This is a genomic window from Cupriavidus sp. WGlv3 (genome assembly GCF_023952475.1).
Lineage (GTDB): Bacteria > Pseudomonadota > Gammaproteobacteria > Burkholderiales > Burkholderiaceae > Cupriavidus > Cupriavidus phytorum.
On sequence record NZ_JALHRX010000014.1, the window covers coordinates 56,903 to 112,403 of the forward strand.

At 65.0% G+C, this 55,501-nt stretch carries 55 protein-coding genes and 1 tRNA gene (2 of these 56 cut by a window edge); 40 read left to right on the forward strand and 16 right to left on the reverse strand.

What is annotated here, in order from left to right; all coding sequences use genetic code 11:
* Both MKD38_RS21500 and ispB read right to left on the reverse strand, forming a co-directional pair.
* Positions 1-57 (reverse strand) — tRNA-Pro (locus MKD38_RS21500); it reaches 20 nt to the left of the window's first position.
* A 106-nt stretch (positions 58-163) separates the two neighbouring features.
* Complete coding sequence (gene ispB / locus MKD38_RS21505; RefSeq protein WP_092306243.1) at positions 164-1,093, reverse strand: octaprenyl diphosphate synthase; 930 nt, start codon at positions 1,091-1,093, stop codon at positions 164-166.
* 479 nt (positions 1,094-1,572) lie between these two features.
* Between ispB and rplU the strand changes: the two genes are divergently transcribed.
* The 4 genes from rplU to proB all read left to right on the forward strand — a co-directional run bounded on the left by rplU (position 1,573) and on the right by proB (position 4,567).
* Positions 1,573-1,884 carry a 50S ribosomal protein L21 gene (rplU, locus tag MKD38_RS21510; RefSeq protein ID WP_006576525.1) on the forward strand — a complete coding sequence of 104 codons (312 nt, stop codon included), beginning with the start codon at positions 1,573-1,575 and terminating at the stop codon, positions 1,882-1,884.
* 39 nt (positions 1,885-1,923) lie between these two features.
* Positions 1,924-2,184 (forward strand): 50S ribosomal protein L27, encoded by a 261-nt coding sequence (gene rpmA, locus MKD38_RS21515; protein WP_010814747.1) that lies wholly within the window; start codon positions 1,924-1,926, stop codon positions 2,182-2,184.
* Positions 2,185-2,305: 121 nt separating this feature from the next.
* Positions 2,306-3,403 carry a GTPase ObgE gene (gene obgE / locus MKD38_RS21520; RefSeq protein ID WP_252679811.1) on the forward strand — a complete coding sequence of 366 codons (1,098 nt, stop codon included), beginning with the start codon at positions 2,306-2,308 and terminating at the stop codon, positions 3,401-3,403.
* A 45-nt stretch (positions 3,404-3,448) separates the two neighbouring features.
* Positions 3,449-4,567 (forward strand): glutamate 5-kinase, encoded by a 1,119-nt coding sequence (proB, locus tag MKD38_RS21525; protein ID WP_252679820.1) that lies wholly within the window; start codon positions 3,449-3,451, stop codon positions 4,565-4,567.
* Between the two features lie 69 nt (positions 4,568-4,636).
* Here proB and MKD38_RS21530 read toward each other — a convergent pair whose 3' ends face one another.
* A complete protein-coding gene (locus MKD38_RS21530) occupies positions 4,637-5,218 on the reverse strand; it encodes a CNP1-like family protein (protein WP_252679822.1) in 582 nt (193 codons plus the stop codon).
* The gene (locus tag MKD38_RS21535; RefSeq protein WP_252679824.1) at positions 5,211-5,894 is read right to left on the reverse strand and encodes an RNA pyrophosphohydrolase; all 684 of its coding nucleotides are present in this window, start codon (positions 5,892-5,894) and stop codon (positions 5,211-5,213) included. Before MKD38_RS21535 ends, MKD38_RS21530 begins: the two co-directional genes overlap by 8 nt.
* A gap of 193 nt (positions 5,895-6,087) precedes the next feature.
* Between MKD38_RS21535 and MKD38_RS21540 the strand changes: the two genes are divergently transcribed.
* The 6 genes from MKD38_RS21540 (at position 6,088) to MKD38_RS21565 (ending at position 11,800) form a co-directional block, all read left to right on the forward strand.
* On the forward strand, positions 6,088-7,809 hold the full coding sequence (locus MKD38_RS21540) for a proline--tRNA ligase (protein WP_252679826.1): 1,722 nt from the start codon (positions 6,088-6,090) through the stop codon (positions 7,807-7,809).
* Between the two features lie 5 nt (positions 7,810-7,814).
* Complete coding sequence (locus MKD38_RS21545) at positions 7,815-8,576, forward strand: lytic transglycosylase domain-containing protein (RefSeq protein ID WP_252679828.1); 762 nt, start codon at positions 7,815-7,817, stop codon at positions 8,574-8,576.
* The gene (locus MKD38_RS21550) at positions 8,573-9,463 is read left to right on the forward strand and encodes a 2OG-Fe(II) oxygenase (RefSeq protein ID WP_252679836.1); all 891 of its coding nucleotides are present in this window, start codon (positions 8,573-8,575) and stop codon (positions 9,461-9,463) included. Before MKD38_RS21545 ends, MKD38_RS21550 begins: the two co-directional genes overlap by 4 nt.
* Positions 9,427-10,290, forward strand: coding sequence for an AraC family transcriptional regulator (locus MKD38_RS21555; RefSeq protein ID WP_252679838.1), 864 nt, complete (start codon positions 9,427-9,429; stop codon positions 10,288-10,290). Before MKD38_RS21550 ends, MKD38_RS21555 begins: the two co-directional genes overlap by 37 nt.
* Positions 10,291-10,378: 88 nt before the next feature.
* Entirely contained in the window at positions 10,379-11,041 is a 663-nt protein-coding gene (locus tag MKD38_RS21560; protein ID WP_252679839.1) for a LysE family translocator, read from the forward strand.
* Positions 11,042-11,176: 135 nt separating this feature from the next.
* A complete protein-coding gene (locus tag MKD38_RS21565) occupies positions 11,177-11,800 on the forward strand; it encodes a LysE family translocator (RefSeq protein WP_252679847.1) in 624 nt (207 codons plus the stop codon).
* A 58-nt stretch (positions 11,801-11,858) separates the two neighbouring features.
* Here the strand turns inward: MKD38_RS21565 and MKD38_RS21570 are convergent, their stop codons facing one another.
* The gene (locus MKD38_RS21570) at positions 11,859-12,401 is read right to left on the reverse strand and encodes a hypoxanthine-guanine phosphoribosyltransferase (protein ID WP_111519117.1); all 543 of its coding nucleotides are present in this window, start codon (positions 12,399-12,401) and stop codon (positions 11,859-11,861) included.
* Positions 12,402-12,455: 54 nt separating this feature from the next.
* Positions 12,456-13,850, reverse strand: a complete 1,395-nt coding sequence (ffh, locus tag MKD38_RS21575) for a signal recognition particle protein (protein WP_018006266.1) — start codon at positions 13,848-13,850, stop codon at positions 12,456-12,458.
* 142 nt (positions 13,851-13,992) lie between these two features.
* On the opposite strand from ffh, the gene MKD38_RS21580 reads away from it, so the two are divergent.
* From MKD38_RS21580 to MKD38_RS21625, 10 genes are all read left to right on the forward strand, one after another.
* Positions 13,993-14,931, forward strand: coding sequence for a cytochrome C assembly family protein (locus MKD38_RS21580; RefSeq protein ID WP_252679852.1), 939 nt, complete (start codon positions 13,993-13,995; stop codon positions 14,929-14,931).
* A gap of 6 nt (positions 14,932-14,937) precedes the next feature.
* Positions 14,938-15,237 carry a PP0621 family protein gene (locus MKD38_RS21585; RefSeq protein ID WP_018006268.1) on the forward strand — a complete coding sequence of 100 codons (300 nt, stop codon included), beginning with the start codon at positions 14,938-14,940 and terminating at the stop codon, positions 15,235-15,237.
* Positions 15,234-17,381, forward strand: a complete 2,148-nt coding sequence (locus tag MKD38_RS21590; RefSeq protein WP_252679853.1) for a sensor histidine kinase — start codon at positions 15,234-15,236, stop codon at positions 17,379-17,381. The genes MKD38_RS21585 and MKD38_RS21590 overlap by 4 nt, the downstream gene beginning before the upstream one ends.
* A 25-nt stretch (positions 17,382-17,406) precedes the next feature.
* A complete protein-coding gene (locus MKD38_RS21595) occupies positions 17,407-19,038 on the forward strand; it encodes a sigma-54-dependent transcriptional regulator (RefSeq protein WP_252679854.1) in 1,632 nt (543 codons plus the stop codon).
* Entirely contained in the window at positions 19,035-19,655 is a 621-nt protein-coding gene (ampD, locus tag MKD38_RS21600; RefSeq protein WP_252679855.1) for a 1,6-anhydro-N-acetylmuramyl-L-alanine amidase AmpD, read from the forward strand. The genes MKD38_RS21595 and ampD overlap by 4 nt, the downstream gene beginning before the upstream one ends.
* A gap of 498 nt (positions 19,656-20,153) precedes the next feature.
* Positions 20,154-23,087, forward strand: a complete 2,934-nt coding sequence (locus tag MKD38_RS21605) for a ribonucleoside-diphosphate reductase subunit alpha (protein WP_252679856.1) — start codon at positions 20,154-20,156, stop codon at positions 23,085-23,087.
* A 156-nt stretch (positions 23,088-23,243) separates the two neighbouring features.
* Positions 23,244-24,431 carry a ribonucleotide-diphosphate reductase subunit beta gene (locus MKD38_RS21610; protein WP_025583754.1) on the forward strand — a complete coding sequence of 396 codons (1,188 nt, stop codon included), beginning with the start codon at positions 23,244-23,246 and terminating at the stop codon, positions 24,429-24,431.
* Positions 24,432-24,826: 395 nt separating this feature from the next.
* Positions 24,827-26,707: an ATP-dependent nuclease gene (locus tag MKD38_RS21615; RefSeq protein WP_252679858.1), complete on the forward strand. Its 1,881-nt coding sequence runs from the start codon at positions 24,827-24,829 to the stop codon at positions 26,705-26,707.
* 168 nt (positions 26,708-26,875) lie between these two features.
* Positions 26,876-27,178, forward strand: a complete 303-nt coding sequence (locus MKD38_RS21620; protein ID WP_252679860.1) for a hypothetical protein — start codon at positions 26,876-26,878, stop codon at positions 27,176-27,178.
* Positions 27,179-27,353: 175 nt separating this feature from the next.
* On the forward strand, positions 27,354-27,731 hold the full coding sequence (locus tag MKD38_RS21625) for a DUF6984 family protein (protein WP_252679862.1): 378 nt from the start codon (positions 27,354-27,356) through the stop codon (positions 27,729-27,731).
* Between the two features lie 167 nt (positions 27,732-27,898).
* Here the strand turns inward: MKD38_RS21625 and MKD38_RS21630 are convergent, their stop codons facing one another.
* A complete protein-coding gene (locus MKD38_RS21630; protein WP_252679864.1) occupies positions 27,899-28,114 on the reverse strand; it encodes a SymE family type I addiction module toxin in 216 nt (71 codons plus the stop codon).
* 439 nt (positions 28,115-28,553) lie between these two features.
* The gene (locus tag MKD38_RS21635; RefSeq protein ID WP_252679866.1) at positions 28,554-30,260 is read right to left on the reverse strand and encodes an ATP-binding cassette domain-containing protein; all 1,707 of its coding nucleotides are present in this window, start codon (positions 30,258-30,260) and stop codon (positions 28,554-28,556) included.
* A 458-nt stretch (positions 30,261-30,718) separates the two neighbouring features.
* On the opposite strand from MKD38_RS21635, the gene MKD38_RS21640 reads away from it, so the two are divergent.
* The 11 genes from MKD38_RS21640 to MKD38_RS21690 all read left to right on the forward strand — a co-directional run bounded on the left by MKD38_RS21640 (position 30,719) and on the right by MKD38_RS21690 (position 39,693).
* Positions 30,719-31,111 carry a PAAR domain-containing protein gene (locus tag MKD38_RS21640; RefSeq protein ID WP_252679868.1) on the forward strand — a complete coding sequence of 131 codons (393 nt, stop codon included), beginning with the start codon at positions 30,719-30,721 and terminating at the stop codon, positions 31,109-31,111.
* A gap of 7 nt (positions 31,112-31,118) precedes the next feature.
* Complete coding sequence (locus tag MKD38_RS21645; RefSeq protein ID WP_252679870.1) at positions 31,119-31,622, forward strand: DUF4123 domain-containing protein; 504 nt, start codon at positions 31,119-31,121, stop codon at positions 31,620-31,622.
* Positions 31,606-31,953, forward strand: coding sequence for a hypothetical protein (locus MKD38_RS21650; protein ID WP_252679872.1), 348 nt, complete (start codon positions 31,606-31,608; stop codon positions 31,951-31,953). Before MKD38_RS21645 ends, MKD38_RS21650 begins: the two co-directional genes overlap by 17 nt.
* Positions 31,953-32,552: a Tox-REase-5 domain-containing protein gene (locus MKD38_RS21655; RefSeq protein ID WP_252679873.1), complete on the forward strand. Its 600-nt coding sequence runs from the start codon at positions 31,953-31,955 to the stop codon at positions 32,550-32,552. Before MKD38_RS21650 ends, MKD38_RS21655 begins: the two co-directional genes overlap by 1 nt.
* Before the next feature lie 8 nt (positions 32,553-32,560).
* Positions 32,561-33,289: an Imm52 family immunity protein gene (locus tag MKD38_RS21660; RefSeq protein WP_252679875.1), complete on the forward strand. Its 729-nt coding sequence runs from the start codon at positions 32,561-32,563 to the stop codon at positions 33,287-33,289.
* 545 nt (positions 33,290-33,834) lie between these two features.
* On the forward strand, positions 33,835-34,053 hold the full coding sequence (locus tag MKD38_RS21665; RefSeq protein ID WP_252679883.1) for an Imm52 family immunity protein: 219 nt from the start codon (positions 33,835-33,837) through the stop codon (positions 34,051-34,053).
* A 45-nt stretch (positions 34,054-34,098) separates the two neighbouring features.
* On the forward strand, positions 34,099-35,271 hold the full coding sequence (locus MKD38_RS21670) for an MFS transporter (RefSeq protein WP_252679885.1): 1,173 nt from the start codon (positions 34,099-34,101) through the stop codon (positions 35,269-35,271).
* A 353-nt stretch (positions 35,272-35,624) separates the two neighbouring features.
* The gene (locus MKD38_RS21675; RefSeq protein ID WP_252679887.1) at positions 35,625-36,563 is read left to right on the forward strand and encodes a LysR family transcriptional regulator; all 939 of its coding nucleotides are present in this window, start codon (positions 35,625-35,627) and stop codon (positions 36,561-36,563) included.
* A 60-nt stretch (positions 36,564-36,623) separates the two neighbouring features.
* A complete protein-coding gene (locus MKD38_RS21680) occupies positions 36,624-37,589 on the forward strand; it encodes a Bug family tripartite tricarboxylate transporter substrate binding protein (protein WP_115710840.1) in 966 nt (321 codons plus the stop codon).
* 59 nt (positions 37,590-37,648) lie between these two features.
* Positions 37,649-38,893, forward strand: coding sequence for a CaiB/BaiF CoA transferase family protein (locus tag MKD38_RS21685; RefSeq protein ID WP_371925727.1), 1,245 nt, complete (start codon positions 37,649-37,651; stop codon positions 38,891-38,893).
* The gene (locus MKD38_RS21690; protein WP_252679889.1) at positions 38,890-39,693 is read left to right on the forward strand and encodes an enoyl-CoA hydratase/isomerase family protein; all 804 of its coding nucleotides are present in this window, start codon (positions 38,890-38,892) and stop codon (positions 39,691-39,693) included. Before MKD38_RS21685 ends, MKD38_RS21690 begins: the two co-directional genes overlap by 4 nt.
* Before the next feature lie 91 nt (positions 39,694-39,784).
* On the opposite strand, the gene MKD38_RS21695 is transcribed toward MKD38_RS21690, so the two are convergent.
* Positions 39,785-40,294, reverse strand: coding sequence for a GNAT family N-acetyltransferase (locus MKD38_RS21695; RefSeq protein ID WP_252679891.1), 510 nt, complete (start codon positions 40,292-40,294; stop codon positions 39,785-39,787).
* A 548-nt stretch (positions 40,295-40,842) separates the two neighbouring features.
* Here MKD38_RS21695 and MKD38_RS21705 point away from each other — a divergent pair.
* Positions 40,843-41,364 (forward strand): DNA-binding protein, encoded by a 522-nt coding sequence (locus MKD38_RS21705; protein ID WP_252679895.1) that lies wholly within the window; start codon positions 40,843-40,845, stop codon positions 41,362-41,364.
* A gap of 40 nt (positions 41,365-41,404) precedes the next feature.
* Here the strand turns inward: MKD38_RS21705 and MKD38_RS21710 are convergent, their stop codons facing one another.
* On the reverse strand, positions 41,405-41,941 hold the full coding sequence (locus MKD38_RS21710; protein ID WP_252679902.1) for an ureidoglycolate lyase: 537 nt from the start codon (positions 41,939-41,941) through the stop codon (positions 41,405-41,407).
* A gap of 303 nt (positions 41,942-42,244) precedes the next feature.
* On the opposite strand from MKD38_RS21710, the gene MKD38_RS21715 reads away from it, so the two are divergent.
* Both MKD38_RS21715 and MKD38_RS21720 read left to right on the forward strand, forming a co-directional pair.
* Entirely contained in the window at positions 42,245-43,579 is a 1,335-nt protein-coding gene (locus MKD38_RS21715) for an MFS transporter (RefSeq protein ID WP_252679904.1), read from the forward strand.
* A 98-nt stretch (positions 43,580-43,677) separates the two neighbouring features.
* Positions 43,678-44,385: a FadR/GntR family transcriptional regulator gene (locus MKD38_RS21720; protein WP_111519139.1), complete on the forward strand. Its 708-nt coding sequence runs from the start codon at positions 43,678-43,680 to the stop codon at positions 44,383-44,385.
* Between the two features lie 35 nt (positions 44,386-44,420).
* Here MKD38_RS21720 and MKD38_RS21725 read toward each other — a convergent pair whose 3' ends face one another.
* Complete coding sequence (locus tag MKD38_RS21725) at positions 44,421-45,413, reverse strand: Bug family tripartite tricarboxylate transporter substrate binding protein (protein WP_252679906.1); 993 nt, start codon at positions 45,411-45,413, stop codon at positions 44,421-44,423.
* Between the two features lie 297 nt (positions 45,414-45,710).
* Here MKD38_RS21725 and MKD38_RS21730 point away from each other — a divergent pair, with 297 nt between their 5' ends.
* Positions 45,711-46,154 (forward strand): thioesterase family protein, encoded by a 444-nt coding sequence (locus MKD38_RS21730; protein WP_018006295.1) that lies wholly within the window; start codon positions 45,711-45,713, stop codon positions 46,152-46,154.
* A 54-nt stretch (positions 46,155-46,208) separates the two neighbouring features.
* Here MKD38_RS21730 and MKD38_RS21735 read toward each other — a convergent pair whose 3' ends face one another.
* Positions 46,209-47,108 carry a recombination-associated protein RdgC gene (locus MKD38_RS21735; RefSeq protein WP_018006296.1) on the reverse strand — a complete coding sequence of 300 codons (900 nt, stop codon included), beginning with the start codon at positions 47,106-47,108 and terminating at the stop codon, positions 46,209-46,211.
* A gap of 110 nt (positions 47,109-47,218) precedes the next feature.
* Positions 47,219-47,797, reverse strand: a complete 579-nt coding sequence (locus MKD38_RS21740; protein ID WP_252679913.1) for a BPSL1445 family SYLF domain-containing lipoprotein — start codon at positions 47,795-47,797, stop codon at positions 47,219-47,221.
* A 215-nt stretch (positions 47,798-48,012) separates the two neighbouring features.
* Between MKD38_RS21740 and MKD38_RS21745 the strand changes: the two genes are divergently transcribed.
* The gene (locus MKD38_RS21745) at positions 48,013-48,426 is read left to right on the forward strand and encodes a hypothetical protein (protein ID WP_252679915.1); all 414 of its coding nucleotides are present in this window, start codon (positions 48,013-48,015) and stop codon (positions 48,424-48,426) included.
* Between the two features lie 19 nt (positions 48,427-48,445).
* Here the strand turns inward: MKD38_RS21745 and MKD38_RS21750 are convergent, their stop codons facing one another.
* The gene (locus MKD38_RS21750; RefSeq protein WP_252679917.1) at positions 48,446-49,231 is read right to left on the reverse strand and encodes an aldo/keto reductase; all 786 of its coding nucleotides are present in this window, start codon (positions 49,229-49,231) and stop codon (positions 48,446-48,448) included.
* Positions 49,232-49,463: 232 nt separating this feature from the next.
* A complete protein-coding gene (locus tag MKD38_RS21755) occupies positions 49,464-49,856 on the reverse strand; it encodes a tautomerase family protein (protein ID WP_252679919.1) in 393 nt (130 codons plus the stop codon).
* 131 nt (positions 49,857-49,987) lie between these two features.
* Between MKD38_RS21755 and MKD38_RS21760 the strand changes: the two genes are divergently transcribed.
* Together MKD38_RS21760 and MKD38_RS21765 are read left to right on the forward strand one after the other, a co-directional pair.
* Positions 49,988-50,860, forward strand: a complete 873-nt coding sequence (locus MKD38_RS21760) for a LysR family transcriptional regulator (RefSeq protein ID WP_115704785.1) — start codon at positions 49,988-49,990, stop codon at positions 50,858-50,860.
* Positions 50,861-51,036: 176 nt separating this feature from the next.
* Entirely contained in the window at positions 51,037-53,142 is a 2,106-nt protein-coding gene (locus MKD38_RS21765) for a TonB-dependent receptor (RefSeq protein ID WP_252679928.1), read from the forward strand.
* Positions 53,143-53,268: 126 nt separating this feature from the next.
* Here MKD38_RS21765 and MKD38_RS21770 read toward each other — a convergent pair whose 3' ends face one another.
* Complete coding sequence (locus tag MKD38_RS21770) at positions 53,269-53,733, reverse strand: DUF2147 domain-containing protein (protein ID WP_252679947.1); 465 nt, start codon at positions 53,731-53,733, stop codon at positions 53,269-53,271.
* A 1,208-nt stretch (positions 53,734-54,941) separates the two neighbouring features.
* Between MKD38_RS21770 and MKD38_RS21775 the strand changes: the two genes are divergently transcribed.
* Positions 54,942-55,202, forward strand: coding sequence for a hypothetical protein (locus MKD38_RS21775; protein WP_240072619.1), 261 nt, complete (start codon positions 54,942-54,944; stop codon positions 55,200-55,202).
* Positions 55,203-55,239: 37 nt separating this feature from the next.
* On the forward strand, positions 55,240-55,501 hold the 5' end (the start) of the coding sequence (locus MKD38_RS21780; RefSeq protein ID WP_115704777.1) for a histone H1-like DNA-binding protein. The gene runs 317 nt beyond the window's last position; only the first 262 of its 579 coding nucleotides appear in the window; the start codon lies at positions 55,240-55,242; its stop codon lies off the right edge, out of view.

A 55,501-nucleotide genomic window follows, 5' to 3' on the forward strand; every position in this document is an offset into this window, starting at 1 on the left:
GAACCTCCGGCCTCTACGTCCCGAACGTAGCGCTCTACCAGGCTAAGCTACACCCCGATTTGTTTTGCCGGCAGACGTTTTAGCGTCAGCAGCAAAGAACGTAAGTGTAGCAGCGTTTTTTTTGGAATGGAAGAGGGCGGAGGAAAACGCCGCTCGTCCCGCCTCAGGACTGACGCTGCAGCGAGAACGCGCAGAGCTGGATCAGGGTTTCCTTCAGCTCGGACGGCGGGAACTGCCGGGCTGCCTGCTCGGCGGCTTCGGCCTCGCGCCGTGCCGCTTCGAAGGTGACCTCGAGCGCGCCGCTGGCGTGGATCGCGGCGAAGACCGCGTCGAAATGCTCGGTGCCGCCTTGCACGATCGCGTCGCGGGCCAGCTGGCGCTGCTCGGCGGTGCCGTGTTCCAGCAGGTGCAGCAGCGGCAGGGTGGGCTTGCCTTCGCGCAGGTCATCGCCGGCGTTCTTGCCCATCTGCTCGGCGCTGGCGGTGTAGTCCAGCATGTCGTCGATCAGCTGGAACGCGGTGCCGATGCGGCGGCCGTATTCGGCGGCGGCTTCTTCCATCTGCGCGTCGGCGCCGGACAGCACCGCGCCCAGTTGCGCGGCGGCCTCGAACAGCTTGGCGGTCTTGTAGCGAATCACCTGCAGGTAGCGTTCGACGGTGACGTCGGGGTCGTGCATGTTCAGCAGCTGCAGCACCTCGCCCTCGGCGATCACGTTGGTCGCGTTGGACAGGATTTCCATGATGCGCATGCTGCCGGCATCGACCATCATCTGGAACGCGCGCGAATAGAGGAAGTCGCCCACCAGCACGCTGGCGGCATTGCCGAACACGGCGTTGGCGGTGTCGCGCCCGCGGCGCAGCTCGGACTCGTCGACCACATCGTCGTGCAGCAGGGTGGCGGTGTGGATGAACTCGACGACGGCGGCCAGCTCGTGGTGGCGGTTGCCGTCGTAGCCCAGCGCGCGCGCCGTCAGCAGCAGGATCACCGGCCGCAGGCGCTTGCCGCCGGCACCGATGATGTATTCGCCGATCTGCTCGATCAGAGGGACTTCAGAGGACAGCCGCTGGCGGATAACAGCATCGACCGCGCGCATGTCTGCAGCGACCGGGGCAAGCAAGGCAGTGGCGGAAGGCTGGGACAAGATGATCACCGTTACGCAAAACCGGACGATTATATGCGATGCAGGCGGCGTTCTACGCATGCCCCGCATAGTTTGCCGGGAGATGGGCTCAGGGTATGCGCGCAGCGGCGCCGATGATTGGCCCTCTATAATTGCAGCCATGGACAAGCCCATACCTCGCCGCCAACTGCGCCGCACCGCCTGGTGGGTGGCGTTTGCCGCACTGGCGGGGTTCCTTCTCGCCGACCTGACCTGAGCGTAGCCGCCGCCGGATTGTGCCGGGCGCGGCGCTCGCAGGCTATGTGCCTGTTTTCTTTGCGGTTTTCCCCAATCTCGTTTACAATTCCCGGTTTCCTCCGGTAGTCGCTCGCCTTGCGGGTCCTTGCCGGTGGGAGATAACCGGGCCGCATCGCGCGGTTTCGGCGTTTTATTCACATCCGAGAGGTTCGACAATGTACGCGGTCGTAAAAACCGGCGGCAAGCAATACAAGGTTGCTGCTGGCGAAAAACTGAAAGTAGAACAGATACCGGCAGACATTGGCGCAGAAATCACGCTCGACCAGGTGCTCGCAGTGGGCGCCGGCGACCAAATCAAGTTTGGTACGCCGCTGGTGAGCGGGGCTTCCGTCAAGGCTACCGTTATCTCCCAGGGTCGTCACGACAAGGTGAAGATCTTCAAGATGCGCCGTCGCAAGCACTACCAGAAGCGTCAGGGCCATCGTCAGAATTACACCGAACTGCGCATCGAAGCGATCGTTGCCTGATCGATCGAGCGTAATCCGGTAAAGCGACAGGAGTAAGACATGGCACAGAAAAAAGGCGGCGGTTCCACGCGGAACGGCCGTGATTCCGAATCGAAGCGTCTGGGCGTGAAGGTGTTTGGTGGCCAGGCCATCAACGCCGGTGGCATCATCATCCGCCAGCGCGGTACCCGCGTGCATGCCGGCGACAACGTCGGCGTGGGCAAGGACCACACGCTGTTCGCCCTGGTCGACGGCCACGTGCAGTTCGCCGTCAAGGGCCCTGCCAAGAAGCAGCAAGTCAGCGTCGTTCCGGCGGCCTGATAACAGCCTTTGCAGGACGAAAGGCCCCGCAACGCTTGCGGGGCTTTTTCTTTTCTGGCGAAGTAAACTACGCCGGCACCCGCTCTGCCGAGCCCAGCCGATCCATCACGGAAAACCCATCATGAAGTTCATCGACGAAGCCCGAATCGAAGCCATCGCCGGCAACGGCGGCAATGGCAGCGCCTCGTTCCGGCGCGAAAAGTTTGTGCCCTTCGGCGGCCCGGATGGTGGCGACGGCGGCCGGGGCGGCAGCGTGTTCGCGCAGGCGGACCGCAATATCAATACGCTGATCGACTTCCGCTACGCCAAGAAGCATGTGGCCAGGAACGGCGAGAATGGCCGCGGCTCCGATTGCTACGGCGCGGCCGGCGAAGACATTACGCTGCGCATGCCGGTGGGCACGCTGATCACCGACATGGACACCGGCGAGGTCATCGCCGACCTGACCGAGCACGGCCAGCGCGTGTGCCTGGCCGAGGGCGGCATGGGCGGCTGGGGCAACCTGCATTTCAAGTCCAGCACCAACCGCGCGCCGCGCCAGCAGGTCGACGGCAAGCCGGGCGAGCGCCGCATGCTCAAGCTCGAGCTGAAGGTGCTGGCCGACGTCGGCCTGCTGGGCATGCCCAATGCCGGCAAGTCGACCTTTATCTCGCATATCTCCAACGCGCGCCCCAAGGTGGCGGACTATCCGTTCACCACGCTGCATCCCAACCTGGGCGTGGTGCGCGTGGACCATGAGCAATCGTTCGTGGTCGCCGACATCCCCGGCCTGATCGAGGGCGCGGCCGAGGGCGCGGGCCTGGGCCACCAGTTCCTGCGCCACCTGCAGCGCACCGGGCTGCTGCTGCATATCGTCGACCTGGCCCCGTTCGACGAGGCGGTCGACCCGGTCGCCGAGGCCAAGGCCATCGTCAATGAACTGAAGAAGTACGACGAGACCCTGTATGAAAAGCCGCGCTGGCTGGTGCTGAACAAGCTCGACATGGTGCCCGAGGACGAGCGCGCGGCGAAGGTGAAGGACTTCCTCAAGCGCTACAAGTGGAAGGGCCCGGTGTTCCAGATCTCGGCGCTGACCGGCGAAGGCTGCCGCGAGCTGATCTACGCGATCAAGGACCACCTGCAGGCGATCAAGGCCGAAGAGGCCGCGGCGCTGGCAGAGCCGGACATCCGCCTGGACGACCGCCTGCATAACGTCGACCAGGACCAGCCCGAGGCATAAACAAGAATCAGCGGTTCCGAACGATCTCCGGAGACAGGATCCACCATGCAATCGGTCATCGCGCAGGCAAAGCGCATCGTCGTCAAAGTGGGCTCCAGCCTGGTCACCAACGACGGCAAGGGGCTGGACCACGACGCCATCGCTCGCTGGGCCGCCCAGATCGCCAAGCTGCGCGTGGCCGGCAAGGAAGTGGTGCTGGTCAGTTCGGGCGCCATTGCCGAAGGCATGCAGCGGCTCGGCTGGGTGCGCCGCCCGAAGGAAATCCATGAGCTGCAGGCCGCCGCCGCGGTCGGCCAGATGGGGCTGGCGCAGGTCTACGAGAGCCAGTTCGGCCGCTATGGCATCCGCACCGCGCAGGTGCTGCTGACCCACGCCGACCTGGCCGACCGCGAGCGCTACCTGAACGCCCGCTCCACGCTGCTGACGCTGCTGTCGCTGGGCGTGGTGCCGATCATCAACGAGAACGACACCGTGGTCACCGACGAAATCAAGTTCGGCGACAACGACACGCTCGGCGCGCTGGTCACCAACCTGATCGAAGGCGACGCGCTGGTGATCCTGACCGACCAGCGCGGCCTGTACACAGCCGATCCTCGCAAGGACCCGGCCGCGCAGTTCGTCGACGAGGCCCTGGCCGGCACGCCCGAGCTGGAAGCCATGGCCGGCGGCGCCGGCACCTCGATCGGGCGCGGCGGCATGCTGACCAAGATCCTGGCGGCCAAGCGCGCGGCCAAGTCGGGCGCGCATACCATCATCGCCTCGGGCCGCGAGGCCAATGTGCTGGAGCGCCTGGCGGCCGGCGAGGCGATCGGCACCCAGTTGCTGGCGCCGACCGGCCGGCTGACTGCACGCAAGCAATGGATGGCCGACCACCTGCAACTGCGCGGGCGCGTGGTGATCGACAACGGCGCGGTCGAGAAGCTGACCGGCGGCGGCAAGTCGCTGCTGCCGATCGGCGTGGTCGAGGTGCAGGGCGAATTCGCCCGCGGCGAGGTGATCGCCTGCGTCGATGCGCAGGGCAAGGAGGTGGCGCGCGGCATCACCAACTATTCCAGCGCGGAGTCGCGGCTGATCGCGCGCAAGCCGTCGTCCGAGATCGAATCCGTGCTCGGCCACCTCAACGAGCCCGAGCTGATCCATCGCGACAACCTGGTGCTGGTCTGAGCGATGCAAGAAAAAAACGGCGGGACTGCCTGGCAGTCCCGCCGTTTTTTTATGCCTGCACCGGTTGCGTCAGCGCTTGTTCGGCGCGCGCGACTGCAGCTCGCGCACCATGTCCGCGGGCTTGCCGGCCACGGTGCGGCCCTCGCAGAAGAAATCGATCGCCAGCGTGGCGGCGTAGGCGTTGCGGACCCCGGTTTGCATGCGGTGCCAGGTCTCGCCGTAGTCGCTGGTGTTGGGCACCCACTCGGTAGCGCCGGGGGGCAGGGTGGCGTACAGCTTGCGCTCGAACACGTCGCAGCGCATGCCTTCGAAGGTCACGTTGCGGGCGCCGCTCTGGCTGGTGGTGACGGCGGTATAGCGCACCACGTTGTCCTTGCCCACCGAGATCGACTTGCTGTCCACCGCGAACGACAGCGTGCCTGTGCCGGCCACCGAGAACGGGATCAGGTTGGCCTCCTGCGGCAAGGGCGGCAGCATGGCCTTGGCTTCCTCGAAGGTCTTGGGCGCGAACGGGTTGTTCCAGGTGCTTTCTTCCTCGGCCATCTCCTTGCCGGTGGTCTTGCAGCCGGCCAGCGCCAGGCTGGCCGCGGCAAGCAGCAATGCGGCAGCGCCCAGGCCGCCGTGGCGGCCCACGCCGGTCAAACTAGTCATCAGTGCTCCGTGAAGTGGATACCGGCGTCGCCGGCGAAACGTAGTCGGCCGTGGCCGGGGCTTCGGCATTGCCGTCGGCGTCGGCCTGCTGCGCGGCCTGCGCCCGGCTCAACGCCTGGCCGCGCGGACCGCCGTGGCGACCGTGCACGCCGTGGCCACCATGGTTGCCGTGTGTCCCATACGGGCTGAGCGGCACGCGCGGGTGCCGGTTCAGGAAGCGCGACAATTCCGTCAGCGCCATCTGGTAGACATCGCGCTTGAACTCGATCACGGCCTCGAGCGGCACCCAGTAATGGCTCCAGCGCCAGGCGTCGAACTCCGGGTGCTCGGTGGCGCGCAGGTGGATGTCGCAGTCCCTGCCGGCCATGCGCAGCAGGAACCAGATTTGTTTCTGGCCCTTGTAGTGGCCGCGGATCTCGCGGCGGATGAACTTGTCCGGCACCTCGTAACGCAGCCAGTCGCGCGTGCGACCGACGATCCTGACGTGCTCCGGAAGCAGGCCGATTTCCTCATGCAGTTCGCGGTACATGGCCTGTTCCGGCGTTTCGCCGTACTTGATGCCGCCCTGCGGAAACTGCCAGGAGTGTTCGCCGATTCGCTTGCCCCAGAAAACCTCGTTTCTTGCGTTGAGGAGGATGATGCCGACGTTCGGGCGAAAGCCTTCACGATCGAGCATGACTGCACCTCGAATCCTTTAGAATTACGCTGATTATAAAGGAAGCGCGCAGCCGGGCCCGGACCGGGGGATGGTGGTTTTCCCCGAGCGGAAGGGCAGTTTCAGGCGCGTGCGCATAATTCAGCGCCGCCAGCCCCCCGGATTGTGCCGGGACGGATTTTTCCGACCTCGGCGGCCCAGAGAGAAATTACGGATGAAAGCCTCGCAATTCTTCATTTCCACCCTCAAGGAAGCGCCCGCCGACGCGGAAATCGTTTCGCACAAGCTGATGATGCGCGCCGGCATGATCAAGAAGCTGGGCGCCGGCATCTACACCTACATGCCGATCGGCCTGCGCGTGATCCGCAAGGTGGAGAACATCGTGCGCGAGGAAATGAACCGCGCCGGCGCGGTGGAGCTGTCGATGCCGGTGATCCAGCCGGCCGAACTGTGGCAGGAGACCGGCCGCTGGGACAAGATGGGGCCCGAACTGCTGCGCCTGAAGGACCGCCATGAGCGCGACTTCGCGGTCCAGCCCACCTCCGAAGAGGTGGTGACCGACATCGCCCGCAGCGATATCCGCAGCTACAAGCAGCTGCCGCTCAATTTCTACCAGATCCAGACCAAGTTCCGCGACGAGCGCCGGCCGCGCTTCGGCATCATGCGCGGGCGCGAGTTCACCATGAAGGACGCCTATTCCTTCGACCGCGACACCGACGGCCTGCGCAAGTCGTACGAGAACATGTACGACGCCTACGTGCGCATCTTCCGCCGCTTCGGGCTGGAATTCCGTGCCGTGGCGGCCGACAACGGCGCCATCGGCGGCTCGGGCTCGCACGAGTTCCACGTGATCGCCGACACCGGCGAAGACGCCATCGTCTACTGCCCGACCTCGGCCTACGCCGCCAACATGGAGGCCGCCGAGGCGCTGCCGCTGCTGGCCGAGCGCGCCGCGCCCAGGCAGGACCTGGTCAAGACCTTCACCCCGGAGAAGGTCAAGTGCGAGCAGGTGGCCGAATTCCTGAACCTCCCGCTCGAGACCAACGTCAAGTCGATCGTGCTCGCCACCGAGGGCGAGGCAGGCGTCCAGATCTGGCTGCTGCTGATCCGCGCTGACCACGAGCTGAACGAGATCAAGGCCTCGAAGGTGCCGGGGCTGGCCGAGTTCCGCTTCGCCACCGAGAACGAGATCGTCGAAGCCTTCGGCTCGCCGCCCGGCTACCTGGGCCCGATCGACATGAAGAAGCCGGTCAAGGTGGTGGCCGACCGCACCGTCGCCAACATGAGCGACTTCGTCTGCGGCGCCAACTACCGCGACTACCACTTCACCGGCGTCAACTGGGGCCGCGACCTGCCCGAGCCGATCGTGGCCGACCTGCGCAACGTGGTGGCGGGCGACGCCTCGCCGGACGGCCAGGGCACGCTGGAGATCTGCCGCGGCATCGAGGTGGGCCACGTGTTCATGCTGGGCACGCGTTACTCGGAATCGATGAACGCCACCTTCCTCGACGAGAACGGCAAGACCCAGCCGATGCAGATGGGCTGCTACGGCATCGGCGTCACGCGTATCCTGGGCGCGGCGATCGAGCAGAACTTCGATGAGCGCGGCATCATCTGGCCGGCCGCGATCGCCCCGTTCGCGGTGGTGATCTGCCCGGTGGGCTATGACCGCTCCGAGGCCGTCAAGGCCGAGGCCGACCGCGTCCATGCCGAGCTGCTGGCCGCGGGCGTCGACGTGATCCTCGACGACCGCGGCGAGCGCCCGGGCGTGATGTTTGCCGACTGGGAACTGATCGGCGTGCCGCACCGCGTGGTGGTGGGCGACCGCGGCCTGAAGGAAGGCAAGGTCGAGTACCAGGGCCGGCGCGACGCGCAGGCCACCGCCGTCGGCGTGGCCGAGGTGGTCGCCCACGTCCGCAACCTGCTGGCGAACTGAGCCCCATGCGCGCCGTCCGCGGCCTGACCGCCGCAACTGCTGCCGCCCGCCGCCTGGCGGGCGCGCTGCTGGTAGCGCTGCTGGCCGTGGCGGCCACGGCGGCGCACGCCGGCGCGCAGAAGGAAGAAGACCTGGCCGACTCCGTGCGCGGGGCGCTGGCCGCGGCCATCGCCGATGACCGGCCGCTGCGGCCGGTGTTCGCGTCCGGCGGCGAGCGCCTGGCCTACCTCAAGTGGCTGGGCGAGATGTCGGCGCGGCTGGCCGCGCGCATCCCCGAGCCGCAGGTGCGGGTCGAGCTGATCGAGGTGGCCTACTACGAAGCCAAGCGCGCCGGCCTGGAGCCGGCGCTGGTGCTGGGTCTGATCCAGGTCGAAAGCAACTTCCGCAAGTACGCGATCAGTTCGGCCGGCGCGCGCGGGCTGATGCAGGTGATGCCGTTCTGGGTGCGCACCATCGGCGACAGCGACGCGCGCAAGCTGTTCCACCTGCAGAGCAACCTGCGCTACGGCTGCACCATCCTGCGCTATTACCTGGACCGCGAGCAGGGCGACCTGTACCTGGCGCTGGGCCGCTACAACGGCAGCCGCGGCCGCCCGGAATATCCCAACGCGGTGCTGGCGGCGTGGAAGCGCTGGCAGTATTCCGAAGCCACCGTTACCGTGGCCGGCGATGCCGAGATCGCGCCGTCGCGCCCGCGCGCGCCGGTGGCGGAGCCGCCGGCCCGCAACCCGTTCTCGTCGCAGCGCGTCGCAGCCAATCCGTCATGATCCGCGAAGCATCCGTTGCCGGCGGCAAGGCCGGCTACACCGAATCCTCGCCCGAACTCGAACAATGGCTGGCCCGGCATATCGCCCAGGGCTTTGCCGCCGATGCGTTGGTGCTGTCGATGCTGCGCTCGGGTTACGACGACGCCTTCGCGCGCCGGTCGGTGGCCGCCGCGTTTGCCCAGGACAACGGCGGCGCGGCGCCGGCACGGCCCGCGCAAGCTGAACCCGCGGCGGCCGGCACGCCCGCGCTCTATGCCGCCGACGGCGGCGATCGCCGCGTGCCGGTGCTGTTCCGGATGGCGTCGCCGCAGGTGCAGCTGTTCCAGCAACTGCTGAGCGACGACGAGTGCGATGCGCTGGTGGCGCTGTCGCGCGGCCGGCTGGCGCGCTCGCCGGTGGTCAATCCCGACACCGGCGACGAGAACCTGATCGATGCCCGCACCAGCATGGGCGCGATGTTCCAGGTGGCCGAGCACGCCCTGATCGCGCGCATCGAGGCCCGCATCGCCGCGGTCACCGGGGTGCCGGCCGAGCACGGCGAAGGGCTGCAGATCCTCAACTACAAGCCGGGCGGCGAATACCAGCCGCACTTCGACTACTTCAACCCGCAGCGCCCCGGCGAAGCGCGGCAGCTGTCCGTCGGCGGCCAGCGCATCGCCACGCTGGTGATCTACCTGAACACGCCCGAGGCGGGCGGCGCCACCGCGTTCCCGCGCGTGGGCCTGGAGGTGGCGCCGGTCAAGGGCAACGCGGTCTACTTCAGCTACCTGCTGCCCGACGGCACGCTGGATGACCGCACCCTGCACGCGGGCCTGCCGGTGGCCGCCGGCGAAAAGTGGATCGCCACCAAATGGCTGCGCGAACGGCCGTACCGCAGCGCGGCGTGAGCTGCGCCACGGCTGCCCCGGCCGCCAGCCGCTGGTGGGCCGATCCGGCGCTGCCGTTTGCCGAAAGCCGGCGCGCCAGCCACAGCAGCGCCAGCTACCTGCCGCATAGCCATCCCACCCTGTCGGTCGGCGCCGTCGACGGTGGCACCAGCCGCTTTGCCTGCGGCGATGACAGCGCCGTGCTCAGGGCGGGCACGGTGGTGGTGATCCCGGCGCACCAGGTCCATGCCTGCAATCCGGTGCCGGACGGGCGCTGGAGCTACCAGATGCTGCATTTCGACCCGGCGTGGGTGGCGGCCGTGCTGGACGAGGACAGCGCGGCGCGGGCCTGGCTGCCGGCGCGCGTGATGACGTCGCCGGCGGTCTACCGGCTGGTCTGCGAATTGAACCGCACGCTGTTCTCGCCCGCCGACAGCGTCGAGAAAGAGGCCGCGCTGGTGGCCTTCATCGGTGACCTGCACGCTGCCATCGACACCGGCGCAAGCACCCGGACACTGCCGATACCGGCCGCCGTCTCCGCCCGCGTGGCGCAGTTGTGCGAGCTGTTGCGCGAGCGCCATGCCGAGCGGCTGCCGCTGGCCGAGCTGGCGCGCGCCTGCGGCCTGAGCCGCTACCACCTGGTGCGGGCCTTCCGCGCCGAAACCGGCATGACGCCACATGCCTACCAGCTCGACCTGCGCATCCAGCACGGGCGCCGCCTGCTGCGGCAGGGCGGGGCGCTGGCCGAGGTCGCGCTGGCGCTGGGGTTTGCCGACCAGAGCCATTTCCAGCGCGCCTTCAAGCAGCGCGTGGCCATGACACCGCGCGGATACCAGCGCGCCGCCTGAGGCGCGGGCCTGGCGCCACACCGCAACTTTCTTCAAGACCGGCCACCGCCGTGCGCACCACACTGCGGACTCTTCACGGAGGGTCGGCATGGATATGGTCTTCGATCTCGCCCCCGGGGCATTGCCATGGCAGCAATTTGCCATGGTGGCCGGCGCGCATGCGCTGGCGCTGCTCAGCCCGGGGCCGGATTTTTTCCTGGTGGTGCGCAGCGCGCTGCTGCACGGGCCGCGGCGCGCCGGCGTCGTGTGCCTGGGCATTGCGCTGGGCAACGGCGTCTTTATCGGCCTGGCACTGGCCGGTGTGGCCGCGATGCGTGATTCGCCGCCACTGTTCGCGGCGTTGCAGTGGGCCGGCTGTGCCTACCTGGCGTGGCTGGGCTGGCGCCTGCTGAACGCCTCCGGCGAACTGTCGATCCCGGCGGCCGATGCCGCCGCGAGGCCCGCGCCCGCGGCCGGGCTGGCCCAGCTTGCCAGCGGCTTCCTGTCCGCGGTGCTGAACCCGAAGAACGGGCTGTTCTACGCCAGCCTGTTTTCGCTGCTGGCCGCCAGCCGCACGCCGCCGACGGTGCAACTGGCCTATGGAATCTGGATGTTCGCGGTGGTGCTCGGCTGGGACCTGCTGGTGGCCTATGGCATCGGGCATCCGGCGATCGCCGCGCGCTTCGGGCGTTCGGTGCGGTGGGTCGAGCGCGTGACCGGGGCCGTGCTGTGGCTGCTGGCGCTGGGCATCGCCTGGCATGCGCTGCGGTGAGCAAGTTGCCAGCGAAGCGGGGCGAGTGAAGCGGCCCTGTATCGGCGTATTTCCCTCAAAGTGTACCGGTACTGTACCGTTAAGTGACCGTAGACTGATTTCCCGAAAGCAGATGAATGCCCCTTGGAGTTAGTCATGGAAGTGTCCCAACTCGCCGCCGGCACCGGTGTCTTCGCCGCCTTTGCCGGCTTTGCGCTGGTGTCGTCGATCACCCCCGGCCCCAACAACACGATGCTGCTCGCCTCCGGCGTGAACTTCGGCTTCGTGCGCACGGTGCCGCACCTGCTCGGTGTCAGCATCGGCTTCGCGCTGATGGTGGGGCTGGTGGGCCTGGGGCTGGGCTCGCTGTTCCATGCCTTCCCGTGGACCTGGCAAGTGCTGCGCGTGGTGGCGACGGCCTACCTGGTCTGGCTGGCATGGAAGCTGGCCACTGCCGGTGGCGTGCAGGACCAGCAGGTGGGGCGGCCGATGGGCTTCTGGGCCGCCGCCGCGTTCCAGTGGGTCAATCCCAAGGCGTGGGTGATGGCGGTGGGTGCGTGCAGCACCTATGTGCTGCACGGCAACCTGTGGCTCAACGTGCTGCTGCTGTCGGGGATCTTCGGGGTGGTGAACCTGCCCAGCGTGGCGATGTGGGCGTTGTGCGGCTCGGCACTGCGGCGCTGGCTGGCGCGGCCGAAAGTACTGCGGGCGTTCAATATCGGGATGGCGGTGCTGCTGCTGGCGTCGCTGTGGCCGATTTTGGGGACACACCAGGCATAACGCTTTTTCTCCCCTCTGCGCTTGCGGAAGAGGGGAGCAAACCATCAGTCCAGCTGGATCAAACTAGCGCCCGAATCGAATCCAGGTTCCGCCAGTACCCCTTCGCATCCATCCCGCAGCCGAACACATAGCGGTCCGGCACCGCAAAGCCGCAGAAATCCGGATGCATGGGCTTCGCCTTGCTCAGCGTCTTCTCGCACAGCACCGCGGCGTGGAATTCCCTGGCGCCCATGTCCATGATGCGCTGGCGGATGGCGGCCATGGTCTCGCCTTCATCGAGGATGTCGTCCAGCACCAGCACCACGCGGTCCTTGACCGATTCGCGCGGGGCCACGCGCCATTGCATCTCGCCGCCGACGGTCTTGTTGTTGTAGCGCGAGAGGTGGATGTAGTCGAATTCCAGCGGGAACGCCAGCTTGGGCAGCAGCATGCCGGTGAAGACCACCGCGCCGCCCATCACCGACAGCACCAGCGGGAAGTCGTTGCCCATCCTGGCGGTGATGTCCGCGGCCATGCGGTCCAGCGACGCCTGGACTTCCGCGGCGGAGACGATTTCTTCGGAATTGGCCCACAGCTCGCGGGCCTGTTCGGCACTCATCATGATGTCTTTCCTGTTCTTTTGCGGGGGAGGCAGCTCGGCTAGCGGCGGCGGGCTTCAGCGGTTGAAGAGGCCCTTCATGCCGCCCTTCATCGCACCCATCTGGCGCATCATCTTCATCATGCCGCCGCCCTTGAGCTTCTTCATCATGGACTGCATCTGGTCGAACTGGTTGAGCAGGCGGTTGACCTCCTGCACCGGCACGCCGGCGCCCGCGGCGATGCGGCGCTTGCGGCTGGCCTTGATCAGGTCGGGCTTGGCGCGCTCGGCCGGGGTCATGCTGTTGATGATGCCTTCCATGCGCGCCACCTGCTTCTCGGCCTGGTCCATGTTGGCGCCCTGCGCCTGCTGGGCGAACTGCGCCGGCAGCTTGTCGACCAGGCTGCCCAGGCCGCCCATCTTCTTCATCTGGCCGATCTGGGCCTTGAAGTCTTCCAGGTCGAAGTCGCCGGTCTTCTTGATCTTCTTGGCCAGCTTCTCGGCCGCTTCCATGTCGACGCCGCGCTGGGCTTCCTCGACCAGCGCGAGGATGTCGCCCATGCCCAGGATGCGCTGGGCCATGCGGTCGGGGTAGAAGGGCTCCAGGCCATCCAGCTTCTCGCCGACGCCGACGAACTTGATCGGGCGGCCGGTGATATGGCGCACCGACAGTGCCGCGCCGCCGCGCGCATCGCCGTCCAGCTTGGTCAGCACCACGCCGGTCAGCGGCAGGGTGTCATTGAAGGCCTTGGCGGTGTTGACCGCGTCCTGGCCCAGCATGGCGTCGACCACGAACAGGGTTTCAGCCGGCTTCAGTTCGGCGTGCAGCGCGGCGATTTCCTGCATCATCGCCTCGTCGATACCCAGCCGGCCGGCGGTGTCGACGATCAGCACGTCGTGGTAATGCTTGCGCGCCCAGTCCACCGCCGCGCGGGCGATGTCCACCGGCTTCTGGTCCGGCTGCGACGGGAAGAACTCGGCGCCGACCTGCTCCGATACGGTCTTGAGCTGGGCGATGGCAGCGGGGCGGTAGACGTCGCACGAGACCGTCAGCACCTTCTTCTTTTTGTTTTCCTTGAGCCACTTGGCCAGCTTGCCCACGGTTGTGGTCTTGCCGGCGCCCTGCAGGCCGGCCATCAGGATGATGGCGGGCGGTTGCACCGCCAGGTTCAGCTCGGCTTCCTTGTTGTTGCCGCCAGCGGCCTCGGCGCCGCCGATCACCGCGGTCAGCTCGCGCTGGACCACGCCGACCAGGGCCTGCCCGGGGGTCAGGCTGCTGACCACCTCTTCGCCCATGGCCTTTTCTTTTACGCGGGCCACGAATTCGCGCACGACCGGCAGCGCCACGTCGGCTTCGAGCATGGCAAGGCGCACTTCGCGCAGCATCTCGGCGGTGTTGGCCTCGGTCAGGCGCGCCTCGCCGCGCATGGTCTTGACCACACGCGCCAGGCGTTGAGTGAGATTGTCCAGCATGGCAGGAATCGGGGGAGAAGTCGGAGCAGGGCTCGGGGCTGAAATCGGGAGGCAGTCCGGCACACGGGGCGGGCCTGGAACACCGCTTACACCGGTTCAAGCGGGCCGCCACCGTCCGTGGGCACTAAGGTAAACTGCGTAAATGGTCATTGTACTGTATGCCCTGACGGCACTTCTCTATTGCGGCCTGGCCTGGCACGGCTGGGCCACGCGTCATCCGCGCGTGGCGGCCGCCGCTGGTCCGGCGGGCGGCTCGGCTGCCGCCGTGCTGGTGGCGGGCGGCGGGCCCATCCCCCCCGCAGGCGGCGCGCACGGCGAGGGGCGCCCGGCCTGGTGGCACGTGCTGATGCTGGCCGCGCTGGCCAGCCACGGCATGCTGCTGCACGAAACCATCTTCCCGGCCGAGCGCATGATGTTCGGCTTTGCCTTTGCACTCTCGGCCATGCTGTGGCTGGGCGTGGGCATCTACTGGATCGAGAGCTTCTTCTTCTCGCTGGCGGGGCTGGGCCTGATCGTGATCCCGGTGGCGCTGGTGGCCAGCCTGATGCCATTAGCCTTTCCCGGCTCGCAGATCCTGGGCTACGCCGCGCGGCCGCTGTTCAAGCTGCATTTCATTATCGCCAACGTGGCCTACGGACTGTTCACGCTGGCGGCCTTCCACGCTTTCCTGATGCTGCTGGCCGAGCGGCGCCTGCACGGCTTCCGGCACGCGCCGGCGCGGCCGTCGGCGCCGCAGCCGGGCCAGTGGCTGGGGCGCTGGCTGGACCTGCTGCCGCCGCTGCTGACGCTGGAGAAGCTGCTGTTCCGGCTGATCGGCGCCGGCTTCGTGCTGCTGACGCTGACCATCGGCTCGGGCCTGCTGTTCTCCGAAGAGCTGTTCGGGCGGGCCTTCCGGCTGGACCACAAGACCGTGTTCGCGCTGATCTCGTGGGCCATGTTCGGCGGCATCCTGGCCGGGCGCATCTTCCGCGGCTGGCGCGGCAAGGTGGCGCTGCGCTGGGTCATCGCCTCGTTCGGCATCCTGCTGCTGGCCTATGTCGGCAGCCGTTTCGTGATTGAAGTCGTCCTGCACCGGCTCTGATTTGCCATGGCACGTATCCTGATCCTGCTGGCCGTGGTGCTGGGCGTCTTCTGGTGGCTGCGCGCGCGCGCCGAAGCCCGCCTGGCCGAGCATCGCGCACGCCAGGCCCGTGAGGCCAGCGAACACGCGGCCGCCGGCACGCCCGACGCCGCCGCCGAGCGCATGGTCCAGTGCGCCCAGTGCGGCGTGCACCTGCCGCAGGGCGACGCCATTGCCTGGCGCGGCCTGCACTACTGCCGGCGCAGCCACCTGCCCGACGAGAGCCGCACTGAAGGCGGCGACGGCAGCAGCGGCCCGCGCCCATGACCGAGCCGGCGCCGTCGGCCTGGCAGCGGCTGAACGCCTGGCGCGGCCTGGCGCAGCTGTGGCGCCAGCCCGAGCCGCCTGACTTCCACTGGCGCCTGCTGCGCTATTTCTGCTGGACCCGCGTCGCCGTGGGTCTGCTGCTGCTCGGCTTTGCGCTGATTCGGCGCGGCGAGCCGGCCACCGGCGCCGCCAGCGCCGCCGCTTCCACCATCACGGCCGCAATTCCCGCCTTGCCCTTCGGCCTGGAGGCCATGGGCGGCATCGAGCATGCGGCGGCCATGGCCGTCGCCGTCCCTTACCTTGGCATTGCCCTGGCGATGCTGGCCGGCACGCTCTGGCGCCGGCATTTCCATCTGCGCGTGCGGGTGCAGGTGCTGGCCGACCTGGCGCTGCTGGCGCTGGTCTTCAGCGTGCTGGGCCGGGGCGGGCATGCCGAGGGCCTGGCCATGATCTTCCTGCTGCCGGCACTGGAAGCCGGCGCGCTGACCAGCCTGCTGTTCGCGCTGTTTGCCGCGGCGATCTCGGCGCTGGTGGTGATGAGCGGGCCGTTCATGCACACCATCCTGCTGCGCCAGGCCGATGCCGGGCTGCTGGGCTCGGGCCTGTTCGGCCTGGTGTTCATGATCGCCGCGCTGCTGATGTATATGCTGGCCAACCGCCAGCTCGCGCAGGAGCGCCTGGCGCTGGCGCGCGAGCAGGAGCTGCGCCTGCAGCAACTGGTCAACCGGCTGATGGTCAACGACATGCAGGACGGCGTGATGCTGGTGCGCGCCAACGGCGCGGTGGTGGCCGCCAATCCCGCCGCGGTGGTGCTGCTGGGGGTGCAGCCGCACGAGCGCATCTACTCGCGCAAGCTCGGTGGCGCGCCCGCTGGCGAACCCGGGCCCGGCGGCGGCGATACCGTGCTGTTCGACCTGCGCCGCATCCCGCGCCTGCAGCCGCTGATGGAAATGCTGCGCGACTGGCTGCGCAGCAAGGACGACGTGCCGCGCATCCTGCAGCTGCTGCCGATGGCCTCCGGCGCCGCGCTGGCCGACGGCACCATGCAGCACACCCGGCTGCGGCTGCGCTTTGTGCTGCCGGGCCTGGCCGGGCTGCGCTCGACCATGGCGCACGGCCGCACCGTACCGGCCGCGCTCGATACCGCCGCGTGGAACGAGCTGTCGCCCGAAGCCGCCGGGCGCCTGCGCCTGGCCATTGCCCAGAACGAGGCCATGGCGTGGTCGCAGCAGGATGAGGCGCTGCTGCGCAGCGAGATGCGCGACACCGTGCTGGTCCATATCGAAAGCTGGGAGCGCATTGCCGAGCAGGTGCAGCAGGAAAAGCTGGCCGCCATGGGCCGGCTGGTGGCCAGCATCGCGCACCAGATCCGCAACCCGCTGGCGGCAATCAGCCAGGCCAGCGAGCTGCTGGGCGATTCCAGCCGGCACGGTCCTGAAGCGCAGGACCCGGACGGTGCCGATGTCGATATCGACGCCCGCCTGCTGCGCATCATCCACGACAACGTGCGCCGGCTCGACCAGGTGGTGTCGGACGTGCTGCAGATGTCGCGGCGCCCGCGCACCGGCCGCAGCACCGTGCACCTGGCGCAGGCGCTGCCCGAGATCGTCGAGCGCTGGCGCGCCGAAATGCGCCAGCGCCGCCCGCGCGCCGGCGAGACCCGCCCGGCGGGCCGCGCCGACATTAACGCCAATGCCATCCGCCTGACCGTCGACGTGGCCCAGCCGGTAGTGTTCGACGCCGCGCAGCTGCAGCAGGTGCTGGGCAACCTGCTCGACAACGCCTGGCGCTACTGCAGCCGGTTGCCGGGCTCGATCCGCCTGCTGGCCCATGCGCTGGACCAGCACCATGCCGAGCTGATCGTCTGGAACGATGGCGCCGAGGTGGCGCGCGAACACCAGCGCAGCCTGTTCGAGCCGTTCTTCACCAGCAACGCCCAGGGCACCGGGCTGGGCCTGTTCATGGCGCGCGAGCTGTGCGGCGCCAATGACGCCCAGGTGCGCTACGGCTCCATCTCGCTGCCGGCGCTGATCGAGCGCACCGGCATGCTGGCCTCCAGCGCGCGCGATACACTGCCGGGCAAGGCCTTCGTGCTGACCTTGCGCATCGAGAGCGCAGAGGCTGCCGCGGCGGCCGCCGTCTGACCTGTCTTTATCCAGCCACCACTCCATGCCACCCCGAATGTCCCGCGCGCCCGATCCCATCCTGGTCATCGACGACGAGGCCGACCTGCGCGAGCTGCTGGACATCTCCATCCGCCGCATGGGCCATGACGTGGTGCTGGCCGGCTCGCTGGCCGAGGCGCGCGACAAGCTGGCGCAGGGCCGCTACAGCCTGGTGCTGACCGACATGCGCCTGGGCGACGGGCTGGGCATCGAGATCGTGCGCCAGCTGTCCGCCGCGCCGGAACGCATCCCGGTGGCCGTGATCACCGCCTACGGCAGCGCCGACAACGCCGTCGAGGCGCTCAAGGCCGGCGCCTTCGACTACATCGCCAAGCCGGTGTCGCTGGACCAGCTGCGCAGCCTGGTGCTGAACGCGCTGGGCCGCCAGTCGCGCGACAACGCCGATGCCGACGCCGCCACGGCGGCGGATCAGGCCGCCGACCGCGCCGCCGCGCTGCTGCCCGGCCATTCCGCGGCGATGCAGGAGGTACGCCGCTCGCTGTCGCGGCTGGCGCGCAGCATGGCGCCGGTGGTGATCAGCGGCGAATCGGGCAGCGGCAAGGAGCGCGCGGCACAGGCCATTCATGCGATCAGCAGTCGGGCCGCGCATCCGTTCGTCGCCGTCAACTGCGGCGCCATCCCCGAGAACCTGATGGAGTCCGAGTTCTTCGGCTACGTCAAAGGGGCGTTCACCGGCGCCGACGCCGAGCGCGGCGGCTTCTTCCAGGCCGCCAACGGCGGCACGCTGCTGCTCGACGAGGTGGCCGACCTGCCGCTGCCGATGCAGGTCAAGCTGTTGCGCGCGTTGCAGGAGCGCCGCGTGCGCAAGATCGGCGCCAGCCGCGAAGACGCCGTCGACGTGCGCGTGATGTGCGCCAGCCACAAGGACCTGGCCGCGATGGTGGCGGCGGGGCAGTTCCGGCAGGACCTGTATTACCGCCTGAACGTGCTGGCGCTGCGCATGCCCACGCTGCGCGAGCGCGGCGAAGACATCCCGGTGCTGGGGCGCGCCATCCTGCACCACCTGGCCGTGCGCTACGGCGATGCGCACCCCAAACGGCTGTCGCCGGCGGCGCTGCAGCGGCTGGCGGCCTATCCGTTCCCGGGCAATGTGCGCGAGCTGGAAAACCTGCTCGAGCGCGCCTACGCGTTTGCCGAGCGCGAGGACATCGAGCTGGCCGACCTGGGCCCGCTGGACGCCGGCGCCGTGCGCGCCGGGCTGATGCCTGCCCCGGCGCCGGTGATGGTGCCGCAGCCGATGGCACCATACCCCTACGCGCCCTGGGGCACGGCCGGGGTAGCGGCCGTGCCTGTCGCGGCCACGCCTGCGCCGGTTCCGGCCGAGACGCCACCGGCGGCCGCTGCCGCCGTGCCCGAACCCGAGCCCGCCGGCGACCCCGCCGAGCGCGCCTGCCGCGGGATCGTCTTCCCGATCGACCTGCCCGCCAGGCTGGAAGCGGTCGAACGCGAACTGATCCTGCAGGCGCTGGCCCAGACCAACTTCAACCGCACCGCGGCCGCGCCGCTGCTGGGCCTGAACCTGCGCCAGCTGCGCTACCGCATCCAGCAGCTGGGCATCCGCGAAGCCATGGACGCCGCCGACCGTGGCGCCGTGGAAGGCGAGGGCACGCCATGACCGCGCCCGCGTCTTCGTCTTATCTGCCCGGTGCCGACGGCTGGGTCCCGGCCGCGCGCCGCGTGCCTTCGCCCAATTTCGACGCGCGCCCGGACGGCATGCCGGTGGACCTGGTGGTGCTGCACAACATCAGCCTGCCGCCCGGCCAGTTCGGCAGCGGCGACATCGAAGCCTTTTTCCAGAACCGGCTCGATCCCGGCAAGCACCCGTTCTTTGCCACCATCCACCAGGTCCAGGTGTCCGCGCACTTCCTGGTGACGCGCACGGGCGAGCTGGTGCAGTTCGTGCCGTGCACGCAGCGGGCCTGGCATGCCGGTCAGTCAGACTTCTTCGGCCGCGCGCGCTGCAACGATTTTTCCATCGGCATCGAGATCGAAGGCTGCGACGACCTGCCGTTCACCAAAGCCCAGTACGACACCGTGGCCGCGCTGGTGCCCGCGCTGATGGCCGCCTACCCGGTGCGCGCGATTGCCGGCCACAGCGACATTGCGCCGGGCCGCAAGACCGATCCCGGCCCGCATTTCGACTGGGCGCGGTTTGCGCGGCTGGCGGGCGTAGAGGCGGGCATGTTGCCTTACCGACGCCCTGGCGCGGGCGGCCACGTGACGGATTCTTAACGCCATTCGGCCGTCCCGCGCGCGCCATCCCGGCGCACATGCCCCCACGTCGGTGTGGGGCTATCGCAACCTCGCAACAATCAAAAAAATTTTTGTGAAATGTGCAGTTGCGAACGGTCTGGCCGAAACCCTTGCGACTACTAGGCTTGCGGGCATGTGGCGCTGCCGCACAGCCGCCGGCGTACCCCAAATAACGGTTGTCAAGACTGGTCATTCGGAATCAGTTCACTATACTTAGCCAAGTTTTCCGCATCACCCACTATATCTAGTAGTCAAACCGGGGAGCCGGCCCCAAGAGCGAGGTAGCAGCCGCGAAGTTCGCGCATCGACTGCAAACCTCCCCGCAAGGCCAGCGAATCACAAGAGTCCCTGGCGAAATGTCCACGTAAAGGCAGTCTGTCCGCGCCCGCTTTCCAGCCGGGAGGGACGTTCTTTTTCGCCGCATTTCGCCAGGGGCTCTTTTGTCTCTTATTGCCAGGGTAAAAAACAGGAGTTCTCATGCAAACGGCCCAGAACGAAATCACCACGGGTGGCGCCGCCGCCGGTATGGCACCGACCGCGCAGCAGACCCCCGCCAACGCCGCTAATACGAATTACCCGGATCACAAGATCATTCGTCGCAACGGTGCCGTGGTGGCGTTCGAGCCGTCCAAGATCGCCGTTGCCATGACCAAGGCCTTCCTCGCCGTCAACGGCGGGCAGGGCGCCGCCAGCGCGCGCGTGCGCGAGATCGTCGAGCAGCTGACCGACAACGTGGTGCGCGCGCTGGTGCGCAGCCGCCCGAGCGGTGGTGCCATCCATATCGAAGACGTGCAGGACCAGGTCGAGCTGTCGCTGATGCGCTCGGGCGAGCATGAAGTGGCCCGTGCCTACGTGCTGTACCGCGAGAAGCGCAAGGCCGAGCGCGCCAGCGCCAGCGCCGAGGCCGTGGCCCGCGTGCAGGAAGCCGGCATCAGCATCAACGTGACCGACGCCGGCGTGACCAAGCCGCTGGACATCGTCGCGCTGCATGCCCTGATCGACAACGCCTGCGCCGGCCTCGGCAAGACCGTCAGCGCCGAGCCGATCCTGAAGGAAACGCTGAAAAACCTGTACGAAGGCGTGCCGATGACGCAGGTGTACGACTCCGCCATCCTGGCCGCGCGTACCCTGATCGAAAAGGACCCGGACTACAGCCAGGTCACCGCCCGCATCCTGCTGCACACCATCCGCAAGGAGATCCTGGGTGCCGAAGTGACGCAGGCCGAAATGACCACGCGTTACGCCGAGTACTTCCCCAAGTTCATCGCGCGCGGCATCGAAGCCGAGCTGCTGGACGAAAAGCTGGCCACCTTCGACCTGGCCCGCCTGGGCGCCGCGCTCGACGCCGGCCGCGACTTCCAGTTCAACTACCTGGGCCTGCAGACTCTGTACGACCGCTACTTCCTGCATATCGATGAAACCCGCATCGAAATGCCGCAGGCCTTCTTCATGCGCGTGGCCATGGGCCTGGCGCTGAACGAGAAGGACCGCGAAGCGCGCGCCATCGAGTTCTACCAGCTGCTGTCGTCATTCGACTTCATGTCGTCCACGCCGACCCTGTTCAACTCCGGCACCCGCCGCTCGCAGCTGTCGTCGTGCTACCTGACCACCGTCTCGGACGACCTGGAAGGCATCTACGAAGCGCTGAAGGAAAACGCGCTGCTGTCCAAGTTCGCCGGCGGCCTGGGCAATGACTGGACCAACGTGCGCGCGCTCGGCTCGCACATCAAGGGCACCAACGGCAAGTCGCAAGGCGTGGTCCCGTTCCTGAAGGTGGTGAACGACACCGCCGTGGCCGTGAACCAGGGCGGCAAGCGCAAGGGCGCGGTCTGCGCCTACCTGGAAACGTGGCACCTGGACATTGAAGAATTCCTGGAGCTGCGCAAGAACACCGGCGACGACCGCCGCCGCACCCACGACATGAACACGGCCAACTGGATCCCGGACCTGTTCATGAAGCGCGTGATGGAAGGCGGCGAATGGACGCTGTTCTCGCCGGCCACCTGCCCGGACCTGCACGACAAGGTCGGCAAGGAATTCGAGAAGGCCTACCTGGGCTACGAAGCCAAGGCCGCCAGCGGCGAACTGAAGCTGTTCAAGAAGCTGCCGGCGCTGCAACTGTGGCGCAAGATGCTGGGCATGCTGTTCGAAACCGGCCACCCGTGGATCACCTTCAAGGATCCTTGCAACATCCGCAGCCCGCAGCAGCACGTCGGCGTCGTCCACAGCTCCAACCTGTGCACGGAAATCACGCTGAACACCAACGACAGCGAGATCGCCGTCTGCAACCTGGGCTCGGTCAACTTGGTCGCCCACCTGGCCAAGCAGGCCGACGGCACCTACGCGCTGGATCACGCCAAGCTGCAGAAGACCGTGCGCACCGCCATGCGCATGCTCGACAACGTGATCGACATCAACTACTACGCGGTCGACAAGGCGCGCAATTCCAACCTGCGCCACCGTCCGGTCGGCATGGGCATCATGGGCTTCCAGGACTGCCTGCACGTGCTGCGCACGCCGTACTCCAGCAACGCCGCGGTCAAGTTCGCCGACACCTCGATGGAGGCCGTGTGCTACTACGCCTACCAGGCGTCGACCGAGCTGGCTGAAGAGCGCGGCCGCTACAGCACCTACGAAGGCTCGCTGTGGGACCATGGCATCCTGCCGCAAGACTCGCTCAAGCTGCTGGCCGAAGAGCGCGGCGGCTACCTGGAAGTGGACCTGTCCAGCACCATGGACTGGGACAGCCTGCGCGCCCGCATCAAGCAGCACGGCATGCGCAACTCGAACTGCATCGCGATCGCCCCGACCGCGACCATTTCGAACATCATCGGCGTGTCCGCCTGCATCGAGCCGACCTTCCAGAACCTGTACGTCAAGTCCAACCTGTCGGGCGAGTTCACCGTGGTCAATGACTACCTGGTGCGCGACCTGAAGGAACGCGGCCTGTGGGACGAAGTGATGGTTGCCGACCTGAAGTACTTCGACGGCTCGCTGTCGCGCATCGACCGCATCCCGCAAGACCTGCGCGACATCTACGCCACCGCGTTCGAAGTCGAGCCGACCTGGCTGGTGGAAGCTGCAAGCCGCCGCCAGAAGTGGATCGACCAGGCCCAGTCGCTGAACATCTACATGGCCGGCGCGTCGGGCAAGAAGCTGGACGACACCTACAAGCTGGCATGGGTGCGCGGCCTGAAGACCACGTACTACCTGCGCACCATGGCTGCCACGCACGTGGAGAAGTCCACCGTGTCGCGCGGCTCGCTGAACGCGGTGTCGTCGGGCAGCGACAGCGGCTCCGCCCTGGACGCGGCTGCAGCATCGGCCCCGGCCATGCCGGAAGCCGAAGGCGCGGTCTGCACGATGCGCCCGGGCGACCCCGGCTTCGAAGAGTGCGAAGCCTGCCAATAAGGCAAAAAGCCTAGAGAGTAAAAACCACCCCCTGTTTGCTCCCCTCTCCCGCTCGCGGGAGAGGGGTGGGGGAGAGGGCCGGCGCCCCAACGAAGTGAAGCGTCAAACCTGACGAAACCACATGCGCCCCCCAACCGAATCACGGAGAACACCATCATGCTGAGCTGGGACGACGACGTTCAAGCCACCCCGCAGGCCGCACCGCAGCCTGCCCTGCAACCCGCCGCATCGGCCACCACCGCTGACCAGCAAGGCGTGCTGCCGCCGAGCGCCACGCAAGCCGGCATCCTGGGCAACAACCCCAACGCCGCCGCCGCGCAAAGCAACCGCCGCGTCAATGCCGCCGACAAGCGCGTCATCAACGGCTCGACCGACGTCAACCAGCTCGTCCCGTTCAAGTACAAGTGGGCGTGGGAAAAGTACCTGGCCGGCTGCGCCAACCACTGGATGCCGCAGGAAATCAACATGTCCCGCGACATCGCCCTGTGGAAAGACCCCAACGGCCTGACCGAAGACGAGCGCCGCATCATCAAGCGCAACCTGGGCTTTTTCGTCACCGCCGACTCGCTGGCCGCCAACAACATCGTGCTGGGCACCTACCGCCAGATCACCGCGCCGGAATGCCGCCAGTACCTGCTGCGCCAGGCCTTTGAAGAGGCCATCCACACGCACGCCTACCAGTACATCGTTGAATCGCTGGGCCTGAACGAAGCCGAGATCTTCAACGCGTACCACGAAGTGCAGTCGATCCGCGACAAGGACGAGTTCCTGATCCCGTTCATCGACACGCTGACTGATCCGTCGTTCAAGACCGGTACGCCGGAAAACGACCAGAAGCTGCTGAAGTCGCTGATCGTGTTCGCCTGCATCATGGAAGGGCTGTTCTTCTATGTGGGCTTCACGCAGATCCTGGCGATGGGCCGCCAGAACAAGATGACTGGGGCTGCCGAGCAGTATCAGTACATCCTGCGCGATGAGTCGCTGCACTGCAATTTTGGTATCGACCTGATCAACCAGATCAAGCTGGAGAATCCGCATCTTTGGACGGCGGAGTTCAAGGCTGAGATTACTGAGTTGTTCAAGAAGGCGGTGGATCTGGAGTATCGCTATGCTGAGGACACCATGCCGCGTGGCGTGCTGGGTCTGAATGCGCCGATGTTCAAGTCTTATCTGCGCTTCATTTGCAATCGTCGGTGCCAGCAGATTGGTCTTGATCAGCTGTTCCCGAATGAAGAGAATCCGTTCCCGTGGATGAGCGAGATGATCGATCTGAAGAAGGAGAGGAACTTCTTTGAGACGCGGGTTATTGAGTATCAGACGGGTGGGGCGTTGAGCTGGGATTGAGGTTCGAATGATGAAAAATGGGAGCTGATGGCTCCTATTTTTTTTTGCCTAAGATGGCTGCTATCGGCCAGAAGCCGTCGCTCAAATGCTTGCCTCGACTGCACACAACCTGGACGCTTAGCGGCGGCAATCCTAGCCCGGTACGAAGATTGATTCCTCCGGTGTTGTGATCGCTTTGGCAAGTGCGGATGGAACCCTCCGTTTGGGGCATGCGAGTTTATAAGCCTCTCGTCATAATCGCCGGTCGGACCTCCGATCACCGATACGCCAGCCTGGCAGCGTGCGGGCGAAAAAGCGGGATGGGCAGAAGAATCACGTGCCGGAATCGGCTGGCATTCCGATCAAGCGGTACATATCGAAGGACGTCGATTCGAGTCAAGGAGCAGAAGCCAGAAATGAAGATCCAAACCGTTCTCATCCGGAACTTTCGAACGTTAAAAGAGGTAACGATTCCGTTCGATTCCGTCACGACCTTCATCGGACCGAACGGTGCTGGCAAATCAACGGTGCTTCGTGCGCTCGACTGGTTCTTCAACGGCAAGCCCGGCTCGCTGACAGAGAAGGATTGCTCTTTTGGGGCGACAAACGAAGACATCGAGGTTCAGATCACCTTCGCAGACCTCACCGAAAAGGATCGCGAGGCACTTGGCAAGTACGCCCCAGAGGGAGTTGGCACGTTTACCGCGTGGAAGCGCCGATCTCCTGATGGCACTGATGTGCTCTCCGCCAATGCAAAGGGATTTCCGGATTTCAATGCAATCAAGGCGGCAGGCGGCGCGACTGCGAAGAGAGAGCTGTACGCCAGTCTCCGGCGCGATCGCCCGGAGCTTAATCTTCCCGTGGCGAATACTGGTCCTGCCGTCGAGCAGGCGATGACGACTTGGGAGGCGGCTCACACCGATCAACTTCTCGATGCGCCCGAGGCTCTGCAAACCAACTTCTTCGGTTTCAACAGCGGCGGCAAGATGAGCGGCCTCTTCGACTTCGTCCTCGTTACGGCTGACCTTCGGGCGAGTGAAGAGTCCATCGACGGCAAGGCAAGCATCATTGGGCGAATCCTGGAGCGCTCGATTGACCGAACTGCCGCTGATGAGGCGATCGCAGAAATCGTTGCGGAATCACGGGCAAGGCAGCAACAGGTCTATGAAGAGAAGTTTAAGGAGCAGCTTGGGGCCATCACCACGCAGCTCAACGAGGTCGTAACAACCTATGCGCCCGGCAGGGCAATCACAGTTGCGCCGGCTGAAGTGGAACTCAAGGCCCCTCGCACGACGTTCGACGTGGCGGTGCTTGACGGCACCACCGAGACTGCGGTGGAGCGGCAAGGACACGGCTTTCAGCGCACGCTGCTTATCTCCGCGCTACAACTCTTGGCGCAGTCAGGGGCAGCCTCTACCGAGGGAGTAATTTGCCTGGCGATCGAGGAGCCAGAACTTTTCCAACATCCGATTCAGGCGCAGACCTTTGCGAAGGTGCTTAGATCGCTCGCCGAAGATGCTAGCAAGCGCATTCAGGTGACCTATGCCACCCATAGCCCCTACTTCCTGGAGGCCCGACATTTCCATCAAGTCAGACGGCTTACGAGATCGGCTGACGAAGTGCCAGTAGTTACGGTCCACTGCGCCACGGTTGAGGATGTGAAGGCTCGGCTGAATGGAACAGTAGATGCCGATGTGGTGGATCGCAGGCTCGACCATAATGTGGCGGACCAGCTTGCCATAGCACTCTTCGCGAATCGCGCATTTCTCGTGGAGGGCACAACCGAGTCTGCTGTGTTCTACGGTATTGGAGATAGAACTTCCCCCGGCGCCCTTGAAGCGGCAGGAATTTCGATCGTTCCTGTTGGCAGCAAGACATCGATACCCCTCGCGCATGCGATTCTGAAATCTATTGGCGTTCCAGTCTATGCACTGTTTGATGCGGACGGTGGATTTGAAACGCGAGCCAAAGCCAAAAATAAAAAGCAAGAGGAAATAGATCGAGAGCGCAACAATCATGCGGTAGAGAACCGCAGGTTAATGCGGTACTTCGGCTTACCTGAAGAGGATTTTCCACCTAATACCATTTCGGACGTCGCGGCAATATTAGATGACAACCTGGAAGCGTTTCTCTCTGCGAACTGGGGTGAGTGGACAACCGCCTGCAATAGCGTCGAGGACGATGCTGGAATAAAACTCTCGAAGAACCAACTAGCGTACCGGACTGCAACACTCCGGTCGGGAGGAGTGGTGCCACAAGTGCTTACGCAGATTCTTGTCAAGGTGGAGGGGAAGTAATTGGCGGTAGCTGCCCGTGGTCATCTTGCACTCTGGGATTTGCAACCGGTGCGGATCGATGTCCCAGTCCGGCCACGAGCGGTCGGTCGACCTCCGCTTTTGCTTCCTCCGGCCGGCTCGCGTGCTATCGTCGAATCGCGGACGGACCTTCAACAACACGGATATGCGATGCAGAAAGCGCTCCCCTGGTTCATTCTGAGTTGGCTACTTGCGGTGGTCACCCTCGGTGCGGTGACTCTCAATGCGGCACCTCTTGTTGCCGGTGCATTCTATATTGCTGCCGCCCTGGCTGGCGTCACCGCCGCTGAATACTTGGAGCGGGAGCGACCAACGTTCGTTTCAGACCTTGTCTGGACCGCTGTGCCGCTGACGCTTTTCCTATTCCCTCTCGCGCTCGTCCTACTCAGCGTGCGGATTTATAAGGTTTGGCGGAATCCCCAGGCGCGGGCCAAGACGACGAGAATTCCCTAATGCATGTCGTGCCATACAGCGGATTTGATATGTCGGACGGAATCTGTAGCCTCCGCGGCGCCGCCCAGCGTCCGGTCGTCCGAAATCGAGCGAACAGTGGCCCGCCGTAGATCGGGTCCATCTGGGGCCGGCTCCGGCCGCAAGCGGTCGTTGAATTGCGCAAGCGGAGGCTGCAATGTATAGGAGTACAGACATCAATAATTTTCGCCCGCCATCGGCAGACGAAAGAAAGCTGATCTCCGATTTGACCGCCGCTGAGTTCCCTGGCCGAGCGGAAGTGATCGAGCAACTTGAGCAGTGTGTTGTGCGACTGATTGATGAGGACGGCAGTCTTGAACTACGCGTGATGCATCCAGTCGCCGCACCAGTGTTACATCGCATTCCAACTGAACTCTACGGCCCTGACGTTGATGGAGTTCAAATCAGCGTTCTCCTGCATGTTGTTGATGGACTGTGCCGCGAGATCGAAATCTATAAAGTCGACGGAACCACTATCCAACGAATGCCAGAAATTTGGCACCGATTCATCCCCGGGCCAGACGAGGCGGAATAAGAGTCAGCGACGGCCCAATAAGCACCCCGTCACTTCCTTACTCTTCAGCAGTGAATCGCGCGAATTCGAGGAGCATGTGCAAATTGAGCGACCGTTTTCGGGAAATGAGTCCGGCCGCTTTGGGTCGGTAGGAGGCGTTCCATTGATCCCCCACCTCGCCGCTCGTCTCACTCCACTGAAATCACGACCTTCTTATGCGCCACCCTGACTTTCAGCAACTGTCCAATGCTGAAGCCGGCTTTCTCAAGCCAAATACCCCGCAGTCGAATCCAAGGGATCGCCCGTAGCCCAGCAAATCTGTTATTGCTTCCTGGAGCAACCGGGTAAAAAGTACGCCCGGTCTTGATAATGCGCACCTGCGCACCAGCAGATCGTTTCGCCATAGCCAACTCCTGTGAGATCGCATTTCGCCCTGTTCATGGGGCGGCCAGGTACTTTGAACACCGCTCACAGACGGCCCGCAGTTTTCCCCTTACGGGTCTTGTATGACTGCGCGTTACCCGGCCATAGCAGGAGCTATGGACGCAAAGAACCACGGACTGTCGAGCGTGGTTGAGTCGCTGTAAGAGGTGTGTTCAGCACCGTGGGTTAGGCTAACGATCCAATCTTCCGCCGGCGACCGCTGATAAGTGCACGTACTTGGATCCATGCCGCCGCCCAACAGAGCCCCATGGCGAGCGCACGTGCGGCAAGCGCCAAATCCCCGATGAAGCGGAGGTCGCGGGACCGCTAACCTCAGCTGCACACGCCGCCGCTGTTGCCCAGCCAAGGAACGCTGCTTCCAACGTGCCCATGGCGGGGAGACGCAGCTCCACTGCCCAGTCAACCCTCGACATTCGCGTCGTTCGAAGAATGCTCCCGCGCGGTGCCGTTCTCAACGCGATACACCCGATCTGCCGCCTGGACCAGCGCATGCCGATGCGTAACCACAATCAGCGTTGGCACCCGCTCCCTGACACGCGCGAAGATTCGAGCCTCACGTTCTGAATCGAGCGATGAAGTGGGTTCATCCAGAATGAGTACCGCGGGGCGGCGCGCGAGCGCTCGGCCCAGTGCAACACGCTGGCGTTCCCCTCCCGACAGGGCTCTGCCTTGAATGCCCAGCGGACGATCCAGGATGTCGCCGTTTCCGTCGGCGGCGATCTCATGCAATTCAAGCAAGGTAACGAGTTCGTGCAGCGCGCGGTCTGAGGGCGGGTTGTCACAACCGTAGGTCAGATTCTCCCTGAGTGAACCGGTCAGGATCATCGGTGCCTGAGGTGCGACGGCGACTTCGTTTGCGATATCGCTGACAGACAGCTTGCTGACGTCCGCGCCAAATAGATATACCTTGCCAGCTGCGGGGCGGGTAAGGCCGAGCATCAGGTGAGCAAGGCTCGATTTGCCCGCGCCCGATGGGCCGATAAGCGCGACAAGTTCGCCGCGCCTGATAGTGATTGTCACGTCCTGCAGAATCTGCTTTCCGCCTTGCGTAACAACTGCGTGATCGATGTGGCAGACTTCATTCGCAGCACGGTCGATGTGCGCACTAGATTCACTGCGCTCGATTGGCATCTTCAGCAGGCCAAAGCCTTCTCGCAGCGCGAGATGGTTGCGGCGCAAATCGGACAGCGATCCCGCGAGGTTGGTGAAAGGTATCGCCAGTGTCACGACGTAGCTAACGATCATGACGAAATCGCCAGCCCGCAGTACGGAGTAGGTGACGCCGTATGCGGTCGTCACCGAGAAGAGCGTAAGCAAAAGACCGGTGCAGATGGCTTGCGCCGCAAGCAGAAGTGCCAGCCTGGTATTTCCGCGGCTGAATTTGCCGATATAGACATCCAGCGTGCGCTGCAACGCGGCATCTTCTCTCGCGTAGGCTTTGTTAAGTTTGATGTCCAGCATGAACCCGAGTCTTTCAACCAGATGGCTCGACAGCATGTCGGCACCGCTGAAGATCTCTTCATGAGCGCTCTTGCTTTGGTCTGCGAGGAACCATGTAGCGGCAAAGAGTAGCAACACGGAGATGGCGAACCCGAGAGCGAACGCGCCGTCAGTCAGTCGCCACAGAACGACGCTGGCAAATACTAACTGGAGAACAATCGGGACTATTGCCCAGAACACCGAGAACGTGATTGCACTGAATGCCGCGCGACTCCGCGCAATGACTGAGACCAGTTTGCCCGGGTCCTCGGCATTCAGGCGAGGGTAGTCAACCCTGATCAGTCTGGCAAAGATTGCATCGTGGAATGCCGCATCACACCTGGCGAAAACGGCCGAGAAAATCATCGCTTTCAGCCACTCGAAGGCGCGAACGGTAGTCCAGGCCATTCCGTACGCGGCTGCCAGAATCACCGGCATGCCTGTAGCACTGAGCGTGGCGTCTACAGACAAAGCATTGGTTGTCTCACGCAAGAGGTAGGGAACCAGCGTAGACAATGCCGCGGACAGCGCTACAAATAGGGTTGCTCCGCAGAAGTGGATTGGCAAGGCTGGGTACTTTCTGACCGCGATTCGGTAGGCGTAGATCCAGTCCTTATACAAGTCCAACAGAAACCTCATCGCGCGTCATCTTTAGGGGTCGAAGCCAAGCGGAGACTTTGGATCAGATCTGGTCATTTCACACTGATCGAGACCATCTGCTCGCAGATTAAGGTTTGTTGCCAGACAATGGGCGTCAGAGTATTCGGAACATTGCTGAAGAAATCTCTGCCGATTCGCGATATGCCGGGAAGACTCGCTGCGACGCAGCGAAAAATCCACGCCAGACGACGCCTAGCGAGATCAACGCCATAATTTCGCGTCCGCCGCTCGACTCGCTCATCTACAAGCGCGACCACCTTCGCTGACCGGCTGCAGCCGTTTCCGTCGCCTTTGCAGAAACGGACGCATATCTCTGCGGATTTCCTCCGTTGCGACGATCCCATTGCGCCAACTACCTTGGGCGAGCATGCACCGGGCATCATGCCAGACGGCTCTTTTGAGCATAACGAAGGTGGAGGGGAAAGGTGATCACCGGACTCATTTGCGTGGGCGACCGGACTACGCACGGCGGGACAGTCATTACCGGCGATGCCACCAGCATCATCGGTAATCGCGCCATGGCGCGTGCAGGGGACATGACCATCTGTCCCAAGTGCAAGGGTGCTTTTCCGATCCTGGCGGGCGACGGAATTATCACTGCGCCCAATGGCGTTCCCTACGCCAGGCATATGGACCGCACCGCCTGCGGTGCCAGGTTACTAGCCAGCCAGGACAGCACGTTGGCAAGCGACATGGAGACACCAGTAGCCGGCGACTTTGAACCGGCAGGGATCGCGGCTGTAACGGGTTCTGGCCTCTGCCTGGATTGCTTGATGAAGGCGGCTGCGACAGGGTCGGCGACTGTCGTGCGAGGGTAGCCGGCTAATGGACGTCCTCGATCGATACAGCCAACTGCGTGCACGCTTGCAGACGCTCAACCTGTATGCGCTGGTGGATGGCGCGCTGTATCAGCAGCATCGGGAGCGACAGCTTGAACACGTGCCCGGCGCGGTGGTTGCCTTGTTCTCCAGTACAGCGGATGACGCGCTGGCACACGCGGGCCCTTGGCTAGTAGATGCGACGCAGGTAACTGATGCAGTCCTGCGTGACTTGAGCTCGCTGGAGACGACGGCACCGGCCGTTACCTGGCTCATCGCTGAAGCCGATCTCACGGGGCTTTCACAATTGTTGCAGCTGCGACTCGACGTCAAGCTGCCCGATGGACGAATCGCGCTCTTGCGGTTTTGGGATCCACGTGTGCTGACAGCTCTCTTTCAATTGATGGCAGGTGACCAACGAACGGAATTCTTTGGCCATATCCATGAATGGCATTTCCTGGACAAGGGCATCAGAGTCTGGATAGGGAGACAGCATGCTGACGCTAAGTGAGGCGCAATGGCAGGCGCTGCGGCACTTAGAAACCCAGAACTTCGTCGCTGCGGTATTTGAGCAGTTTCTGGCCCATCGTCCGGAGTTGTTGCAGAGCCCGGGTAGAGAGGAGATCTGTAGCCGAATGCAAGCGGGTTATAGCCTGGCGGCGGAGTCAGGTCTTCTGTCCACGCAACACATCGTGAAGTTGCTCTATCTCTGCGCCGATGCGCCGCAGATGGCAACGGATCGCCAGGTCCGCGCATATCTCTCGAAGCCGGGCGCAACGCCGGAACAAAGACTGGATGATCTGTCAGCGGTGATGAAGCTCGTCCTCAAGGAGAACCGTTGATGGCGACGCTGGCAATCCCTGCAATCCGCTTGATTGCGTCAAGAGTGCTTCAGTGGCTCGGGGCCGCAGCTGCGGCCGGTGCGGCGACGGAGGCGGCGCGTCAAAGGACAGAGGATGCTGAGAATTCAAGAACCACTCCGATAGCGCGTGCTGAGTCGCCGGCAAGGGAAAAGGACCGATGCGAAGAATGCCCGCCAGACGGTGGCGGCCTGACACTGCAACCGACGGCAGGTTGGAGTAACGAAGCGATTTCATACCAGCGGCGCATTGGTGCTATGCCGGAGGCCCCGCCGGGATACCTCTTCGAATGGACCTATAAGGGCGTCAAGTTTGATGGGTTCGAATCGGGTCAGTGTTTGCTGAAAGAGGCGAAATCAACCTATGACCAGTTCTTTAGCGAAAGAGGTGAATTCCGATATTTCTTTCAAGAAAAGATCTTCTTGGCTATGGCTGATTCCGCAGCGCGGCAGCAGGGGGCTGCGCAACCGATGCCACCCACACGCCTCCGATGGCATTTCATGGAGTGGATGTCCTTCCAATACATGCAAAGGGTCTTAAGCAGCGTAGCGCCGCGCATCGAAGTTGTTTACCACCCCTGATACCGGTCATGGCACACGAACTCCAGCTTCAGTTCAGGACCTTCCCTAATCAACGGCTATACCTCGAGGACCATCTCGCCATGGTTAGGCGCTTGGTCCAGATACTAGGTGCGGAAGATGCGCTGCTCGGCGAATCCGCATGGTATCTAAGCGGAGATACGAAGGACGATTCCTATCGATATCAACTTTTCGGAGACCAGGGTCCAACTGCGGCAGCATTGGCAGTATTGAAGCGCGAGCAGGAAGGCAAGGAAGTCGTAAAGTCATTTGCCATATGGAACGGCCAATTGGAGAACGAGAAGGGCGCCTCCATTGCCTACTACTTCGACCGCACGGACGGCTCTGCGTCGGGACTCAGGCTTACGTTGGGGGCAAAGCCATCGACTAGCAGACTGGGTGCTTGGCCTACGGTTGCGCGAGCTCTGAGTGAGACGGTAAAAATCTGGCAGCCGCTGGTCGCCACCATTGACACACGAAACTACAACGGTGTTTTTCTCGACCGCCCACGAGCTGGCTGGATGCTCTACCTGCCAACGATTCTCACGGATCAGCAAGTTCCGGAAGCTCGCGCACTTGTCAGCGTCCTGAATGAGAAAAATAAGCAGTTAGGAACCATTGTTGTAAGCGTAGTTGACGGTCCATTCTCGGGGAGCGATCCGGAACATGTCAGGGTAGCCCATGCCATTGAGGTACGGCTTGTCGATCAGGACCTTTTGCCGCGATACACCGATCTGTAACTCTCGAGAGCAATCGACAGACAAGATTCCGCTGCCATGTCGCATGAGCTATCCCTGCGGTTTCGGCCATCAGCCGATTCGCCTCTCACTCTGAAAGACCATCTGTCGCTTATCCAGGAGCTAACGCGATTTCTGGGAACACAAGACGCGCTGCTCGATGAATCCGCGTGGCTGTTGGCAGCTGACACGAAAGAGGACTCTTACCGGTACTTGGTCTTCGACAGACAAGGCCCTACCACGGCTGCACTGTCGGCCCTGGACCAGGAGTTGGAAGGAGAGAACGCCATAAAGACCTTCGTCATATGGAATGGGCAGCTCGCGAAGTCGCAAGGCGCGTCCATTTCTTACTTTTTTGATCGGGCTGACGGTGCAGCGTCGGCGATGAGTCTTACTCTAGGGTCTAAGCCTCCAGCGAGTCGATTGGGCCCTTGGTCCACGGTTGCCAAGGTCTTGAGCGAAGCGGTAAAGATCTGGCGCCCGTTAGTCGCTACCGTCGATACACAGAAGTATGTTCGTGGTTTTCAGATCGTCCTGCTGTAGGCTGGATGCTCTACCTGCCGATGCTCCTCACGGAGCAGCAAATTCCGGAAGCTCGCGCACTGATTAGCGTGCCCGACGAGGACAACAAGCGAGTGGGAACGATTGTCGTGAGCGTAACCGACACCCCTTTTTCCGGCACCGATCCGGAACACGTCAGGGCGGCAAATGCCATTGAGGTTCGGCTCGTCGATCAAGACTTGCTACCGAGATACATTGACCTGTAGAAAGTACTGTCGGTTGCAGACCTGTCAGGCGGTAAGGAACATGAGGTGACACGAAGCCAGTCAAGTAGCGCCGCTATCTTAGTTTTCCTACAGGGTGCACTGTTCTGGACTGCATCAACTGCCGCTACCGGTTTTTTTCCACTCCTGGCTGCGAACCTGCGCCTGTCTGCCTTTGAGGCAGGAATGTTTCTCGCCGGAGCCGCCCTCGGGCGAACGTTATTTCAGCCTTGCGCGGGACTGATCATAAGCCCGGGCAACGCGGGTCGCTACTACCTGACCGGCCTGGGATGTTCTCTCGTCAGTAGCATTGTGATGGCCTACTGCGACCATGCAATTCTGGTGATATCGGCACGCTTTGTGGAAGGAGTGGGCTTGTCATTGTTCGTTGTATCTTGGCGAACGTTGCTGAACCGGATGGCTGGCCTTCCCGGTTTCGACGCTGTCAATGAGAGCTATGTGTTATCACAGAACACCGGCCGGTTGATTGGACCTGCCATCGGCGGCGTGCTTGTGGCTCACTTCGGTATCCAGGCTGCCTTTGTCTTTCCGGCGCTACTGTATTCGTTATGCCTTCTGGTTTCGAGCCATCGACAGGATTCCACCCGAGCCGAGTCTTGCCGGAAGGAACGAACCTCAACGAAGTTCTCGGATCAGATTCACGCCCTTCGGCAGCAAACAAGCATCTTGTTCGTTCACCACGTGCAGTTCTTCTGCCTGGGACTGTGGCTGGCGGGCTGGCCAATCTATGCAGTTGCAGCACATCGGCTCTCGCCCGAGCAGCTGGGCTATTCGTTTACGATGGCAGCGGCCGGAGGATTGGCCTTATTCCTCGCCAGGCCTTGGACGTCGAGGCTTTCTATCCGACACAGATTGGCCCTGGCCTTGACCTTACTGTGCGCGCAACCCTTGGCAGCACTATTCACACAGCATTGGTCGCTGTTGCTTGGCCTTGGTTTCGCAGTGGGTGGGCTGGGGGTCTCTATTTATTTCACGAGCTTTCACCGCTTGCTGACTGACAGCTATTCACTGGAACAGATCCCGTTCGTCTATGGCATGCTGGGGTCCAGCACTTTTCTATGCCAGGCCGCCGGACAAGCGATCACTCCCTTCTTGTCGGAATTTTTTTCGCCGGAAGCCCCAATCCTCCTTGATGCCGTGATGTTGGTGGGGTGTTTTACTTTTCTTGCCTTGGCCAAAGTAAGGCAAAGCCTCCCTTGATAGGTGGGGGCAAGATACCCGTGACGTCGTAGTATGCAAGCCCGGGGACGCCGGTGACGGAGGCGGATATTCTGGTCGCTTGCCGAAAACGGCTCACCGGATACAAGCGGGGGAACGGCGTTGAATTCCTCCGTGGTCTGCCGCGTAATGCGGTCTGGAAGATCCGGAGGCAGGCGTTGCGGACGCTGCGGTGATTGTTGGTGGGCCCTTGTCTGGACACGGGAAACCCGCAATTGCCGGGGCTCGATGTTGAGCGGAAAATGGGCGAGCACGCGCAGCTATTGCTCGTGGCAGTTTCTCCAACTTCCTTCCGTAGCTCGACCCAACGACGCCGACCCCGCGCGCAGACCATCGTGACGTCCCCCGCCCACTCGCGCCAACCCCGGCTGCATTTCGACCTCACGACGATCCAGCTCTTCATCGCCGTCGCCGACCAGGGCAGCATCACCCGCGGCGCCGAACGCGTCCACCTGGCCCCGGCCGCCGCCTCCCGCCGCATCCTCGAGCTCGAATCCCAACTCGGCGTTTCCCTGTTCGAGCGCCTGCCCCACGGCATGGCCTGTACCGAAGCCGGCCGCGCGCTGCTCGCCCACGCCCGCGGCATTACCCACACCGTCCAGCGCATGCAGGACGACGCCGCGTCCTTCGTCGGCGGCGACCTCGGGGTGGTGCGGGTGGCCGCCCCCAAGTCCGCCGTGATCCAGTTCCTGCCGTTCGACATCCTGCGCTGCGCCACGGAATGCCCCGGTGTCCGGATAGACCTGCAGGAAATGAACAGCCAGGAAGTCCAGCAGTCGCTGCGCCGGGGCACCGTCGATATCGGTATCTATGAAGGCAGCCTGGGCGTGGTCGACCTGCCGACGGCGCCGTACCGGAGCGACCGGCTGGTGCTGGTGGTGGCGCGCGGCCATGCGCTGGCGAAGCGCAAGAAGGTGACGACGGAGGACGTGCTGGACTGTGACCTGATCGTGCTGGGCGAGAGTTCGGCGATTTCCGTGGGGCTGGAGCGGCTGGCGGAGGATGCGGGGCGGGTGTTGCGGATGCGCATGCGGGTGAGCGGGTTCGACAGCATCGCGGCGCTGGTGGCGCAGAATCTGGGTGGCGGGGTGATGCCGGAGGCGATTGCGCGTGAGGTGGCGGGCGGCAGCCGTTTCGTGCGGTTGCCCATCACGGGGGAGTGGGCGGCGCGGCATTTTGTGCTGTGCCATCGGCCCCACGGGACGCTGTCGTCAGCAGCGCTGAGCGTGCTGCAGGTGCTTGCGCAAAACGCGAAACCTGAATCCCGAAAATAGCGATAGCCCTGGGCCGGTGCATTGCGCAAGATGGACTCCAAACGATAGAGGAGACACGCAATGCAGCGCAGGCAATTTCTTCTGGCGGCCGCGGCCGGGCTGGCGGTGCCAGGCCTGGTGCGCGCGGCCAATGTGGCGGGGCCGGTTCGTATCGTGGTGGGCTTTGCTCCCGGCGGCGGCACGGATGTGCTGGCGCGGGTGATCGGGCAGAAGCTGGGCGTGATGTGGAACACCAGCGTGGTGGTGGAGAACAAGCCCGGTGCCACCGGTGCGATTGCCGCGGCCTATGTGGCCAAGCAGCCCCCTGACGGCACCACGCTGCTGATGGCGCATGTCAACAGCCATGCGATCGCGCCGGCGTTGTTGGACGTCAAGTACGACCCGCGCGCGGACTTCACGCCGATCTCGATGGTGGGGGTCACGCCCAATATGCTGACCTGCCGTCCGGAACAGAAGGTGCGCACGGTTTCGGACATCGTGGCGCTGTGCCGCAAGAACCCGGGCAAGATCTCGTTCGGCTCGTCGGGCATCGGCTCGGCGCAGCACCTGGCGCTGGAACTGTTCCGGATGCAGGCGAAGATCGACGTGGTCCACGTGCCGTACAAGGGCTCGGGGCCCTTGGTGGCGGACCTGCTCGGCGGCCAGATCGACTATGCCTTCGACACCATGACCGCGGCCACGCCGTTCGTCCAGCAGGGCAAGGTGATCGCGATCGCGCAGACGCGCCTGAAGCGCGCGGCCAGCCATCCAAGCGTGCCGACACTGGCGGAGTCGGGCTTCCCGGGCCTGGACGCGGCGTCGTGGTACGGGCTGGTCGGCCCGAAGGGGATGCCGCCGGCGCTGGCGCAGCGCATGAACGAAGACGTCAACCGCGTGCTGGCGATGCCGGACGTGGCGGAGCGGCTGAAGAGCTTCGGCGCCGAGGACTCGGGCGGATCGAACCAGCAGTTCGCCGCCTACATCACCGCGGAATCGGCCAAATGGGCCAAGGTGATCAAGGACGCCGGCGTGAAGGCGGAAAGCTGATGGGCGACCGCCGACGCACCGATGCACGCAGCACGAACCAATTTCCCAGGATGCAACCGATGATGGATTCCCGCGACGCAAGCGCCGACACAACCCACGCCAACGCTGCGCGCCTGCCGCTTGCCGGCGTACGCGTGCTCGATGTCAGCCAGGTCATGGCCGGCCCTTACGCCTGCATGCTGCTGGCGGACCTGGGCGCCGACGTGATCAAGATCGAGCCGCCCGACGGCGGCGACCAGACGCGCGGCTCGATGGGGTTCAAGATGAAGGGCCCGGACAGCATGGGTTTCCTCAACATGAACCGCAACAAGCGCAGCGTCACGCTGGACCTGAAGACCGAATCCGGCCGCGAGGTGCTGTACCGGCTCGCGGAAACCGCCGATATCCTGGTCGAGAACTATCGCCCCGGTGTGATGAAGCGCCTGGGCATCGACTACGAGACGCTCAGCCATGTCAACCCGAAGCTGGTCTACTGCAGCATCTCCGGCTTTGGCCAGAGCGGGCCGTGGGCGACGCGGCCGGGTTTCGACCTGATGGCGCAGGCGATGTCGGGGGTGATGAGCGTGACGGGCTACCCTGGCGGCGCGCCGGTGAAGGCTGGCGTGCCGGTGGCCGATATCGGCTGCGCGCTGTTCGCGACCTACGGCATGCTGTCCGCATATATCGGCGCGAAAGAGACCGGCAGGGGGCAGTATGTCGATGCGTCGCTGTTCGATTCCGCGCTGGCGTTCTCGGTGTGGGACACCTGCGAATACTGGGGCACCGGGCGCGAGCCCGAGCCGCTCGGCACGGCCAACCGCATGAGCGCGCCGTACCAGGCGATGAAAGCGGCCGACGGCTACTTCGTGATGGGCGCGACCAACCAGAAGCTGTGGCAGTTGCTGTGCAAGACGCTGGACCGGCCCGACCTGCTGGCGGACGAACGCTTTGCCACCGTCGCGCTGCGCCTGGCCAACCGGCAGGCGCTGATCGGCGCGCTGGAAGACAGCTTCGGCAAGCACAGTGCCGACTACTGGATCGAGCAGCTGCTGGAAGTCGGCATCCCGGCCGGGCCGATCCTGACCTACCCGCAGGCGTTCGACAGCGAGCACGGCAAGCACCGCCAGATGCGCATCGAGATCGATCATCCGATCGAAGGCAAGGTGCCCAATATTGGCTTCGCGGTGAAGATGGGCGGCACGCCGCAGCAGGTACGGCGCCCGCCGCCGCTGCTGGGCCAGCACACCGCCGAGATTCTTGACGAGCTGGGCATGTCGCACGACGAACAGCAGTCGCTGGCCGCGGCCGGCGCATTCGGCGCATGAGCGCCCCGCAGCAGGCTCCCGGCGAAGGGCAGGTCACGCTGACGCGACAGGGCCAGATCGCGACGCTGACCTTCGACCGCCCGGCGGCGCGCAATGCGATGACATGGGCGATGTACGGGCAGCTCGCCGGGCACTGCCGCGCCCTCGCCGCGGAAGGCACTGCCGGCGCGCGCGTGGTGGTGCTGCGCGGCGCGGGCGGCGAGGCCTTTGTCGCGGGGACCGACATCGCGCAGTTCCAGCAGTTCTCGGGCGGCGATGATGGGGTCGCGTACGAGGCGCGCATCGACGAGGGCATCGCGCTGGTCGAGCAATTGCCGATGCCTACCGTTGCGGTCATCGAAGGCTGGGCGGTTGGCGGCGGGCTTGCCATCGCCACCGCGTGCGACTTCCGGGTGGCGACGCCCAAGGCCCGTTTCGGCGTGCCGATCGCGAAGACGCTGGGCAATACGCTTTCCGCGCAGAACCTGGCCAAGCTGCGCGCGGCGTGGGGACTGCAGCCGGTGCGACGCATGCTGTTGCTTGCGCAGATTCTCGATGCCGATGCGGCGTTGGCCTGCGGCTTTCTGGAGGGCGTGCATGCGCCAGAGGCGCTGGACGCCGAAGTCGCCGCGCTGTGCGAGCGGCTCGGCGCACTGGCGCCGGTGACGCAGGCGGTCATCAAGGAGTCGTTGCGCCGCCAGACCGTGGCGGCGGTGGCCGATACCGACGATCTGGTGCGGCAGTGTTATGGCAGCGAGGACTTCCGGGAAGGGGTGGAAGCGTTCGTTGGCAAGCGTCCGCCGGTGTGGAAAGGGCGTTGATTCTTCGGGATCGCCCGACGCTATAGATAAAGGCGTCGGGCCGATTCACTGGTCGGCGGGCATCGGTCGCTGGTGCCGTTCAGCCGTCCAGCTACCTCACCGGCACGGAATAAACCACCCGCACAAACTTCCGTGCCGGCTGCCGGTCTACCACTACGCCGCCCATCGCTTCCGCAATCCGGCGGCTCTTCCAGTTCTGCTCGGCGGCCGGATATACAAAGCGCGCCGGCCGTAGGGTGGCCGTCGCCCACGCCCACACGGCCAGCACCGCTTCCTTGCCAAAGCCGTGCCCATGGGCGTCTTCGCGGATCCAGATGCCGAACTCCGGCGCCGGCGTGTCGGCATGATGCAGCCCGGCCAGACCGAGGAAACAACCGTCGCTGGTCCGGCGGACCGTGAAAATGAATTCCGTTCCGTCTTCCATGGCCGGCAGCCAGGCTTGCCAGACGTCGCGAAACGCCTCGGGCGACGGGGCGGGATCCCATTCCATGTAGCGGGCAAGCGTGGGGGTAATGCAGGGCCACGCCTCGGCTGCGTCGTGCCCGCGGAAGGGCGACAGGGTCAGGCGGTCGGAGTGGATCAGCGGGAAGGGGACGGGCATGGAGGGTTAGGCTGGGTCGGCCAGAAGTTGGGCGCCCTTCAGCGGCAGTGTACGCCGACAATGGCGTAATCGCGCCTGCAACCCGACGCAGGACAACGGAAGACGATTTCCGCGGCGGCGTCAGGAGACCTTGCTTACAGAGTCGTCTTAACGTCACGAACCTCGCATATCCGGACAATTCTCCAATTGCATTGCAGATGCCCTGCGTCCATGGTTGTCACTTGACAACCGTAAGCTACGTCTCTAGCCTTGGAGAAATCGATGGCCCGTGCCCAACACCCCAAGAAGGACATTGAAGTTGCGTTAAGACACGCCGAGTCTCGCGGCTGGCGTGTCGAGGCGGCGAAAGGCAGGGGCCATGCCTGGGGACGGATCTACTGTTCGCACCATGACAGCGCATGCCGTGCTGGGGAATTCTGTGTCATCAGCATCTATTGCACACCCAGGAGCCCATCCAACCACGCCACCCGGATCCGTCGGATCGTGGACAACTGCTTGCATCGGTACGAAATCCTCGCGCCGGTCGAGCTGACGGAAAAACCACCGCCATGGAATACGCGTTCACCTTAAGATACCAGTTGTCGGCGGATGACAGCGATCCCGACACGCTGGTCGAACGACTCTACGAAGCCGGATGCGACGATGCAACCGTGGGCACCGGCGTGGCGGGCCGGATTGCGCTGGCGTTCGACCGGGAAGCGGAATCAGCGGCCGACGCCATCGTCAGCGCGCTCACCGATGCCAGGCGCGCCATGCCGACCGCCACGCTGATCGAAGCGGCACCGGACCTGGTTGGCCTGACGGACATTGCCGACACCCTCGGCATGTCGCGCCAGAACATGCGCAAGCTGATGCTTGGCCATCCGGCTTCCTTTCCCCCGCCGGTGCATGAAGGCGCAAGTGCGTTCTGGCATTTGTGGGAGGTGCTGTTGTGGATGAATGGCAAGGGTTACGAGATCGAACAGCCGCTGATGGACGTCGCTGCGGCCGCGATGCAGGTCAATCTGGCCAGGAGCGCCGGAAACATCGTCCCGGCGATGGAGCGGCGGCTCCGCAAGCTGGTGGCCTGAGGCAGCGCGGCGCGGATTCCGCGCCCATGCCCTCGCGTTGTCAGGCGTCTGGCAGTTCAAGCCGCAGCGGCTGCGCCAGCCAGCGCTCTTCACAGTTGTTTCCATCGCCGCCGCGGTCCACCACCGCGAAGCATGAGGGTGCGTCCAGGGCCAGCAGCATGTGATGCCAGACACCGGCGCGGTAATTGACGCCTTGCCTGCCGTTGGTGATGAACGCCCGCACTGACTCGACTTCCAGCGCGTCGCCGGCCGGCGCGACCACGACCAGGAAAGGGCGCTCCGAAAGCGGGATGAACGCCTGGCTCCCGAGCGGATGGCGCTCCAGCATGGCGATTTCCATCGGCAAGGCGTAGGGGCTGGCCTCGAACAGGTTGATCAGCGCACGGCCGCCGCCGAGTTCGACCGCTGCCAGGTCATGGTGGCGCGTGACCATGCCCCCGTTGATCGGAATGGCGCCGGGATCGCCTGCAGGGCGGGTCTCGATGACGTCGCCGAAGGGCGCAAAGGCGGCTGCGTTCAGCGGCTGCGGGTGCAGCCGCATGCGGGCGACTGCCATGTGCGCAAGCGTGGTTTCCATCAATAAGTCTCCGGATCTGGGAATCGCGGCAAGCGGCTGACCGCCGCGCTAGTGACGCCGTGAATGGCTTGACTGGTCAGACCAGTTGAGCCGGATTCTGCAGCAAGTCACGGCGGAGCACAAGCCGATCAGCGGCCGTTGTTTCGCTAATTGCGCACGTATCCGGGCTTTCCCCCACATCGCATCGCCTTGACACCGGCAAGGGGCCTCCCTACCATTCGGCATCTATTGGTCAGACCGGTATGACGATGAGCCGGCCGTAGCCGGATGGCGTCGATGACTCGAACAACCAAGGAGACTTCCATGATTCCGACAGAAACCGCGCATGCCGGCCCGGACGGCATAGCCGCGCCGCAGGCGCACGCCCAGGCCAGGGAGGACGCGGTGTACCGCAAGGTGGCCTGGCGGCTGCTGCCGTTCCTGATGCTGTGCTATGTGGTGGCCTATCTGGACCGGGTCAACGTGGGCTTTGCCAAGCTGAACATGCTGGCCGACCTGCAGTTCAGCGAGGCGGTCTACGGCCTGGGCGCGGGCTTGTTCTTTATCGGTTATTTCTTTTTCGAGGTGCCCAGCAACCTGCTGATGCACCGCATCGGCGCCAAGGCCACGATCTCGCGCATCATGATCCTGTGGAGCCTGATCTCCGCGGCGATGATGTTCGTGCAGACCAGCACGCAGTTCTACGTGCTGCGCTTCCTGCTGGGCGCGGCCGAGGCCGGCTTCTATCCCGGCATGATCCTGTACCTGACCTACTGGTTCCCGTCGCACCGGCGCGCGCGCATGGTGGCGCTGTTCATGGCTGCGATCCCGATCTCGGGCATCTTCGGCGGGCCGCTGTCGGGTTGGGTCATGGAAGCCATGCACGGCGTCAACGGCCTGCGTGGCTGGCAATGGATGTTCGTGATCGAGGCGGTGCCGTCGCTGCTGGTGGGCGTGGCCGTGCTCTGGTACCTGGACAACAACATCCAGTCCGCGCGCTGGCTGACGGCGGACGAAAAGGCGCTGCTGGAGCGTAATATCGCCGCGGAGAACGCACATAAGAGCGCGCACATGTCGCTGCGCAATGTGGTGACCGACCCGCGCGTGCTGCAAATGACGATGATCTGCTTCTGCACGGTGATGGGCCAGTACGGGCTGACCTTCTGGCTGCCCACGCTGATCAAGCAGACCGGGGTGAAAAGCGTGCTGGACGTGGGCCTGCTGACCGCGATCCCGTTCGGCGTGGCGGTGTGTTCGATGATCCTGGTCAGCCGCAGTTCGGACCGCATGCGCGAACGCCGCTGGCATCTGATCGTGCCCTTCTGCTGCGCGGCCACGGGCCTGGTGCTGAGCGCCGTGTTCAGCCACAACACCGCGCTGTCGCTCGCCGCGCTGGCGTTGGCGGCCGGCGGCAGCCTGGCCACGTCGCCGCTGTTCTGGAGCCTGCCCACCTCGATTCTGTCGGGCGTGGGCGCCGCGGCGGGGATTGCGCTGATCAACTCGTTCGCCAACCTTGCCGGCTTTATCAGCCCGTACATGATCGGGCTGATCAAGGATGCCACCCAGAGCACCGATGCCGCGATGTTCGTGCTGGCGGCGGTGCTGCTGTGCGGCGCGTTGCTGACTTACTCGGTGCCGGCCAAACTGGTCAACAAGTAAGGGGCGGGGCGGGCCGGATTGTCGGCTAGAATTTCCGGCAGCCGGCCCTGCGCCCTGGCTTTCCGTTAAGCGTCCCCTTACTGGTTTTCCCCGCACGTATGACAGGATCTTCCGCCTCCGTCGCCAACCAGGCCGTCAGCCTTATCCAGCAATGGGTGCGCGACGGCACGTTCCCCGCGGGCACGCTGCTGCCGGCGCAGCGGGAACTGGCGGCGAAGGTCGGCATCAGCCGCGCGTCATTGCGCGAGGCGATCTCCACCCTGCAGGGCATGGGCGTGGTGGTGTCGCGTCCGGGCAAGGGCGTCTATGTGACCGCTGCCGGTGACAGCGCCGCAGCCACGCCGCCGTGGCGCTTTGCCGCCACGCATTCGCTGATCGATATCTACCAGCTGCGCTTTGCGCTGGAAGGGCTGACCGCGCGGCTGGCCGCGCTGGCCATCTCCGCCGGCGAAATCGAGCAGCTGCGCCAGAACGCGGCCACCATGCAGCGGGCGATCGAGGCCGATGCCTACGACGAGGCCTCGCAGCTGGACTATGAGTTCCACACGCTGATCGTCACAGTGTCTGGCAACCAGGTCATCCGCGAGATCCTGCGCGAAAGCGCCGAGGTGATGCGCGAGAGCCAGCGCCTGCCGTACTACCGGCGCGGCGCGCGCAACGCCACCTTCCTCGAGCACAGCGCCATCATCGAGGCGCTGGCCGCGCGCCAGCCGGAACAGGCGCAGCGTGCGATGGAGCGTCACATCATGTTGGCGGCACGCCGGGCCGGCGTGCATTTCCCTACCGGCGACGAAAAGGATGAGTGAGCTCCGGCGCGAACGGACGCCGGTCGCGCCACGCCTCAATCCAGCCGAATATTGTTTTCCTTGATCACATTGCCCCAGTACGCCTGGTCGGCACGCGTCGTCGCCGCGAAAGCCGCCGGCTGCGTGGTCTTGACGATCAGTCCCAGGTCCCCCAGCCGCTGGCGGATGTCGGGCGCAGCCATCACCGTTTCCACGTCGGCCGAGATCTTGTCGACGATGGCCTGCGGCGTGCCGGCCGTGGTGAACAGGCCCAGCCACGCCGGGCCGTCCAGGCCCTTGTAGCCGAGTTCCTGGAAGGTGGGGACATCGGGCAGCATCGGTGCGCGGGTGTTGCCGGTCACTGCCAGCGGCTGCAGCTTGCCGGTGCGCGCATGCTGGCGCACCGTCATCGGCGACAGCGTGCCCAGCGAGATCTGGCCGCCGATCAGGTCGGTGGCGATCGGCGCTTCGCCCTTGTAAGGCACGTGGACCAGCTGGGCGCCGGCATTCTTCAGGAACACCTGCATGTAGAGGTGGGCGCCGGTGCCGATGCCATAGGTGCCATAGGAAAACTTGTCCGGCTGGGACTTGGCCTGGGCCACCATTTGCGGCAGCGTGCGCGGCATGGCGCTGCTGGCGGTCAGCACCAGGCTGGAGGTGCACAGCTGGCCGATCGCGGTCAGGTCGCGCAGCGGGTCGAACGGCGGCTTCGCCACCATATAAGGGGTCTGCACCAGGCTGGGCAGGCCGAGCAGGAGCGTGTAGCCGTCCGGCTGCGCCTTGGCGACCACGTCGGCGCCGATCATGCCGCCCACGCCGGGACGGTTCTCGACGATCACCGGGCGCTGCCACAGCTTGCCCAGCGGGTCACCCAGCGCGCGCGCCAGCACGTCGGTGGCGCCGCCGGGCGGGTAGGGCACGACCAGCCGCACCGGACGCGCCGGCCAGGACTGCTGGGCCCGGGCCGGGCCGATGCCCAGGGTTGAAGCGGCGGCGGCCAGGGATCCGGCTCCCAGCCAGTGCAGGGCCTTGCGGCGGTCGGCTTGCATGGTGTTTCCTCCAGTGGTTGACGTCGTGTCGGCAGGCGGCCCTGGCGTAGGTGGATCGGTGCGCCGGTGGCCACGGCAAGGCGCAGCGTACGAGGCCGCGATGCGTCGAGGCATCGGCGGGATGGACGAAAACGGTGGGGAGTAGTTACCCGGATCGGGTTTGCGCAGGAGGGGATGCTGGATGCGGGCCGCGCCGCAATCCGAACCGCGGCATCGCTTATGATGGCGCCGCCGCTGCGGGCGCGTTCAGTCAGTCCGGTCCGTGCGGCGCTTGATCCATTTCCTGCTTGAACCCTCATGGCTCGCCTGAAACTCGACCTGCCCGCCGACCAGCTTTGCTACGCCACGCACCTCACTGTGCGCGTGACGGACATCAATTCGGCCAACCACCTTGCCAATGATTCGATGATCTCAATGATTTCGGAGGCGCGGGCGCGGTTCCTGTTCGAATTCGGCAGCGAGGATGTGCGCGAGGAAGGCGTCGGCATCATCGTCACCGACCTGGCGACGATGTACCGCAACGAGGCCCATGCGCGCGACCAGTTGCTGTTCGAGGTGGGCGTGATGGACTTCAACAAGTACGGCGGCGACATCATCTTCCGCATTACGCGGCCGGCCGATGGCGCGTTGATCGCGATGGCCAAGTCGGGCTTTGTCTTCTTCGACTACGTGGCCAAGCGGGTGGTGGCGATGCCGGCGGGATTCGCCGGGCGCTTCCCGAAGGTGAACTGGGTGGAATAGCCGCTGGCGTGGCGCGGTCCGCAGACAGCGCCACCTGTTTGGGAAGGAGCCGGCTCAGGCCTTGCGCTCGCCGCCAAGCGCCTCGGTCAGGTCGACCAGCATGCCGGACAGCTCGCCGGCCATCATGGTGAAGTCCGCGTCGAAGCGCTCGTCTTCATCGTGCGCGGTGCCGTCGGCCTGTTCCTTGATCACGTCGAGCGGCGCGACTTTCTTGACCACCAGCCCGTCGGTCAGCACGAACGAGACGCGGTCGTTCCAGGTCATCGCCAGGCGCGTGCAGCGCTTGCCGGCGGCGATATGGCGGCGCAGGTCTTCGGGGTCGAGCGGGTGGCGCACGTAGCGGACCGTGGCCTTGCTTTCGGCGCCGGACTGCAGCTCGATTTCCTGGTCGACGGTAAAGCCGGCGGGGGCCGCATCGCCGGCCAGCCATTCGGTCATGGCCGCCACCGGCGACTGGTTGACGTGCAGGTTGATCAACGGCAGCGGGTCCAGCGCCTTGAACAGCATGCCGCGCACTTCATCGGCCTTGGCCGCGGCGGCGGCATCGATGGCGAGCCAGCCGTTGTCAGGATCGATCCATACGCGCGTGTCGCGACGGATGCTGAAGGCGCGCGGCAGCAGCTCTTCGGTGACCTGCTCCTTCAGTTCCTTCATTTGCTTGCGGCCCGGCTTGTAGCCTTGCTGCTCTTCGATCTCGGCGGCGCGGGCGCGCGTGACCTGGTTGACCACGGTGGTGGGCAGCAGCTTCTTTTCGGTGCGCAGCGTCAGCAGCATCTGGCGGCCGACGGTGTGGACCAGCTGGCCGTTGTCGCGCGGCGAGGCCCAGCCCTGCGTCTGCATCTCGAGGCTGGTGCCGGGAAAGAAGGCGTGCTTTGCCAGGCTGGCTTCGACCTCGTCGGCGCTGGGCGACCACGGGGCGGAGAAACGATGGACCTGCAGATTCTTGAACCACATGGGGAATTCGGCCAAAGGGACGAATTCTATCCGCTCGCGACGCGCGGCCGCGAAAAAGTGGGCCGCCGCACGGCACATGGGCCGCGCGGCGGATGACCGCAAGCCCCGCTTTACAGGTCGAGCCTGGTGATCTTGCTGCCTTCGAAGCTCAGGCCCGCCATCAGGCCGGCATTGGTCAGCACGAAGCCGACGATGGGCTGCTGCGCGGTGTTGGTGTCGAGCACGCCGTTTGCGCCAATCGTGGCCAGCGCGACGGTGGCATCCACGCCCGCGGTCCAGCCGCTGCTGCGCACGAACTTGTCGTAGGCGTCCTGCGTCATGAACATCAGGATCACGGCCTTGGACTGCGCCCCGATCTGCCAGCCGACCGAGCCGGAGACCAGCCGGTAATAGCCGCGCGTGCCGCCACCCGAGCGCAGCGCGCCGTCGCCATACTCGCCGCCGACGATAAAGCCCGCCGACAGGGTCTTCGGGAACACCAGGATGCCGCGCGCGCGGCTGCCCAGCTCGCGCGAACCGTTGACCGAGCTGTACAGGCGCGACAGCGTGGCGTCCGCGCCGGAATCCAGTTCACGCCGGCGCGCGGCCTTGTCGGCGGGCGCGTCGGGCTTGGTGGTGGTGCACGCGCCGGTGGCCAGCGTGCCGAGGGCCAGACCCGCGCTGGCCGAAAGGAAGGTTCGACGTTTCATCTCGTCTCCTTGGTGTTGTTGTCGCCTTTGAAGCATAGGCGCCGAAATCACCCGGGCAAATGATTCAGGACAACGAGTCGTTTCCATTTGTGACGAAGGTGGTGCAAGACGGCCGTTCGCGGCAAGAATAATGGGCCTTGCGCCCGGTACGTCCCATGGCTGGCTTATGGCTACCATGTGACCGTCGCTGCGCCGTCACCGCATCTTGATGAGTCATGAAGAAACTTCTCACTGCCTTGCCGCTGCTTCTGCTGGCCGCCTGCGCCTCCCAGCCCCCGGGGATTTCCACTGACGCCGCGGCATCGGCTCCGGCGGCCGACACCGGCAGCGAATGGCAGACCCTGCGCGCCAAATACATGGATTGCACGCAGAAGAAGGCCAACGACAACCTGTCGGCCAAGGGCCAGTCCAAAGACGTGGCCGACCTGGCGCTGTCGGCGTGCCAGCCGGAACTGGACGCGATGCACCAGTCGTTCCGCAGTTATCTCAATGCACAGATGTCGTCGTCACACGGCAAGAGCAGCGCGCGCCAGGCTGCGGCGCGCGTGACCAGCGACACCCGCGACAAGGCGCGCAATTACCTGGTGCGCTACGTCGAGCGCGAGCGCTACCTGGCCCGCCAGAACTGACGGCGGGCCCGCCGCCGGCTCAGAGCATTTCCAGCGGCGCCGGGCCGTCGGGCGGCGGGAAGATGCGGTCGATCTCGGCCAGCTGCGCCGGCGACAATGTCTTCGACAGCGCCTCCAGGTTTTCCTGCAGGCGCTCGCGCCGGCTGGTCTTGGGGATGGCGATGACGCCGTCCTGCGCCAGCAGCCACGCCAGTGCCGCCTGTGCCGCGCTCATGCCGTGGTCGCGCGCGAAGCGCTTGAGCCCGGGATGGCCCAGCAGGCGCGACTGCTCGATCGGGGAATAGGCCATCACCGGCACGCCGCGCTGGCGCAGCCACGGCAACAGGTCCCCGCGGCCGCCGCCCGGCACGTCCCACAATTCCTGCATATCGGACAGGTCCAGGTTGCTGACGCCCCAGTGGCGGATCTTGCCGTCGCGCTGCAGCGCCTCCATGGCCTGCACGGTCTCTTCCAGCGGCACGCCGCCGCGCCAGTGCAACAGGTACAGGTCGATGCGGTCGGTGCCCAGCCGCTGCAGGCTGCGCTCGCACGCCTGCACCGTGCCGCGCCGGCTGGCGTTGAACGGGTAGACCTTGCTGACCAGGAAGGCCTGGTCGCGCCGGCCGGAGATGGCCTCGCCGATCATGGCCTCGGACTGGCCCTCGCCGTACATCTCGGCGGTATCGATCAGGCGCAGGCCCAGGTCCAGCCCCAGGCGCAGCGTGGCAATTTCTTCCGCGCGCGCGGCGGGCGACTCGCCCATATTCCATGTGCCCATGCCGAGCGCCGGGACGCGCTGGCCGTCGGGCAGGGTGACTTGCTTCATCGCTTGGCTTCCAGGTTGGCCGGGGCCGGGCGCCCGGCGGCACCCAACCACACTAGTTAACAACACCGGCAATGTACAACCCGCGCGCGCCGGGAATGCTTCAAACCAGTCCGGTCAGAAAATACAGCGCGATGACGAAGAACACCGCGCCGGTCTTGATCAGCGTGACCGCGAAGATATCGCGGTAGGACTCGCGGTGGCTGCTGCCATTACGATCAGGAGCTGGTCACGTTCACCGGTGCTGGTGGCGATACTCCTGCGTGCGCCCGCCGTAGCCATAGGCCGCGGCGCGGGCGTCGATCACATGGACGTAGGAGACCGGATGCAGCTTGCCCAGCAGGCCGGACATGGTCTCGAACACGGCCGCGATGAACTGCGCCTTCTCCGCCTTGGTGTTGGTTTCATCGGTCACGCTGATATCCAGGTGGAAGGCATTGCGGCCCTGCACGGACAGCGGCGCGTCGGCGATGATCCAGCTGTCGTGCGGGATGTACTGGACCGTCACGGCGATGACGTCGCGCTGCTTGCCGAGCACGCGCTCGGTCAGGTCGGCGATGGCCCTGGCGCTGCGGCGGGTGAGGTCGGCATCGGGCTGGCCGGACAGGTGCAGGACGATGTGGGGCATGGCGGGCTCCTTGGGTTTGAGCGGTTTGGTGAAGCCATGGTAGGGCGTGGTGTAGTATCGGAAAAGCGGGAATAACCGATGCCTTCCATCGGCTATGCCGAAATGATTCCAACCCTGCCTGGAGGCTTGCCATGCGTGGCTTCGACACCGACCAGTTGCGCACCTTCGTGACGGTTGCCGACAGCGGCAGCCTGTCGGCCGCGGCGCCCAGGCTGTTCCTCTCGCAGTCATCGGTCAGCGAGCAACTGCGCAAGCTGGAAGAGCGCGCCGGCGTGCCGCTGCTGACGCGCGGCCGCCACGGCGCGCAGCCGACACCGGCCGGGCAGCGGCTGCTGGCGCACGCGCGGCGCATCCTTGACCTGAATGAGCTGGCCTTGCAGGAGCTGCGCGGCCACGCGCTGGAAGGCGAGTTGCGCCTGGCGGTGACCGACTATTTCCGCCCCGGCGAGATTGCCGGCATGCTGCGGCGCCTGCGCGAGCGCTATCCGTACCTGCGCCTGCACGTGACGGTGATGAAGAGCGCGGCGATCGATGCCGCCGCCGAGCGTGACACCTTCGATATCGGCCTCAGCATGCGACTGCCAGGGACGCGCGGGCCGGCCGCGCGTGGCACAGTGCTGCGTCGCGAGCCCCTCGCCTGGGTCGCGGCACCGGCCGAGGCCGACAGCCTGCCGGCGACCCTGCCACTGGTGCTGCTGCCCGATACCTGTTCGCTGCACCAGTACGTGGTGCAGCGGCTGCTGCGCAAGCGGGTGCCGTTCGAGATCGCGCACTCCGCGTCCGGCGTGGCCGGACTGCATCTGGCGCTGGCGGCGGGGCTGGGCGTGTCATGCCTGAACGCGTCGGCGATCGGGCCGGGCGTGGCGCCGCTGGACGCCGCCACCGTCGCGCGGCTGGGATTGCCGCGGCTGCCCGAAGCGGAGTTCTTTCTTCTGCCAGCGCGGCGAGGGGAGTCGGCCTTCATTGCGCAAGCGCGCGATGCGCTGGCTGCACAACTGGCCTAGCGGGGCCGCTCCAAGTCAGAAAAGGATCACAAATCGGCCGACGCCAGTGGGTGCGTTGTGTTGAAAGCAACATATCCGGATTGGGAATAGGAATAATTCGCAATCTCGTTGACCATGACAATTCCGTAATCGATAATTCGCCGGCTTTTTCAAGTTATTACAGTCGATTACAGGCCATGAGAATAAAACTTCACCCGATATGTGCCGCGGTGGCGGGGAGCTTCGTTTTTCAACCGATGCTGGTGTGGGCGCAGTCCACACCGGCGACGCCGGCGCAGTTGCCGGAGGTCACCGTCAAGGCGGACGTCAGCCGTGAGCTGGGCGCGGGCTACAACCCGCCCAACGCGGTCAGCGCGACCAAGACCGAAGCGCCGCTGCGCGACGTGCCGCAAACCGTCAACGTGGTCACCGCCGAGGTCATGCGCGACCAGCACGCCACCTCGATGCAGGACGCGCTGAAGAACGTGCCGGGCGTGTCGTTCTCGCACGGCGACGGACAGCGCGACCAGGTCTCGATCCGCGGCTTCACCGCCATCGCCGACCAGTTCGTCGACGGCATCCGCGACGATGCGCTGTACTTCCGCGACATGTCCAACGTCGACCGGGTCGAAGTCATCAAGGGACCGGCCGCGGTGCTGTACGGGCGCGGTTCATCGGGCGGCCTGATCAACCGCGTGACCAAGAAGCCGGGCATCGACGTCACCGACTTCGCGCTCAGCTACGGAATGTGGGCCGACCGCCGCGCCGAAGCCGACGTTGGCCGCGTGTTCGCCGACGGCGCCGCGGCGTTCCGTATCACGGGCGCGGTGCAGAAGGCCAACAGCTACCGCTCGCAGCAGTTCCTGGACCGCGCTGCGATCGCGCCGTCGCTGGAGCTGCGCGTCGCGCCCGAGACCACCGTGCTGTTCCAGGCCGACTACCTGGAAGACCGCCGCGTCACCGACTTCGGCATCCCGGCGTACCGCGGGCGGCCGGTGGACGTGCCCGCGTCGCGCTACTACGGCGCGGCCAACGCGCGCGACGCCGACTACTCGCAGTCGCGTGTGTTCTCCGGCACCGCCACGATCAACCATCGCTTCAATGAGAACTGGTCGATCCGCAATGCCACGCGCTACTACCACTACTCGCTCGACCGCAACAACACGCTGACCGCCGCGGTCAACGAAGCGGCGCAGACCCTGACCATGAACCACGGCAATGTCCGCCGTGAGGAACATGGCTGGTTCAACCAGACCGACCTGATCCAGAAGGCGACGATCCTCGGCACCAAGCACGAGATCCTGTACGGCATGGAGATCGGCCAGCAGAACAAGGACCAGATCAACAACACCAAGCCGGTGCCGGGCACCTTCGACCTGTTCAACCCGGTGCTGCCGGTGCTGCCGCGCCTGGCGCCGGGCAACCCGACCACCTCGAACCTGGGCATCTTCGACACGCTGGCGTTCTACACCCAGGACATGATCACCTTCAGCGAGCAGTGGAAGGCGCTGGTCGGGGTGCGCTACGACAACTTCCAGCAGGAAACCCGCAACCGCATCGCCGGCCAGCGCGACCTGTCGCGCAGCGACTCCGCCTGGAGCCCGCGTGCCGGCCTGGTGTGGCAGCCGAGCAAGACCCAGTCGTACTACGTGTCGTGGAGCAAGTCGTTCCAGCCGTCGGGCGAGGCCTTTGCGCTGGCGGCCAACAATGCCGACCTGTCGCCGGAGACCACCAACAACACCGAGGTGGGCGCCAAATACGACTGGCTGAACGGCAAGGCCAGCACCACGATCTCGCTGTTCCGCCTGGAGCGCAGCAATATCAAGGTCGCCAACGCCACCAACACGGCGTTGCTGCCGATCGGCGAGCAGCGCACCGACGGCGTGGAACTCTCCGGCGCGGCCGAGCTGGGTAGCGGCTGGCGCATGCTGGCCGGCTACGCCTACCTGGACGCCACCATCACCAAGTCCAGCGCCGCGCTGCAAGGCAAGCGCGCCACCATCACGCCGCGCCACTCCGGCAACCTGTGGGTGACCAAGGACCTGGGCCACGGCTTCGGTGTCGGCCTCGGCGCCAACCTGGTCGGTGCGCGCTATGCCGACCCGCAGAACACCGTGACCCTGCCCGGCTACGTCACCGCCGACGCGATGGCCTGGTACCGCCGCGGTGCCTTCGAGGCCCAGCTGAACGTGTACAACCTGTTCGACAAGGGCTACATCGTCTCGGCGCACGGCACCAACGCCAACCTGAACATGCCGGGCGCTCCGCGCAGCGTCATGGCCACCCTGCGCTACCGCATGTAAAGCGCAGCATCGGGGACAAAAAAACCGGGCGGTTCCTCACCGCCCGGTTTTTTTTTCGCCTGCTGTTTCTTCTTCGGCCGGTCACGCAACCGCATGCCCCGGAGAAACCCTGAGTGCCGGCAGCGCTCAGTGCTCGCGCTCCCAGGTCTGGGTGCGGCCGATCAGGCTGATGCCGATGAAGCCGCGCACGTTGAGCTTGTTGCCATCCTCGGTGAGCGACATCTTGCTCTTGTAGACCTTGCCGTTCTCGGGGTCCAGGATCTCGCCGCCGCTCCACTCGTTGTCGCCGGTCTTGCGCAGGCCGGACAGGATGGTCATGCCGATCAGCGGCTGGTCCTTGCGTGCGTCGGTGCACTTGTCGCAGACGCGCGGCTTGCCGTCGCTGTCGACGAAGCTTTTGAGCAGGCGTCCGCTGTAGACGCCGTTCTTCTCGGTGATCTCCACCAGTCCGCGCGGCTTGCCGGTGTTGTCGTCGATGGTCTTCCACGTGCCAGTGGGCGTGGCCTGCGCCAGCGCCGCGGCGCTGCCAAGCAGGGTGGCGGCAAGCACCGTGGCGCGCATGGTGCGGGCGATGAGGGAAGGGCTGCGCATGATGTCTCCTTTGAGGTCCGTAGCCACGCCAATCTACTGGCGCAGCCGCCGGGCCGCAATCCGGCGCGGACCGGCGCGCGCCCTTCCGCGGCGCTTGCCCGCTTCCCGCCAGGCCGCACGCAGCGGGCGTTGGCGGGTTTTTGTGGCGCAGCAAAACGCGCCTGCGCACGGCCGCTGAAGCAATCCTCTAAGCGGATGTACGACGCACCGCGCGGCACTTTGCCGCGTCCTTCGCGAGGGCGCGAACGCATCCGCAAAGCGCGGCGCGCGTGCTCCGGATCGAGCGGCACGACGCGACCTCACCGGAGCGATTGCCGGAGTGTTGCCGCGATGCTTCGCTGGCGTCGCGGCTTGGCTCGAGCGCAACGCTTCGATGCCGCCGCGATGTCCTTGCGATGCCTTCGCGACGTTGCGTCGATGCAAACCGTTGCGTGCACGCATCACTCTCGCGCACGCTCGGTGATGATGTCGCACAGCGACCGACGCCGGTGTCGCCGAGCATCGAGCGCGGCGCTGCACGTGCGTGCCGGGTCGAGTGTGTAAAGCATGCAGAGCGCGCGCCGGTGTTCGCGTCGCGCGCGTGTTGAAGCGTGCCGCCGCACAGCTCGACGCGCGCCGCTCGCGCCTTGGTGCATCGCCCGCAAAGCCTTTGTCCATGCGGCTTTTCGGAAAGTGCGAGGACACGCGGCAGCGCTGTTCATGGTCGTCGCGCGCATGCTGCGCGGCTTGTCATCGCTACGCGCGACGGTGTGTAAAAGCTGCGGCGCGCGCAGTCAGCGAAGGGGCATCGCGCAGTGTGCGCGAGCGCGCGTAGTGGGTCTCGACATGGGCATGCGCGCGACGCGTTTCGATGTCGTCGGCAACGTCTTCGTGACGACGCGCGTGAGAACTAGTTGGAGCGATGCATGCAGGCAAGTTTTTTTGCACTTTTTTCTTAACATCATCGTGCAAACGAATTATGATTCGCCTTGACAAGAGTCTCACTTCATTGCAGCGAAGCAGGAAGCAAGATGGAACCGAAAAGCGCGATGCGCGCTTCGATGCAATGACGAAGGTAGTAGCTGAGGAGCACGAGAACTTTGACGCAGACCAGGCCCGACCGGCTTCTTAAAACGCGTGCAGTCTCCCTTGGTCCATTAACGGGTTGGACCCGCTACCACCGAATGAATGCCGCCTGCCGTGCGCGAGGCCAAGCCCGCACCGCAGGCATGCTGTCCGATATCTCCTCATTTCTGGCCGCGCGCCGGCTCAACGGGCGGTGCGGGCTGATCGAATATTCCAGGGCGCGGCATGTGCCCGAGACCCGCTTGCGGGCTCGCGCCGGCCGCCAAGTCACCGCCATGGGCGGTGCCCCTGCAACCGAATTCATTAGCGTGCAGCAGTGGTCGGGCCGCACGCCGATGAATCGCTCGCTCGACTGGGGTCGCGCTGCTGCGGCGCGCCTCGGGTCGGTCGGGTCGCCAACTTAGGTCATTCGATATTCACTCTCTAGTGAAGGAGTTATCCATGGCAACTGCTGCAAAGAAAAAGCCGGCGGCTAAGAAGGCCGCCAAGCCGGCCGCCAAGAAGGCTGCTGTGAAGAAGGTCGCCGCCAAGAAGGCTGCACCGGCCGCCAAGAAGGCAGCCGCCAAGAAGGCACCGGCCAAGAAGGCTGCGGTGAAGAAGGTCGCTGCCAAGAAGGCCGCACCGGCCAAGAAGGCAGCCGCCAAGAAGGCACCGGCGAAGAAGGCCGCGGTGAAGAAGGTCGCCGCCAAGAAGGCCGCACCGG

Bases quoted from the DNA above. Each gene is read 5' to 3' on its own strand.
- ispB (WP_092306243.1), bottom strand. From the start codon at position 1,093: ATGCGCGCGGTCGATGCTGTTATCCGCCAGCGGCTGTCCTCTGAAGTC.
- rplU (WP_006576525.1), top strand. From the start codon at position 1,573: ATGTACGCGGTCGTAAAAACCGGCGGCAAGCAATACAAGGTTGCTGCT.
- rpmA (WP_010814747.1), top strand. From the start codon at position 1,924: ATGGCACAGAAAAAAGGCGGCGGTTCCACGCGGAACGGCCGTGATTCC.
- obgE (WP_252679811.1), top strand. From the start codon at position 2,306: ATGAAGTTCATCGACGAAGCCCGAATCGAAGCCATCGCCGGCAACGGC.
- proB (WP_252679820.1), top strand. From the start codon at position 3,449: ATGCAATCGGTCATCGCGCAGGCAAAGCGCATCGTCGTCAAAGTGGGC.
- MKD38_RS21530 (WP_252679822.1), bottom strand. From the start codon at position 5,218: ATGACTAGTTTGACCGGCGTGGGCCGCCACGGCGGCCTGGGCGCTGCC.
- MKD38_RS21535 (WP_252679824.1), bottom strand. From the start codon at position 5,894: ATGCTCGATCGTGAAGGCTTTCGCCCGAACGTCGGCATCATCCTCCTC.
- MKD38_RS21540 (WP_252679826.1), top strand. From the start codon at position 6,088: ATGAAAGCCTCGCAATTCTTCATTTCCACCCTCAAGGAAGCGCCCGCC.
- MKD38_RS21545 (WP_252679828.1), top strand. From the start codon at position 7,815: ATGCGCGCCGTCCGCGGCCTGACCGCCGCAACTGCTGCCGCCCGCCGC.
- MKD38_RS21550 (WP_252679836.1), top strand. From the start codon at position 8,573: ATGATCCGCGAAGCATCCGTTGCCGGCGGCAAGGCCGGCTACACCGAA.
- MKD38_RS21555 (WP_252679838.1), top strand. From the start codon at position 9,427: ATGGCTGCGCGAACGGCCGTACCGCAGCGCGGCGTGAGCTGCGCCACG.
- MKD38_RS21560 (WP_252679839.1), top strand. From the start codon at position 10,379: ATGGATATGGTCTTCGATCTCGCCCCCGGGGCATTGCCATGGCAGCAA.
- MKD38_RS21565 (WP_252679847.1), top strand. From the start codon at position 11,177: ATGGAAGTGTCCCAACTCGCCGCCGGCACCGGTGTCTTCGCCGCCTTT.
- MKD38_RS21570 (WP_111519117.1), bottom strand. From the start codon at position 12,401: ATGATGAGTGCCGAACAGGCCCGCGAGCTGTGGGCCAATTCCGAAGAA.
- ffh (WP_018006266.1), bottom strand. From the start codon at position 13,850: ATGCTGGACAATCTCACTCAACGCCTGGCGCGTGTGGTCAAGACCATG.
- MKD38_RS21580 (WP_252679852.1), top strand. From the start codon at position 13,993: ATGGTCATTGTACTGTATGCCCTGACGGCACTTCTCTATTGCGGCCTG.
- MKD38_RS21585 (WP_018006268.1), top strand. From the start codon at position 14,938: ATGGCACGTATCCTGATCCTGCTGGCCGTGGTGCTGGGCGTCTTCTGG.
- MKD38_RS21590 (WP_252679853.1), top strand. From the start codon at position 15,234: ATGACCGAGCCGGCGCCGTCGGCCTGGCAGCGGCTGAACGCCTGGCGC.
- MKD38_RS21595 (WP_252679854.1), top strand. From the start codon at position 17,407: ATGCCACCCCGAATGTCCCGCGCGCCCGATCCCATCCTGGTCATCGAC.
- ampD (WP_252679855.1), top strand. From the start codon at position 19,035: ATGACCGCGCCCGCGTCTTCGTCTTATCTGCCCGGTGCCGACGGCTGG.
- MKD38_RS21605 (WP_252679856.1), top strand. From the start codon at position 20,154: ATGCAAACGGCCCAGAACGAAATCACCACGGGTGGCGCCGCCGCCGGT.
- MKD38_RS21610 (WP_025583754.1), top strand. From the start codon at position 23,244: ATGCTGAGCTGGGACGACGACGTTCAAGCCACCCCGCAGGCCGCACCG.
- MKD38_RS21615 (WP_252679858.1), top strand. From the start codon at position 24,827: ATGAAGATCCAAACCGTTCTCATCCGGAACTTTCGAACGTTAAAAGAG.
- MKD38_RS21620 (WP_252679860.1), top strand. From the start codon at position 26,876: ATGCAGAAAGCGCTCCCCTGGTTCATTCTGAGTTGGCTACTTGCGGTG.
- MKD38_RS21625 (WP_252679862.1), top strand. From the start codon at position 27,354: ATGTATAGGAGTACAGACATCAATAATTTTCGCCCGCCATCGGCAGAC.
- MKD38_RS21630 (WP_252679864.1), bottom strand. From the start codon at position 28,114: ATGGCGAAACGATCTGCTGGTGCGCAGGTGCGCATTATCAAGACCGGG.
- MKD38_RS21645 (WP_252679870.1), top strand. From the start codon at position 31,119: ATGGACGTCCTCGATCGATACAGCCAACTGCGTGCACGCTTGCAGACG.
- MKD38_RS21650 (WP_252679872.1), top strand. From the start codon at position 31,606: ATGCTGACGCTAAGTGAGGCGCAATGGCAGGCGCTGCGGCACTTAGAA.
- MKD38_RS21655 (WP_252679873.1), top strand. From the start codon at position 31,953: ATGGCGACGCTGGCAATCCCTGCAATCCGCTTGATTGCGTCAAGAGTG.
- MKD38_RS21660 (WP_252679875.1), top strand. From the start codon at position 32,561: ATGGCACACGAACTCCAGCTTCAGTTCAGGACCTTCCCTAATCAACGG.
- MKD38_RS21665 (WP_252679883.1), top strand. From the start codon at position 33,835: ATGCTCTACCTGCCGATGCTCCTCACGGAGCAGCAAATTCCGGAAGCT.
- MKD38_RS21680 (WP_115710840.1), top strand. From the start codon at position 36,624: ATGCAGCGCAGGCAATTTCTTCTGGCGGCCGCGGCCGGGCTGGCGGTG.
- MKD38_RS21685 (WP_371925727.1), top strand. From the start codon at position 37,649: ATGATGGATTCCCGCGACGCAAGCGCCGACACAACCCACGCCAACGCT.
- MKD38_RS21690 (WP_252679889.1), top strand. From the start codon at position 38,890: ATGAGCGCCCCGCAGCAGGCTCCCGGCGAAGGGCAGGTCACGCTGACG.
- MKD38_RS21695 (WP_252679891.1), bottom strand. From the start codon at position 40,294: ATGCCCGTCCCCTTCCCGCTGATCCACTCCGACCGCCTGACCCTGTCG.
- MKD38_RS21705 (WP_252679895.1), top strand. From the start codon at position 40,843: ATGGAATACGCGTTCACCTTAAGATACCAGTTGTCGGCGGATGACAGC.
- MKD38_RS21710 (WP_252679902.1), bottom strand. From the start codon at position 41,941: ATGGAAACCACGCTTGCGCACATGGCAGTCGCCCGCATGCGGCTGCAC.
- MKD38_RS21715 (WP_252679904.1), top strand. From the start codon at position 42,245: ATGATTCCGACAGAAACCGCGCATGCCGGCCCGGACGGCATAGCCGCG.
- MKD38_RS21720 (WP_111519139.1), top strand. From the start codon at position 43,678: ATGACAGGATCTTCCGCCTCCGTCGCCAACCAGGCCGTCAGCCTTATC.
- MKD38_RS21725 (WP_252679906.1), bottom strand. From the start codon at position 45,413: ATGCAAGCCGACCGCCGCAAGGCCCTGCACTGGCTGGGAGCCGGATCC.
- MKD38_RS21730 (WP_018006295.1), top strand. From the start codon at position 45,711: ATGGCTCGCCTGAAACTCGACCTGCCCGCCGACCAGCTTTGCTACGCC.
- MKD38_RS21735 (WP_018006296.1), bottom strand. From the start codon at position 47,108: ATGTGGTTCAAGAATCTGCAGGTCCATCGTTTCTCCGCCCCGTGGTCG.
- MKD38_RS21740 (WP_252679913.1), bottom strand. From the start codon at position 47,797: ATGAAACGTCGAACCTTCCTTTCGGCCAGCGCGGGTCTGGCCCTCGGC.
- MKD38_RS21745 (WP_252679915.1), top strand. From the start codon at position 48,013: ATGAAGAAACTTCTCACTGCCTTGCCGCTGCTTCTGCTGGCCGCCTGC.
- MKD38_RS21750 (WP_252679917.1), bottom strand. From the start codon at position 49,231: ATGAAGCAAGTCACCCTGCCCGACGGCCAGCGCGTCCCGGCGCTCGGC.
- MKD38_RS21755 (WP_252679919.1), bottom strand. From the start codon at position 49,856: ATGCCCCACATCGTCCTGCACCTGTCCGGCCAGCCCGATGCCGACCTC.
- MKD38_RS21760 (WP_115704785.1), top strand. From the start codon at position 49,988: ATGCGTGGCTTCGACACCGACCAGTTGCGCACCTTCGTGACGGTTGCC.
- MKD38_RS21765 (WP_252679928.1), top strand. From the start codon at position 51,037: ATGAGAATAAAACTTCACCCGATATGTGCCGCGGTGGCGGGGAGCTTC.
- MKD38_RS21770 (WP_252679947.1), bottom strand. From the start codon at position 53,733: ATGCGCAGCCCTTCCCTCATCGCCCGCACCATGCGCGCCACGGTGCTT.
- MKD38_RS21775 (WP_240072619.1), top strand. From the start codon at position 54,942: ATGCTGTCCGATATCTCCTCATTTCTGGCCGCGCGCCGGCTCAACGGG.